The sequence below is a fragment of the Paraburkholderia sp. USG1 genome (assembly GCF_031570135.1).
GTDB lineage: Bacteria > Pseudomonadota > Gammaproteobacteria > Burkholderiales > Burkholderiaceae > Paraburkholderia > Paraburkholderia dioscoreae.
Genome location: NZ_JAMWXW010000029.1, coordinates 1 through 57,010, shown reverse-complemented (window position 1 = coordinate 57,010; position 57,010 = coordinate 1). Strand labels below are relative to the sequence as shown.

The window sequence follows — 57,010 nt, the reverse complement described above, 5'->3', positions numbered from 1 at the left end:
GCTTCGAGGTCGAGCAGATCGCGCCGCACGGTTTCGCGCGACACCCCGAGGTCCGCCATGATCCGTTCCGTGGACACGCGTTGAAGCGTGGACAGTAACGCTCGAATTCTCTGATGACGGTCTTCCTGCCACATGCATGTTTCCTTGGATGCGTACGCGTTTATTTAGCTTGTTGTTAACTGCGACATCGTGGTCACGAATGTGTGTCCGGACGATGTCAAGCGTACTACTTTAGTCGAATTGTGTTGTATTTTTTTGGCAGCTTGCAAGTTTGTGTATTTAACTTTAGCCTTCGCAGATCGAAGCGCCACGCCTGTTTCGAACATCAAATGTTCGAAAAGGAATTGAAATGTCCGATTTCGAGCATTTTGCGGCGTTTTTTGGCAATCTGACCAGACGGTGTCGTCGCCATAATGGATCCTGGGGTCCGCTATTTGCGTGATGCCCGCGTGGTGTCGCGCTGCTCGATGACGGCACGCTTCGTCATCCTGACAATGGTGTTGCGATGTCGGGCGCGGCGGAAACACGAAGCGTATGTCCGGCTATCGCAGCGCGTACCTTAGCGCGATACTACGCGCCGGGCTCGCGCGTGAAGGGACAACCTGAGGCATGCGTGCTTCATTGACGGCCAGGGCAGCAGTAGCGGCAGGGAACGTGTCGAGAGCATAGTCAACCGCTCTATCTGAAAGGTAACGAGACGTGGGAAACGGGATTAATCGCGCTTCATCCGCAGACTGGCCTTATCCGCGACTGGCCGCGCATCGCTGCGGCGGCTCGCTGGCGCCGGAGAACACGCTCGCCGGTTTCGACGCCTGCGTGCGCTACGGCTACCGTATGGTCGAGTTCGACGCGAAGCTTTCCGCCGACAACCAACTCTTTCTGCTGCACGACGACACCCTTGAGCGCACCACTAACGGCCACGGCGCCGCCGCGGAACACACGTGGCAGCAACTGGCCGCGCTCGACGCCGGTGCATGGTACGGGCCGCAATTCGCCGGCACGCGTCTGCCGACGCTCGCCGAGGCGGCCGGGCGCTGCGCGCGCGACGGCATTGCCGCCAACATCGAGATCAAACCGTGTCCGGGCCGCGACGAGATCACCGGGACTCTGGTGGCAAGCGGCGCGCTGACGTTATGGCAAGGCCAGACACCGCCATTGCTGTCGTCGTTTTCGTTCGAGGCACTGGTCGCCGCGCGTGACGCGGCGCCGTCGTTGCAACGCGGCATGCTGTTCGACGAGGTGCCGGCGGACTGGCTGCGCGTCGTGCGTGAACTCGACTGCGTGTCGTTTCACGCGAACCATCGGTATCTGACCGAGCCGCTGATCGCCGAGATTCATGCCGCCGGCCTGCGCGTGCTCGCCTACACGGTCAACGACCCGGCGCGTGCGCAACTGCTCGCGCAATGGGGCGTCGACATGATTTGTACAGATCGCATCGATACACTGCGACACGACATGTTCTCCGCGCCGGCCAATCCGGCCTGAACATGGCGAGGGCGTGCCGGTGCAGGGGTGCACAGGCGCGCGTCCTGAAGCTCGAACTAGAAATTTTCCAAACGTAGCAATTTCGGCAGAGGATGGGGAAGACTATGAACCGCACCGTGTTAGCTCGCATACTTTCGATGTCGGCCGTTGCGGGTGTCACCGCCGCCGGCGTCAGCAGCAGCGCTTCGGCCGCGCCGCTCGATGCGCTGATTGCCGCCGCGAAGCAGGAAGGCCAACTTACCGTGATCGCGTTGCCGCACGACTGGTGCAACTACGGAGAACTGGTCGCGGGCTTTCAGAAGAAGTACGGCATCAAGGTCAACGAGCTGAATCCGGATGCGGGTTCGGGCGACGAAGTCGAAGCCATCAAGGCGAACAAGGGCAACAAGGGCCCGCAGGCCCCCGACGTGATCGACGTGGGCCTCTCGTTCGGTCCGTCCGCGAAGGCAGCAGGGCTGCTGCAGCCGTATAAGGTCGCCACGTGGAACTCGATTCCGAAAGAGTCGAAAGACGCCGACGGCTATTGGTATGGCGATTACTACGGCGTGCTCTCGTTTGAAGTCAACGCCGACATGATCGACAAGGCGCCGGCTGACTGGAGCGATCTGCTCAAGCCGGATTACAAGAATGCCGTCTCGCTGGCCGGCGATCCGCGCTCGGCCAATCAGGCGATCCAGGCCGTGTATGCCGCGGGCCTCTCGCAGAGCAAGGGCGATGCGAGCAAGGCCGGGCAGGCCGGGCTCACTTATTTCGCTAACCTGAACAAGAACGGCAACTTCGTGCCGGTGATCGGCAAGGCCGCATCGCTCGCGCAAGGCACCACGCCGATCGTCGTGCGCTGGGATTACAACGCGCTGGCTGACCGCGACACGCTGAAGGGCAATCCGAAGGTGCAGGTGGTGATTCCGAAGACGGGCGTGGTCGCCGGTGTGTACGTTCAGGCGATCAGCGCTTATGCGCCGCATCCGAACGCAGCCAAGCTGTGGATGGAATATCTGTACTCGGATGAAGGTCAGATCGGCTGGCTGAAGGGCTACTGTCACCCGATGCGCTATACCGAACTGGTGAACGGCAAGAAGGTGCCGCAAGCGTTGCTCGACAAGCTGCCGCCGCCTTCGTCGTACAAGAACGTCGTATTCCCGACGCTGTCGCAACAGGACGCGTACAAGGACACCATCACGAAGCATTGGGACGAAGCGGTCGGCGCGAACGTCAAGTAAGGCGTAACGCACAGGTCGCGGCGGCAGCGGAGCAGGCGCGCCGCGACACGAAAAACCGTCGCGTGAAGTTTTGCCGCACCGGCGCGCCGCTGCTCGTGACGAGCGCGGCGCGCCGGGTGCGTTTGCCAGATTGCCTAAGGGTGAGCTATGAGCGCTTCATCGGATGCCGGGACGGCGCAGCCGGAATTGCTGGTTCCGCCTGTACCCAGCCCAACGCCTCGCGTCGACGGTCCAGGGCGCGCGTCGCAGTTCCTCGCGTGGATCGGCGTGGTGCCGTTCTTTACCTTCGCGCTGCTGTTCCTGATTCTGCCGACCGGCTTCCTGATGGTCGGCGCATTCCAGGATTCGCAAGGCCACTTCACGCTCGCCAATTTCCGCGACCTGCTCCAGCCGACCGTGATGGACGCGTACTGGATCAGTTTCAAGGTGAGCGCAGCCTCCTCGCTCGGCGGTGCGGTGATCGGTTCGCTGCTCGCCTGGGCGGCGGTGCAGGGCAAACTGCCGGGCTGGATTCGTCCGACCTTGATGACGTTTTCCGGCGTCGCGTCGAACTTTGCCGGCGTGCCGCTCGCGTTCGCTTTCATCTGCACACTGGGCCGCGTCGGGCTCGTCACCGTGTTGCTGAAGAAATACCTCGGCTTCAATCTGTACTCGACGGGCTTCAGCATCCTGAGCTTTTCCGGTCTGACGCTGACCTATCTGTATTTCCAGATTCCCTTGATGGTGCTGATCGTCACACCCGCGCTCGACGGTCTGAAGCGCGAATGGCGCGAGGCCTGCGATTGCCTCGGCGGCACCGCGTATCAATACTGGCGCTACGTCGCGCTGCCGGTACTGTGGCCTAGCGTGCTCGGCGCCGCGCTACTGCTGTTCGCCAATTCGTTCGGTGCGGTCGCGACGGCTTATGCGCTGACCGGCAGTTCGCTGAACATCGTCACGATCCTGCTGTATGCGCAGATTCGCGGCGACGTGATGCACAACCAGAATCTCGGCTACGCGCTCGCGCTCGGCATGGTGCTCGTTACCGGCCTCTCGAACGGCGGCTACATCTGGCTGCGCTCGCGCGCTGAAAGGGGACGTCGATGAAAAGCCAATCGCGCGTGGGTGCGTGGACTGCGATGATCGTCGGTTCGCTGTACTTTCTGATTCCGCTGATCGCGACGTTCGAGTTCAGCCTGCGCATGAAACGCGGCGCGTACAGCTTCGAAGCGTATAGCGTCGTGCTCGGCGATCCGCGCTTTCAGGCCTCCTTCGGCTATTCGATCCTGATGGCGCTGCTGACGATCGTGGTCGGCGTGCTGCTGGTGGTGCCGACCGCTTACTGGGTGCAGTTGCGTTTGCCGAAGCTGCGGCCGGTGGTCGAGTTCATCACGCTGTTGCCGCTGGTGGTGCCGGCCATCGTGATCGTGTTTGGCTATCTGCGCATCTATAACAGCAGTTCGATTCTGCCGCTCACCGGCAACGAGCGCGCCACGGATCTATTGCTGGTGTTCGGCTACGTGACGCTCTCGCTGCCGTACATGTACCGCGCCGTCGATGCCGGCCTGCGCGCGGTCGACGTGCGTTCGCTCACCGAAGCGGCCGAATGTCTCGGCGCGAGCTGGCCGACCATTCTCTTCAAGGTGATCTTTCCGAATATCCGCTCGGGCATTCTGTCCGGCGCGTTTCTCACCTTTGCGGTGGTGATCGGCGAATTCACACTGGCGAGCCTGCTCGACCGTCCCGCGTTCGGTCCGTATCTGCAATTGATCGGCGCGAACCGCGCGTACGAACCGTCGGCGCTTGCGATCATCGCGTTCGTGATCACGTGGGCGTCGATGGGTTTGATCCAGGTATTCGGCTCGGCCCGCGCCGTGAGCGGCCAGAAAGTGTGACCAATGAGCTTGACCGACAGGTTTGATCCAATGAGTTTGACGGACTGGGGCAGCGAAACATGGCATTCCTAGAGATCGAAAATCTGCATAAGTCCTTCGGGGCGAACACCGCGCTGCATCACTTCGACATGAAGATCGAGCGCGGCGAGTTCATTACTTTCCTCGGGCCGTCCGGCTGCGGCAAGACCACGGTGCTACGCATGATCGCCGGCTTCGAAACGCCGACGCGCGGCATCATCCGGCTGGATAACAAGGACGTTACCCACCTTCGCACGCGGCAGCGCAAGGTCGGCATGGTGTTCCAGTCGTATGCGCTGTTTCCGAACATGACGGTGGCCGAGAACATCGGCTTTGGCCTGAAGATCACGCATCGGCCGCAGGCGGAGATCAACAGCCGCGTCGAGGAGATGCTGCAGCTGATCAAGCTGCCGCAACTGGGCGGGCGTTATCCGTGGCAATTGTCGGGCGGCCAGCAGCAGCGCGTGGCGCTCGCACGGGCGCTCGCCGGCAAGCCGCAGGTGTTGCTGCTCGACGAACCGCTTTCCGCGCTCGACGCCAAGATCCGCATTTCGTTGCGTCAGGACATTCGCGCGTTGCAGCGCGAACTCGGTATCACGTCGATTTTCGTCACGCACGATCAGGAAGAGGCGCTGTCGATTTCCGACCGCATCGTCGTGATGAACGAGGGCCGTGTCGAGCAGATCGGCTCGCCCTCCGAGATCTATAACTATCCGCGCACCCGGTTCGTCGCGTCGTTCGTCGGCACGCTGAATATTCTGGCCGGGCATGTGGTCGATCCGGCAACCGGCAGGATGGTGGTGGACGGTCAGGAGTTGACCACCACGCAGGAGTTGCCGTCGAACGATGCGGGCAAGAAACGCCTGCTCGCGCTGCGGCCCGAAGCGATCGTGCTGGAGCCGGCCGCGCCCGGTCGCAACACGCTGAACGCGACCGTTGAAGAAGTGAATTTCCTCGGCGCCGTGGTGCGCATCAGAACACGCGTGAAAGACGCGGTGATTTCGCTCGACGTGTTCAACGACCCGAACCGCGGTTTGCCCGAACGCGGGCAGCCGGTGTCGCTGGGTTTCTCGCACGAGAATCTGCTGGTGCTGGAAGAAGGCGGCGTTTAGAGGTTGCAGATCACGAGTCGCACTTGCTTCCGGGCAAAGGCACGCCGTAGAAAGCCCTACGGGTTATCCCGGGGCTGCAGTCGCAATGGATTCCGGATTCCCCGACGCCCCTTGTCTGGATTTCCGGAATCCCGGACGACATACGCCGTGAAGCGCTAGAAAGCCTATAAGAATCAACGCGCCGAGCCCGGCATCGAGCTGGCATCGACCTTGCAAAACAGATATCGCGGCCGCAACGGTCCGACAACTAAAGCAAGGAGACAACGATGTCCGATTTCCCTTCCCGGTATTTCTGAATTCGTCGTCTTGTCGCGGCCTAATGCCGTGCACAGGCGTGACGATTATTCGTTCGCATGATGCGCAGCGTGGCAGGCCATTGAGCTCATCCACATCGCAGGAAACATCGTGAAGAAACCTATCCACAAAGTGCTGTACGTCCAGGTGATCGCGGCGATCATCGTCGGTATCGCGCTCGGGCATTTCTACCCCGATCTCGCCGTCGACATGAAGCCGCTCGGCGACGGCTTCATCAAGCTGATCAAGATGGTGATCGGGCCGATCATCTTCTGTACGGTGGTGACAGGTATTGCCGGCATGGAGGACATGAAGAAAGTCGGCCGGGTGGGCGGCAAGGCGCTGCTGTATTTCGAAATCGTCTCGACCTTCGCACTGGTGCTCGGCCTGATCGCCACACACGTGCTGAAGCCGGGCGTCGGCTTCAACATCGATCCGGCCACGCTCGACGGCAAGGCCGTCGCCTCGTACGCTGCCAAAGCACACGGGCAGTCGAGCGTCGAGTTCCTGATGCACATCATTCCGGACACGCTCGTGTCGGCGTTCGCGCAGGGCGAGATCCTGCAGATCCTGCTGATCGCGCTGCTGTTCGGCGCGGTGCTCGCAACGGCCGGTGAGAAGGGCAAAGTCGTGACGAGCTTTATCGACGGGCTCTCGCATGTGCTGTTCGGCATCGTGCGCATCATCACGAAGCTGGCGCCGATCGGCGCGTTCGGCGCGATGGCCTTCACGATCGGCAAGTACGGTATCGGCTCGCTTCTGCCAATGCTCAAGCTGATCGGCACGTTCTATCTGACCTCGGTCGTGTTCGTGGTGGTCGTGCTCGGCATCATCGCGCGTGCGGTGGGCTTCAACATCCTGCGCTTTGTCGCGTACATCAAGGAAGAGATGCTGATCGTGCTCGGCACGAGCTCGTCCGAAGCGGCGCTCCCGCAACTGATGCTGAAACTCGAAAGGCTCGGCTGCTCGCGCTCGGTGGTGGGCCTCGTGGTGCCGACCGGTTATTCGTTCAATCTCGACGGCACCAACATCTACATGACGATGGCCGTGCTGTTCATCGCGCAGGCGACCAACACCGACCTGACGTGGACGCAGCAGCTCACGCTGCTGGCGGTCACCATGCTGACCTCGAAGGGCGCGAGCGGCGTGACGGGCGCGGGCTTCATCACGCTGGCTGCGACGCTTGCCGTGGTGCCGACCATTCCGCTGTCGGGCATGGTGCTGATTCTCGGTATCGACCGCTTCATGAGCGAATGCCGCGCGCTGACCAACATTGTCGGCAACGGCGTGGCGACGGTGGTGGTCTCGGCGTGGGAAAAGGAACTGGACCGCAGCAAGCTGAACGCCGCCTTGCGTGGCGACGTGGCGATCAAAGAGCCGGCCGGCGTTTAAGCCGCGCATCGGCAACCCGCTCCAGCGCAACCCTGACGGCCGCGGACACCAGCGTATGAAACCGGTGGCCGTGCGCCGAACCCCCGCGCCGTCGGCCGACGAAGCTTGCGCCGACGGCGCGTCGCCTTATGCCACAATAAACGATCCTCACCGATCGGATATTGCCAACGTGACGCGACGCCTGCTGATCCTCTTCGCGCTCGTCGCCGGGCTCGTGGCAGCGTGCGGGCTCACGTACAGCATCGCGTGGCAAAGCGGCATCGACCATTTGCGGCGCAACGCCGCGGTGCGAGTCGACCGTACGACGAGCGCGCTGAAGAGCACGCTCGAACGCTACGAATCGCTGCCTTATCTGCTGGCGGAACACCCTATCGTGCAGGACGTGCTGGTGAATCCCAGCGCAGCCAATGTGGCGCGCGCCAATCTTTATCTCGAAGACCTGAACCGTCACGCGCGCGCCACCGTCACGTACATCATTCCGCTCGACGGTTTTTGCGTTGCGGCGAGCAACTGGCGCGGGCCGGGCAGCTTCATCGGTGCCGGCTATCAATTCCGGCCGTATTTTCTCGATGCGGTCAGAGGCGGCGTGGGCCGCTTCTTCGGCATTGGTACGATTTCGCAGGCGCCGGGCTACTACATCTCGCAGCCGGTGCGGCGCGACGACAAGATTGTCGGCGTGGCGGTCGTCAAACTCGATCTCGAATGGTTTCAGGCCGCGGATGCGTCCGAGCCGCTCGTCGTGACCGACGACCACGGCGTGATTTTTCTGTCGTCGATGCCGGCGTGGAAATACCATACGATCCGGCCGCTGTCGGGGCCGGTCGCCGATTCGATCTACCAGGCGCGTCAATACGCGCAGCAGCCGATCGCGCCGCTGCCGGTGTCGATCGAGCGCACGCTCGAAGGCAACGCGCAGATCGTGCGCATCGGCGGCGGCCGCTATGCGCCGCGCTATCTCGCGTCGCGGCGCGGCATGGGCGAACCGGACTGGCATCTGATCACCATGTCGCCGGTCGATCCGGTCGACGCCGACGCGCGCAAGGCGACCATCGTCACAGGCTTCGGCTACGTATCGCTGGCGTTGCTCGCGTTCTATTGGAGAATGCGCCGTGCCCGCGTGCGCGAGGTGATGCGCAGCCGGGCGCTGCTGCAAAAAGCCTACGCGGAACTGAACCGGCGCGTTGCCGAGCGCACCGCGGATCTCTCTCAGGCGAACGAACAGTTGCAGAAGGAAGTGGCCGAACGCACGCGCGCCGAACAGGAGTTGCGCGCCGCGCATGATGAACTGATCCAGGCGAGCAAGCTCGCCGCGCTCGGTCAGATGGCCGCCGGCATCACGCATGAACTGAATCAGCCGCTCGCCGCGCTGCGTGGCTTCTCGGATAACACACGCGTGCTGCTCGAACGCGGCGACCAGGTGTCGGCGCGCGAAAATCTCGAAGCGATCGCGGCGCTCACTGAGCGCATGGGCAAGATCACCAATCAGCTGAAACTGTTCGTCGGACGCGCGCGGCCGCGCAGTGCGCGTGCGCCGATCGTGCGGGCGTTGCGCAACGTGGTGGCGCTGCTGCAAAAGCGCTTGCAGGGCGTCGAGATCGAATTCGCCTTGCTCGATGCGCAAAGCGGCAGCCGCATGCCGCTGAGTCTCGCCGACGACTATCCCGAACTGATCGCGCATTGCGACGATCTGCGACTGGAGCAGGTGCTGATCAATCTGCTCGGCAACGCGCTCGATGCGACCGCCGACATCGACTCGCCGCGCATTTCGATCGAGATCGAGGTCGCCGACGCGAACCTGTCGTTCGTCGTGAGCGACAACGGCCCCGGCATTGCCGACGATGTCCTGCCGCGCCTGTTCGAGCCGTTCTTCACCACCAAAGAAATGGGCCAGGGGCTGGGACTCGGGCTGGCGATATCGTCTTCGATCGCGCGCGATTGCGGCGGCTCGCTCGTGGCGCGCAACGCGCCGGGCGGCGGCGCATTATTCGTGTTGACGCTGCGCCGCGCGCGCATGCAGACGAGCCACACATCGGACCCGCTGACGGCGGGCTCCTGAATCACACGGAAAACGCCATGCTGAACCACGGCCTGCAAGTGCTGTATATCGAAGACGACGAACTGGTGCGGCGCGCCAGCGTGCAGAGTCTGCAACTGGCGGGCTTCGACGTGATCGGCCATGCGTCGGTGGAGTCCGCGGCGAAGACGATCGGCGCGGACTTCTCTGGCGTGATCGTCAGCGACATTCGCTTGCCGGGCGCAAGCGGCCTCGATCTGCTTGCGCAATGCCATGAGCGCGCGCCCGACGTACCGGTGATCCTTGTAACGGGCCACGGCGACATTTCAATGGCCGTTCAGGCCATGCGCGACGGCGCGTACGACTTCATCGAAAAGCCGTTCGCGTCCGAGCGGCTGATCGAAACCGTGCGGCGTGCGTTGGAGCGCCGCAAGCTGGTGTTGGAAAACCTCGCGTTGCGCCGTGAACTGGCGGAACAGAACTCGGTGGCGCCGCGGATCATCGGCAGGAGCCCGGCGATCGAACAGGTGCGGCGGCTGATCGCCAATATCGCGCCGACCGACGCCTCCGTGCTGATCAACGGCGACACCGGCGCGGGCAAGGAGCTGATCGCGCGCAGTCTGCATGAACTGTCGCCGCGGCGTGACAAGCCGTTTATCGCGGTGAACTGTGGCGCGCTGCCGGAGCCGATGTTCGAATCGGAAATGTTCGGCTACGAGCCGGGCGCTTTCACCGGCGCGGCGAAACGCCGGATCGGCAAGCTCGAGCATGCGTCGGGCGGCACGCTGTTTCTGGACGAGATCGAGAGCATGCCGCTCGCGTTGCAGGTCAAGCTGCTGCGCGTGCTGCAGGACGGCGTGCTGGAGCGGCTCGGTTCGAATCAGCCCATTCGGGTGAATTGCCGCGTGGTCGCCGCCGCCAAGGGCGATATGGCCGAGCACGTCGCGGACGGCTCGTTCCGGCGCGATCTGCTGTACCGGCTGAATGTGGTGACGATCGCGTTGCCGCCGCTGGGCGAGCGTCGCGAGGACATCGTGCCGCTTTTCGAACATTTCCTGCTGGACGCGGCGGTGCGTTATCAACGCCCGGCGCCGATCCTCACCGACCGTCAGCGTGCCGGCCTGATGCAGCGCGACTGGCCGGGCAACGTGCGGGAACTGCGCAATGCCGCCGACCGCTTCGTGCTCGGCGTCGCCGACGACCCCGTCATGTCGTTCGGCGACGACGGCGCGGCCGCACAGCCTTTGAAAGAGCGCGTCGAACAATTCGAGCGGGCGGTGATCGCCGAGGCGTTGGAGCAGACCGGCGGCGTGGTCGCCGTCGCGGCAGACAAGCTGCAACTCGGCAAGGCGACGCTCTACGAGAAGATCAAACGATATGGCCTCGCGGCCAAAGGGGAAGGGGAGCGGTGACGGTATGAAAACGCCGGCGTTGGGACGTGACGCCGGCGTATGCCTGAATCGGTTCGAAGCGGGGCGCAGGCGCGGCCGCGCACCGCTCAGACGGGTTTCAGCGCCTTTTCCAGCAGTTGGTCGAGCTCGGCGAATTGCGGCTCGCCGACATAGCGCTTGAGAATCCTGCCGTCCTTGTCTACCAGGAACGTGGTCGGCGTCAGCTGAACGTTGCCGAACTGCTTGGCGGCCGAGCCGTCGTCCATCGCCACCTTGAACGGCAACTGGCGAGTTTGCGTGTAGTTGGCCACGTACATGGGCGCGTCGTAGTTCATTGCCACTGCGACGAATTCCAGACCCTGGTCCTTGAAGCGGTTATAGGTCTGGACCATCTGCGGCATTTCCTTCATGCACGTATCGCAACTCGTCGCCCAGAAGTTGACGAGGTAGACCTTGCCTTTCAGGTCGGCGGTCGAGACTTTCTGGCCCGACAGCAACGTGAAGGTCGCATCGGGCACGCGCTGCTGGCCTGCAAACGCGAAATAACCGGCAACGGCGATCGCAATGGCCACGGCGGCAATGACGATGTAGCGAAGCGGATTTGCGCGCCGGGCAGCGGTGGACGGAGTGGAGCTCATGAACGGAACCTCGAGAGTCGCGCGGAACGCGCGGGACAGTGCGCCGGTTTGGGCTTTCGGCCCGATGCTGGACTGCGTCGTTATTGTAGCCCCATTCCGGCGGCGCGGCAGGAGGCGGCCCGGGAGCGGATAATAGGGCTTTAGGTTCTCGTCAGCCCGAACTTCTGTCCCCATGCTCCGAACTGTTTTTTGCTTTGATCGCTTTGGTTTCGTGAGTCGCTTCCTCGGCCGGATTCTGTTTCGCCATCCCGTGACAGGCCGGTTTTCTGTCCAGTTTGCGCCCGGCGCCGGTTCCCGGCGGTCGAAGGCGCGTGCAGCAGTGAGCACGCTGGCTTGCGCCCTGGCGTTGAGCGGCGCGCTGAGCGCATGCTCGCCGACCTTCGACTGGCGCACCATCATGAATAACGACAACGGCTATACCGTCGACTTGCCGGCAAAGCCGGGCAACGATCAGCGGGCCGTGCAGATAGACGGCAAGCCGATGCAGATGGCGATGCAGACGGCCGAAGCCGGCGATGCCGTGTTCGCGGTCGGCACGGTGATGCTGCCGGACGACAGCGAAGCCACGCAGCGCGCCGCACTCGACTTCCTGCGCACCGGCCTCGCCCGCAACGTAGGCGCCGCGCCCGATGCCCGCGCGGTGCAGATCCCGCTCGCCGCCGGCGGTCAGGTGCTCGGTCTGGAAATGAAGCTGAGCGGCGAGGCCGGCTCACAACACGAAGCTCGCACCGTCTACGCCCGGCTCGTGGCCCACGGACGGCACGTCTATCAGGCGGCCATCATTTCACCCAAGCCGATGCAGCAGGAACAGGTCGACCAGTTTTTTTCGTCGTTCCAACTGTATTGAGACCGGTATTTTTGGCCGATTCGGCGCGTAACGGGTCGCAGCGATGTTGTCATCCGGAGTGAAAGTTCCTTCGCAGGATCGCACGCTAATTACCGGTTTACGTTGAAGTTTTTCCGTTACTCACAAGACCTGTGGATAACTCTGTTGAGAACTTGGCCGAATCGGCTGGAGATGCCCATTCTATGGGCACTCTGTCAGATTCCGCTCACTCGGTGTGTTAGAAAAAAGCCAGTCAAATCAATGCCTTTTGGATGTGGGCCACCACGTACCTTTCAGATGTTTCAAAATCTGTCTGGAACGTAGGCATGTGCATAAGTCAAGTCTTGACAGCAGATTTTTCACCTCATAGCGAGCCAAAAGCGCGGCGATACTGGATCGCTTCGCCGATCTGCGCGGCACTCGGCATGGGCGTGCCGGCGAGGTCGGCGATAGTGCGCGCCACCTTGAGAACCCGGTAGTACGCGCGCGCCGACCAGCCGAAACGCTCTCCAGCTTCACGCAATAGCATCTCGCCCGCGGCGTCGGGGCGGCACACCTCGTCCACTTCGCGTCCCCCCAATTCACGGTTGGTCTTGCCCTGACGGCTCAATTGACGCTCGCGAGCGCGATTCACACGCACGGCAATGGCCGCGCTCGGCTCCCCAGTGGTTGTCGAACGGGCAGACAGTTCCGCGGGCGCGAGGGCGGGAATCTCGAGTTGGATGTCAATCCGGTCGAGTAGCGGCCCGGAAAGCTTGCGCAGGTAGCGCGCCGCGATCTCTGGTGTGCAGCGGCAGCGGCCTTGGGGATCACCGCGCCAGCCGCATGGACACGGGTTCATGGCGGCGATCAATTGGCACGCAGCCGGGAAATCCGCCTGCAGGGCGGCGCGTGAAATCGTGATGCGACCGGCTTCAAGCGGCTCACGCAGCGTCTCCAGCACATCCCGATCGAATTCGGGCAGCTCGTCGAGAAATAGCACGCCCAGATGCGCGAGCGTAATCTCACCGGGCTGCGGCGGATTGCGTCCGCCCACCAGCGCCGCCGCGCTGGACGAATGATGCGGAGCGCGAAACGGCCGCCGCCGCCACTGCGAGGGCGTGAAACCGGCCCGGCTGGCGGACAGCAAGGCGGCGGAGCTAAGCGCTTCGTCGTCGGTCATGGGTGGCAGGAGGCCGGGCAGGCGGGCGGCGAGCATCGATTTGCCCGCGCCGGGCGGCCCGACCAGCAATACGTGATGGCCGCCCGCCGCAGCGACTTCAAGTGCCCGCCGCGCGCCGCGCTGACCGATCACATCGCCCATATCCGGAACGGCGGCGCTTGCGCCGGCGGCGAGGTCCGGCGCGGCAACCGGATAGAGCCGCCCGTCAGGCGCATCCGCCAGGTGAGCGCACAGTGAGGGAAGATCGGCGGCGCCGTAGACGTCGACGCCGGGCACGAGCGCCGCTTCCGCCGCGCTCGCGGCGGGCAGGTAGAGCTGTGGAGCGGAGTGTGCGGCTGGCTCGCTTGCAGCGAGCTCGCCTGAAATTCCAGAAGATGCGCCGCCGTGAGCGACACCGCTGCGTGCCGTTCCGCAGGCCATGGCGAAAGCGCCGCGCATCGGCCTGAGCGCGCCGGTCAAAGACAGCTCGCCGGCGAATTCGCGATGCAGCAAGGACTCGGCGGGAATCTGGCCGCTCGCCGCGAGAATGCCCAAAGCGATCGGCAGATCGAAGCGGCCGGATTCCTTCGGCAAATCGGCGGGAGCGAGATTGACGGTAATGCGCCGGACGGGGAAGTCGAAATTGCAGTTCTGCAGCGCCGCTCGCACCCGCTCGCGGCTTTCGCGCACTTCCAGATCGGGCAGCCCGACGATCGAAAAAGAGGGTAATCCGTTCGCGAGGTGGACCTCGACGGTTACTTCGGGCGCGCGGCCAGCGGCCGGCGCGCGACTGCGCACCACGGCAAGCGACATGTTTTCTCCCGTCGGACGGCGCGCCGGGGCGCGCACAAGTCCCCTAAAACGCTGATGACGTCACGGCTCGCTTGCCTGTGATGCGCAGCACTGCGCGGCTAATACGCCGCGAGCAGAGGAATTACGGTGTTTGCGTGACCGGCAGCTTCTGTTCGAGCTCGGCGACACGGCGCTCGAGTTCCTCCAGGCGTGCGCGCGTACGCACCAGCACCTGGGTTTGCGTATCGAATTCCTCACGCGTGACCAGGTCGAGCTTTGAAAAGCCCTGCGACAGCATGGCTTTTACGTTGCGTTCGACATCTTTGGCCGGCGAGTTCCTGAACAGCTCGCTCATGCGGGCCTGAAAGTCGTTAAAAACGTCGTTCGGTTGTTTCATGGTGTTCCCTTGTTGCACAAAAAGTGTGCATGTTTCGTTACGTCTGTGCTTTGTCGCGCTGAATGAGCGCTGTTGGTGCATGCGCCGTTGTGTGACGCTGGCGCATGAGCCCCTTTGGTGCGCGCCCGCGCGTTCAAAACCTTCGAACACTCTAGCAACGATCCATACGCCGCGCCAGCGTGCCCCGCCCGCGCTGGCCTTCCGGCCAAGGTCGCTTGCGCCCCTTTTGCGACGCCTGCGGTGCGCAGTCTGACACAACTTGGCATGCGAGTTGCTGTTACTGCCCCGCGCGCACTGCCGGCAGCTTTTCCGGCAGCGGAACGAGACCACGCGAACGGGTTACGGGTACGCAAACGAGAGTTACGCAACGGGTTACGCAAACGGGTTACGCAACTAAGCGAGGGATTTCATGAAACTCATTACCGCAATCATCAAGCCGTTCAAGCTCGATGAGGCGCGCGAAGCCTTGTCGGCCATCGGCGTCTCGGGCATCACGGTGACTGAAGTCAAAGGCTTCGGTCGTCAGAAGGGCCACACGGAGCTGTACCGCGGCGCCGAATACGTCGTCGATTTCCTGCCGAAGGTGAAGATCGAGGCGGCTGTCTCGGACGACATCGTCGACCAGGCGATCGAGGCGCTCGAACGTGCGGCACGCACCGGCAAGATCGGCGACGGCAAGATCTTCGTCACGCCGATCGAGCAGGTGATTCGGATTCGCACCGGGGAGACCGGCGCGGACGCTCTGTAATACCAAAAGATAGCGACACAGATAGCGATAAGAGGAAACGAAAGATGCGCAAATTATTGATGTCCTTGCTGATGGCCGGTTCGCTGCTCGCGGGCGGTATCGGCGCTGCTCTCGCGGACGACGCGTCCGCTCCCGCAGCCGCCTCGGCTCCCGATGCGACGGCGAGCGCCCCGGCACCGGACGCTTCGGCAGCGCCCGCCGCCGCCGCCGCTTCGGCACCGGCCGCCGATGCATCCGCCGCACCGGCTGCCAGCGCGGCCGCCGCCGCACCTGCTGCATCGGACGCCGCGCCGGCCGCTCCGGCCGCGCCGTTCTCCGTTGATTCGTCGAAGATCAATTCCGGCGATACTGCCTGGATGCTGACTTCCACGGCGCTCGTGCTGTTCATGACGATCCCGGGTCTGGCACTGTTCTACGGCGGCATGGTCCGCAAGAAGAACGTGCTCGCGATCCTGATGCAAAGCTTCGCGATCACCTGCGTGGTGACGATCGTCTGGATCGTGATCGGCTACAGCCTCGCCTTCACGCCGGGCAGTTCGTTCATCGGCGGCTTCTCGCGCGTCTTCATGGCGGGCATGAACTACATCAAGGGCGACAAGGCCACGACGTTGACCGTCAGTCATCTGGCCCCGACGATCCCGGAAACGGTCTACTGCGTCTATCAAATGACGTTCGCGATCATCACCCCGGCACTGATCACGGGCGCGTTTGCCGACCGTATGAAGTTCTCGGCGATGCTGGTGTTCATGACGCTGTGGTCGATCATCGTTTACTCGCCGATCGCACACATGGTCTGGGAACCGACCGGCTGGCTGGCTAGCGCGGGCATCCTCGACTTCGCGGGCGGCACGGTGGTGCACATCAATGCCGGTATTGCGGCGCTGGTCTGCGCGCTGGTCCTCGGCAAGCGTATCGGCTACGGCAAGGAGGCGATGGCGCCGCACAACCTGACGCTCACGCTGATCGGTGGCGCCATGCTGTGGGTAGGCTGGTTCGGCTTCAACGCGGGTTCGGCAGTGGCGGCTGACGGCCGTGCCGGTTTCGCGATGTTCGCAACGCAAGTGGCAACTGCCGCAGCCGCACTGGCCTGGATGTTCGCTGAATGGGCCGCCAAGGGCAAGCCGTCGGTGCTCGGTATCGTTTCGGGTGCGGTGGCAGGTCTGGTGGCGATCACGCCGGCTTCGGGCTTCGTCGGTACGCTCGGCTCGCTGGTGATCGGTATCGTGGCAGGCGTGGTCTGCTTCTGGTCGGCAACGTGGCTCAAGCACAAGCTCGGTTACGACGATTCGCTCGACGCGTTCGGCGTGCACTGCATCGGCGGTATCGTGGGCGCGCTCCTGACCGGCGTGTTCGCGGTCAAGGACATTGGCGGCGCGGACGGCAGCGTCATCCTGCAAGCCAAGGGCGTGCTGACGACGCTGATCTACAGCGGCGTGGTGAGCTACATCCTGCTGAAGATCATCGACATGGTGATGGGCATCCGCGTGACGGAAGAACAGGAACGCGAAGGTCTGGACGTAAGCCTGCACGGCGAACACGTCGAATAAGCAACGTACCGCGAGCCCGCGCTCCCGGGCTCGCCGGATCAGAAATAAGCGCAGCGACTTTGGCCCGCCTTCATGGCGGGCTTTTTTCTTGCGCGCTATCTTGTAAACAGCAGTTTTCCCCGCCTATCATGGCGATAGCGAGAATGCATTCGCATCCGCTTGCGAATGGAGAAACCGTCCCCAAATGGACAAAGCATTTGCTCTACAATCTTTTTTCTCCAGTCTGCGAGTGATCAATGGTTCCGCACCTAGTTACGGCGTTAAACGGCCCGCTGCTCGATCTTGAGCGGAAGATCCTCGACGCCACGCCCGCCATCGAACGCTGGTTCCGGCTCGAATGGCAGGAGCACACGCCGCCGTTCTACTGTTCTGTCGATCTGCGCAACGCGGGCTTCAAGCTCGCGCCGGTCGACACCAATCTGTTTCCCGGCGCATTCAACAATCTGCCGCAGGAAGTGTTGCCGCTCGCCGTGCAGGCCGCGATGGCCTCGATCGAGAAGATCTGCCCCGACGCCAAGAACCTGCTGGTGATTCCCGAGCGCCACACGCGCAACGCGTTTTACCTGGAGAATGTCGCCCGTCTGGCCGCGATCATGCGCCAGGCCGGCCTGAACGTGCGGTTCGGCACGCTCGACGAAAACATCAACGGGCCGGTCACGATCGCACTTTCCGACGGCCAGAAACTCGTGCTCGAGCCGCTCGAACGTTCGCCGCGGCGCCTTGGTCTGAAGAATTTCGACCCGTGCTCGATTCTGCTGAACAACGATCTGTCAGCCGGTATCCCGCCCATACTCGAAAATCTGCACGAGCAGTATTTACTGCCGCCGCTGCACGCCGGCTGGGCCGTTCGGCGCAAATCCACGCATTTTTCCTGCTATGACGACGTCGCGAAGAAGTTCGCGAAAATGGTTGAGATCGATCCGTGGATGATCAATCCATACTTCGCGCATGTTGAGGGCGTCGATTTCCAGGAACGCACGGGCGAAGAAGCGCTGGCAGACGCAATCGACGGCGTGCTGAAGAAGATCGCCAAGAAGTATCGCGAATACGGCATCTCCGAAAAACCGTATGTCGTCATCAAGTCGGATGCGGGCACCTATGGCATGGGTGTGATGACCGTGCACGACGCGTCGGAAGTCGCCGCGCTCACCAAGCGCGAGCGCGCCAAGATGGCGGCGACCAAAGACGGCCTGGAAGTGCACGACGTGATCGTGCAGGAAGGGGTGTACACCTTCGAGCGCATTGGCGAGGAAGTGGCCGAGCCGGTGGTGTACATGATCGACCGTTACGTGGTGGGCGGCTTCTACCGCGTACACGGCAGCCGCGAGCGCGATCAGAATCTGAACGCGCCGGGCATGCACTTCGTGCCGCTCGGCTTCGAGCATACGGCGCTGCCCGACGCGCACGCCAAACCCGGCGCAGCGCCGCCGAACCGCTTCTACATGTACGGCGTGGTGGCGCGGCTCGGGCTGCTGGCCGCATCGGTCGAACTGGAAAAGACCGATCCGGAAGCGATTCAGGTCTAAGCCCCCTGGGTGGCCGATGGCGGCATGCGTGCCGCCATCGCCATTTTCAACGACTATATTTACGATCAATGCCAAGCCCATCAGGGCGCACCGGGACCTTCATGGACATTCTTTTCATCGCCGATCCGCTCACGCAATTCAAGATCTACAAAGACTCGACCTACGCGATGATGGCCGAGGCGGCGCGCCGGGCTCACGTGGTGTACACGTGCGAGCCAAAGCATCTTGCGTGGACGGGCGGCGAGGTCGAGGCGAACGTGCAGCGCGTTGAGATCGTCGGCGACGGTGCCGATCTGCATCGCGACCTCTGGTACAACGCCGAAGCGGCCACACCGCGCTCGCTCAAGAGCTTCAGCGCGGTGGTGATGCGCAAAGACCCGCCGTTCGACATGGAATATGTCACGTCGACATGGCTGCTGGAAATGGCGGAACGCGCCGGCGCGCGCATTTTCAACAAGCCGCAGGCGATTCGCGACCACTCGGAAAAGCTCGCTATTGGCGAATTCGCGCAGTTCGTCACGCCTACGCTCGTCACGCGCGACGCGACCCGCTTGCGCGCCTTTCACGAAGAACACTGCGACGTGATCCTGAAGCCGCTCGATGGCATGGGCGGCATGGGCGTGTTCCGCGTGAAGGCAGACGGCATGAACCTCGGTTCGATCATCGAAATGCTGAGCCACGACGGCGCGCGTTCGGTGATGGCGCAGAAATTCATTCCCGAGATCAAGGAGGGCGACAAACGCATTCTGCTGATCGGCGGCGAAGCCGTGCCGTATTCGCTCGCGCGTATTCCTCAGGGTAATGAAGTGCGCGGCAATCTCGCGGCCGGCGGCCTCGGCGTGGCGCGTCCGCTGACGGAGCATGACCGCAAGATCGCCGGTACGCTGGCGCCGGTACTCGCCGCGCGCGGTTTGCTGCTGGTCGGACTGGACGCGATCGGCGACTGGCTGACCGAAGTGAACGTGACGAGTCCGACATGTTTCCGCGAGATCATGGATCAAACCGGCTTCGACGTCGCCGCCATGTTCATCGACGCGCTGGAGCGCGCGGCGGATTGATGATGCGGGCCGATATGTGCTCTTGAATGGCTGCCGTGATCCCCAAACTATGTATTAAATCCGCATCAGGCAGCACAGCGGCTTTGGCGTGAAAATGAGCCTGATACAATGCCGCTCTCGCGCGCCAAGCCGGATAGGGGACACCTGTCGGGTGTCATGACGAGGGATTGCAGGCTGATCGCGGGCTATGAGGGCGCAGATTTTTGTTTGCGCGGGCACGATCCCCGCGCGCGGCAGATCGCTCGTCGAATCATGCGTTCCGGCCCTCATGGCCTACGGCCGGCCGAGGGTGCTGACGAACCGGGCCTGGTCCCGGTCCGCGGTTGGGGCCGTTCTTTTGCAGTAAGGCTGACATGGCAGGCATTCTGATCATTGCGCACGCTCCGTTCGCCACCGCGTTGCGCGATTGCATTTCGCACATCTATGGTGGCTTGCCGGCTCGCATCGGCGTAATCGACGTTTCGCCGGATTGCGATCCCGCACAGCAGGTTGCGTTCGCGCACGCCGAGATCGAGCGTCTCAAGGAAGAAAACGGCGCGCTCGTGCTCACGGATATGTTTGGCGCCACGCCGGCGAATATCGCCGGCCGGCTCGCTTCGGTGCCGAATGTGCGCGTGCTGTGCGGCGTCAACCTGCCGATGCTGGTGCGCGCGGTCTGTTATCGCGCCACACCGCTCGACACGCTGGTCGACAAGGCGCTCGCCGGCGCTACCAAGGGCGTGCATGCAATCGGACCGGCCACGCCGGCTCCCGTCGCGCCCACGGCGGAGTCCGGCGACTGTCTGCCCGCACTGCCGCCCGACGCGGCGTCTGGCGGCGACTGTTTACCGGCCTTGCCGGCCGATGCCGACCTGACGCAGAAAGCCGACTCAGCCGGTCTGTAAGCAGATCGGCCGGTTGCCCTGGATTTCACACGCATTGCCACAGGTTTGCAGATTCACCTTTCACAACAACACTTACCCGCGCTTCGGACCATCACATGCTGCAACAGGAAACGACTATCGTGAACAAGCTGGGGCTGCACGCGCGCGCGTCGGCCAAGTTGACGCAACTCGCGGGCAACTATCAGGCGGAAATCTGGATGAGCCGTAACGGCCGCCGTATCAATGCCAAGAGCATCATGGGCGTGATGATGCTGGCTGCGGGTATCGGCAGCACGGTGCTGATCGAAACGGAAGGTGCGGACGAAAAAGAAGCGATGGACGCATTGCTGAAACTGATTGCCGATAAATTTGGCGAGGGTCAGTAAGTCAGCGCGTCCGCATTGCGATGAGCGCAAACGCCGCGGCTGTCCGCGGCGTTTTTTTTAGCGCGCGACAATGGGCAGACGAAAGCGGTAGACGAAGCGTGCGAGGGCGCGCGCGTCGACGTTTGCAGGCTGGGTTCGCGTTGCGGCAACGCAAGTCAGATGAAGGCGCGTTGCCTGGCCGCTTACGGTAATTCGTGCTGCGCTGCACACAGCCCCAGCGTACCTGCGAGGGGCGCGGAATTTATAATGGCGCAGAGTGTCTGAGAGCATTGCAGCGGTTTGCCGCGGCATCACACAACTAGAGGAGGTGCGCGTGTCCTTCACGCTGCATGGAATTCCCGTGTCACGCGGTATCGCCATCGGGCGGGCTTATCTGATCGCCCCGGCTGCACTTGACGTAGACCACTATCTGATTGAACCGGCCCAGATCGAAGGCGAGGTCGAGCGCTTTCGCGCGGCCCAGCAACACGTGCATCGCGAGCTCGACGCGTTGCGCGCCGATCTCGCCGCAGACGCACCGAGCGAGATGGGCGCGTTCATCAACGTCCACTCAATGATCCTGAACGACGCGATGCTCGTGCAGGAAACCATCGACCTGATCCGCACGCGCCGCTATAACGTCGAGTGGGCGCTGACCGAACAGCTCGAACGCCTGTCGCGCCATTTCGACGATATCGAAGACGAGTACCTGCGCGAGCGCAAAGCCGACATCGAACAGGTAGTGGAGCGCGTGCTGAAGGCGCTCGCCGGCGCTTCGGTGGCGCTGGCGGATGGCGTGCACGGCGCTTGCGACGAGATGATCGTGGTCGCGCATGACATCGCACCGGCCGACATGATGCAGTTCAAAACGCAAACGTTTCAGGGCTTCGTTACGGACCTCGGCGGCCGCACGTCGCATACGGCGATCGTCGCGCGCAGCCTGGGCATTCCGGCTGCGGTCGGCGTGCAGCACGCGAGCGCGTTGATTCGCCAGGACGACCTGATCATTGTCGACGGCGATCATGGCATTGTGATCGTCGACCCGGCGCCGATCGTGCTGGAGGAGTACTCGTACCGGCAGAGCGAGAAAGCGCTCGAGCAGCGCAAGTTGCAGCGGCTGAAGTTTTCGCCCACTCAAACGCTGTGCGGCACGCGTATCGAGTTGTGCGCGAACATCGAGTTGCCGGAAGACGCGCGCGCGGCGCTCGACGCGGGGGCGATGGGTGTCGGCCTGTTCCGCTCCGAGTTCCTGTTCATGAATCACAAGGACCGTTTGCCGGAAGAGGAGGAGCAGTTCGCCGCCTACCGTCGCGCGGTCGAATTGATGAACGGCCTGCCGGTCACGATCCGCACGATCGACGTGGGCGCCGACAAGCCGCTCGATTCGATGGGCGGGGGCGACGGTTATGAAACCACCGCGAACCCGGCCTTGGGTCTGAGAGCGATTCGCTGGAGTCTCTCCGAGCCGCAGATGTTCCTCACGCAGTTGCGCGCAATACTGCGCGCGTCGGCGTTCGGTACCGTGAAGATTCTGATTCCGATGCTCGCGCATGCGCAGGAGATCGACCAGACGCTCGATCTGATTCGCGAAGCCAAGCGTCAGCTCGACGACGCAGGCATCGCCTACGATCCGAACGTGCAGGTGGGCGCGATGATCGAGATTCCGGCCGCCGCCATTGCATTGCCGTTGTTCCTGAAGCGGCTCGATTTTCTGTCGATCGGCACCAACGATCTGATCCAGTACACGCTTGCGATCGATCGCGCGGACAACGCAGTCGCGCATCTATATGACCCGCTGCATCCCGCGGTGCTGCATCTGATCGCGTTCACGCTGCGCGAAGCGAAACGGGCGGGCGTGCCGGTGTCGGTATGCGGCGAGATGGCCGGGGATCCAGCGTTGACGCGTCTGTTGCTCGGCATGGGTCTCACCGAGTTCTCGATGCATCCGAGCCAACTGCTGCTGGTGAAGCAGGAAGTGCTGCGCGCGCATCTGAAGACGCTGGAAAAGCCGGTGGCCGATGTGTTGGCTTCGTTCGAACCGGAAGAAGTGCAGGCCGCATTGAAGCGAGTGACGCTGGCGTGAGTTGCCGGATTCACGTCTTCGAATGAGAAACGCCGCCTCACGGGCGGCGTTTCTCATTCAGCCTTGTCAGCCTCGATGCGGGAAATCAAACCGGGTGTGTCCGCCCGCACACCGGGCAATCCGGCTGACGTGCGATGCGCATGGTGTTCCATTCCATGCGCAGCGAATCGAGCATCATCAGGCGGCCAAGCAAGGGCGTGCCGATTTGGCCGATCACCTTGAGCGCTTCAGCGGCCTGCATCGAACCCACGATGCCGACTGTCGGTGCGAACACGCCCATGGTCGAACACGCGACTTCCTCGAATGGCTGGTCTTCGGGGAACACGCACGCATAGCAGGGTGACGCATCGTCGCGGAAATCGAAGGTGCTGATCTGGCCGTCGAAGCGCAACGCCGCACCCGATACGAGCGGTACACGATGCTTCACGCACGCGCGGTTGATCGCGTGGCGCGTCGCGAAGTTATCGGTGCAGTCGAGCACGACCGTGGCATGCGGTACTTGCGCGTCGAGCCACGCGTCGTCGACGCGCTCGGCTACCGCGTTCACCACGACCTCGGGATTGATTCGCGCGATCGCCTCGCGCCCGGACTCCACCTTCTTGCGTCCGACGGATGCGCTCACGTGCAGGATCTGCCGTTGCAGATTGGTCAGATCGACCGTATCGGCATCGACCAGCGTCAAGCGGCCTACGCCCGCCGCGGCCAGGTACATCGCAGCGGGCGAACCCAGACCGCCTGCGCCGACGATGATCGCGTGAGCGTCGATAAAACGTTGCTGCGCCTCGATGCCGATTTCGTCGACGAGGATGTGGCGGGAATAGCGAAGGAGTTGATCGTCGTTCATGGCGGGGCGCGTGAGTGTGCGCGCGATGAGATGCAGGTCCGATGGGCCTGCCATGCGCAGTTTCGTTATTTTAATCGCGCAGGGAGCCGGTGTTCTTGCTGCTACCGGGTATTGCAGTTGGTACGGCCGCGGCTGTCAGAACGTGCCTTCGCAGCATGTTCCGCTGCGAAGGCACGTTGGGCCCAATACTTATTTGCTCTGCGTAGCAGGCGCCGAGGCCGGACCCGATGCACCGGGCACCGGCTGCGTGGGCTTGACCGCGACCGGCGCGGATGCCGACGCCGGCGGCTTGTTCTGCGCGAGACGACGCTCGGTCAGCGACTTCGACTCCTGCACCGGCTTGCCTTCCAGCTTGTTCAGAGCCTGTTGCAGCATGAAGTCGTCGGCCGAACCGAATTCCACCGGTTTGCGCTCGCGATCCTTCTGACGCTGTTCCGGCGTCTTCTTGTCGTTTTGCTCTTCAAGCTGGCGCAACTGGTCCATGCGTTCCTGTTCGCGCTGTTCCGCTTCCTTCTTCTCGTTCGGATCCTGCGTGTTCGCAAGGTGATTCGAGTAGTCGACTTCGCGGGTGACGAGCGCGTCGTCCGGATCGCCTTCGGCGTATTGATCGACCGCGATGTCAGGACGGATACCCTTGTTCTGGATCGAACGGCCGCTCGGCGTGTAGTAGTACGCCGTGGTCAGACGCAGCGCGGTGTCTGCCGTCATGGGGCGCACGGTCTGCACCGAACCTTTGCCGAAGGTGGTCTTGCCGACGATCAGCGCACGATGCTGATCCTGCAGCGCGCCCGCGACGATTTCCGACGCCGACGCGGAGTACGCGTTGGTCAGCACGATCATCGGCACGGTCTTGAAGATCGGCGCTTCGTCCTTCAGCGGATCGCTGTCGAAGGATTGCAGGCGGTAGTTGTCGTAAGTGTCGCGATAGACCTGCTTCGAATCCGGAATCTGGCCGTTGGTGGACACCACCACCGAATTCGGCGGCAGGAACGCGCCGGCTACGCCGACCGCGCTTTGCAGCAGACCGCCGCCGTTATTGCGCAGGTCGAGCACGAGACCCTTCAGGTTCGGCTGCTGACGCGCGATGTCCTGCAGCTTCGCGGCCAGATCAGGCGTGGTGCGTTCCTGGAAGCTGGTGATGCGCACATACGCGTAACCCGGCGCGAGAATCTTCATCTTGACCGACTGGACCTTGATGATCGCGCGCGTCACGGTGAGCGGGAAGGTGCGGTCGTCGGTCTTGCGGAAGATGGTGAGCGTGACCTTGGTGCCCGGGTCGCCGCGCATCTGCTTGACCGCCTGGTCGAGCGTCATGCCGCGCACGGGTTTGTCGTTGATGCGCGTGATCAGGTCGCCCGGACGGATGCCGGCGCGGAACGCGGGCGTGTCTTCGATCGGCGAAATTACTTTGATCAGGCCGTCTTCCGACGAGATCTCGATGCCGAGACCGGCGAAGCGACCCTTGGTCTGCTCCTGCAGTTCCTCGTAATCGGTCTTGTCGAGATAAGACGAGTGCGGGTCGAGGCTCGACACCATGCCCTTGATGGCAGCGGTGAGAAGCTTTTTGTCGTCGACCGGTTCGACGTATTCATGCTTGATTTGCCCGAACACTTCGGCAAACAGCCGGAGCTGATCCAGCGGCAGCGGTGCAACGGCGCTGGAGGCGGCGCTAGCCGGTTGCTGCGCCGAAGCGGAAAGTTGCAGCGTGGCAAATACACCGGTAGCAAGGCCCGCGGCAATCAGGCCGATATTTTTCAGGTTCTTTCGCATAGAGTCTGTTGCGGTCGGAAGCGCGTGGCAGCGTCGATAGAGATGGGGACGGACAAGTATAACTGCACACCCGCCAAGTCAGGGTGGAGCGCAGGCAATCGTGATTCGACAGCACGGGCCGGGCCTGGTTCGTGAGATTAGGCCCGCGACGCTGAAGTAATGTGCCGTAACAGCTTGATCGCGGCCGGAAAGAAGGCGCGCGTGAATGACGCGAGCCGCGCCAACCGGTATGTCTTGCCGGTCGGCGCGGCTGTTCGCCGCCATTCGCTTCGTTTCTGACGGCAACATGGCGGCGAGATGGCAAATCAGCCTGCTTTGCCCTGCTTGGCGACTGCGGCTTGCGCCCTGGCGATCGCTTCCTGGTCGCCGAGATAGTAGTGCTTGATTGGTCGCAGGTTTTCGTCGAGTTCATAGACAAGCGGCACGCCGTTCGGAATATTCAGACCGACGATGTCGTTGTCCGAAACATTGTCGAGGTATTTCACGAGGGCGCGGATCGAATTGCCGTGGGCGGCGATCAGAACCTGGCGGCCCGACTTGATGGCCGGCGCAATCGACTCGTTCCACAGGGGCAGAACGCGCGCGACCGTGTCCTTCAGGCATTCGGTGAGCGGCAACTGTTCGCGCGGCACCTTGGCGTAGCGCGGATCGTTGTAGGGCGCGCGCTCGTCCGTCGGCTCGAGAGCGGGCGGCGGCGTGTCGTAGCTGCGGCGCCAGACCAGCACCTGTTCGTCGCCGAATCTGGCGGCCGTTTCAGCCTTGTTCAGGCCCGACAGCGCGCCGTAGTGCCGTTCGTTCAGACGCCACGAATGCACCACCGGCAGGTACATCAGATCCATCTTGTCCTGCACGTGCCACAAGGTGCGGATCGCGCGCTTGAGCACCGACGTGTAGGCGATGTCGAACGTGTAGCCCGAATCCTTCAGCAGCACGCCCGCTTGCTGCGCCTCGTTGTTGCCCTGTTCGGTGAGGTCGACGTCGACCCAGCCCGTGAAGCGGTTTTCCTTGTTCCACGTCGATTCGCCGTGGCGTATGAGAACGAGTTTGTACATGAGATTGCCGGTCGGTAGTGAGGAAGCGGTAAAGCGCTGCGGGGATTCTCCGGGGGAGCGCCGCCATCGCGTCAGACGGTTATTTTATAATGGCTGGATTGCCCTTTTCGATTTCTCTCTTTTTCGGCGGATCTTCCGTGAAGTTTTTCACTGATTACACAAACCTTGTACTGATCGCGATCGTCCTCATCTCCGGTGGGTTGCTGCTGTGGCCGACGATCAGCCGGCGCGGCCGCGGCGGCCTGTCGGCCGCCGAAGCCACTCAACTGATCAACCGGCGCAATGCTGCGGTGATCGACCTGCGTCCGTCCGCCGACTTCGCCAGCGGGCATTTGCCCGCGGCGCGGCACCTTGAATTTGCGGAGTTGCAGGCGAAGGTCGCGCAACTCGTGAAGAACAAGAGCAACCCGGTGCTGCTGGTATGCCAGACCGGCCAGCAGTCGAACAAGGCAGCGCGTATCGTGCAGGATGCAGGGTATGCGGAAGTCCATGTTCTCGAAGGCGGTGTCGACGCCTGGCAGAAAGCCGGCATGCCGGTTGTGAAACAAGGAGCAGTCAAGTGAACAAAGTGATCATGTACAGCACCCAGGTGTGCCCGTATTGCCAGATGGCCGAACGTCTTTTAAAGTCGCGCGGCGTCGAGCACGTTGAAAAGGTACTGATCGACAAAGACCCGGCCCGCCGTGAAGAAATGATGACCCGGACCGGTCGCCGCACGGTGCCGCAAGTGTTCATCGGCGAGACGCATGTCGGCGGGTACGATGACCTTTCTGCGCTCGATCGCGCGGGCGGTCTGATGCCGCTGCTCGAAGCAACCGCCTGAATTCGCACGCCCACGGGCGTGTGACAAGGGCGGCTGAACACCAAGCCGGCGCGGCCTTGCCTCATCAGGGCGGCGGCGTGCCGCAACGATCTGGCGACCCATGCGAGCATGGGCCGCCGCTATGCATATCTATCAGGGAATCACTTCATCATGTCCGACGAGAATAACCAGCCGTTCTTCAACATCCAGCGTATCTATCTGAAGGACATGTCGCTCGAGCAGCCGAACTCGCCGGGCATCTTCCTCGAGCAGGAAATGCCCTCGGTCGAAGTCGAAGTCGACGTGAAGGCCGAGCGCCTCGCCGACACCGTGTTCGAAATCCTCGTCACGGGCACGGTCACCGCCAAGGTGTCGGACAAGGTTGCGTTCCTGATCGAAGCCAAGCAAGCCGGTATTTTCGATATCCGCAACATTCCCGCTGAGCAGATCGACCCGCTGGTCGGCATTGCCTGCCCGACCATTCTGTTCCCGTACCTGCGCTCGAATATCGCCGACGCGATCACCCGCGCCGGTTTCCCGCCGATCCATCTCGCCGAAATCAACTTCCAGGCGCTGTACGAGCAACGCCTCGCGCAGATGGGCGGCCAGGACGGCGCGGCGCAAAACGGCGTCACGCACTAACGTGTCGCGAGCTGTGCCGGCTATGAAGGTTGCAGTCCTTGGCGCCGGCGCATGGGGCACCGCGCTCGCCGGCCATCTGGCCGTACGGCACGACACGGTGTTGTGGGCGCGCCAGCCCGCGCTCATTGCCGATCTCCGCACTTCGCACGAAAACGCCCGCTATCTGGCGGGCGTTGCCTTGCCGCCGGCGCTTCGCTATGAAACGGATCTGAACGCGGCGCTCGACCACGCGCTCGCCGACGACGCGTTATGCGTCGTGGCAACGCCCGTGGCCGGACTGCGCGGCCTGTTTCGGGCCATGCGCGACGCGGGCAAAGTGCCGGCGCATGTGGTATGGCTGTGCAAAGGTTTTGAAGCCGATTCGCAGTTGATGCCGCATCAGGTGGTCGCGGCCGAACTGCCGGAGCACGGCAGCAACGGCGTGCTGTCCGGTCCGAGTTTCGCGCGTGAAGTCGGGCAGGGCTTGCCGGTCGCGTTGACCATTGCCAGTGCTTCGGCCGCGTGCCGCGAGCGCACGGTCGCAGCGTTCCATCACGGCGCCATGCGCATCTACACCGGCGACGACGTCGTCGGCGTGGAAGTGGGCGGCGCGGTGAAAAACGTGCTCGCCATTGCAACGGGTATCGCCGATGGACTCGGGCTCGGTCTGAACGCACGTGCGGCATTGATCACGCGCGGCCTCGCTGAAATGTCGCGTCTCGGCGTGACGCTCGGCGGACGTGCGGAAACGTTCACTGGGCTGACCGGCCTGGGCGATCTGATCCTGACCGCCACCGGCGATCTGTCGCGCAATCGCACAGTCGGCCTGCAACTCGCCGCGGGCCGCACGCTGGACGATATTCTCGGCGGCCTCGGTCACGTGGCCGAAGGCGTGCGTTGCGCGCAGGCGGTCCTTGCGATTGCCCGCGCTCATGCCATCGAGATGCCTATCACGCAGGCGGTCTGTGCCGTTCTATTCGACGGCGTGGCTCCGCGCGACGCCGTCAGCGCCCTGCTGCGGCGCGACTCCAAAGCTGAATAAGCCTTGTCTTTCAGCCGTTTGGCGCGCAAAAGCGCTGAACGGCTGCCCGCTATCGCTGTCCACGTTTTTATCGACGCTACGGATCAGCGAGGTTCCCATGCTCCGTTTCAATCGTTGCACGCTCGAAGCACGCGTGGTCGACATCACCAAACTTGCCGTGGATGCGATCGTCAATGCCGCGAATACGTCGTTATTGGGCGGAGGCGGCGTGGACGGCGCAATTCATCGCGCGGCCGGCAAGGAGTTGACCCACGAGTGCGAGGCGCTCGGCGGCTGCGCGACCGGCGACGCGAAGCTGACAGGCGGCTACCGCTTGCCGGCCAGACACGTGATTCACGCGGTCGGTCCGCGCTGGCGGGGCGGCGCGCATGGCGAGGCCGATTTACTGGCGTCCTGCTATCAGCGTTCGCTCGAGGTGGCGCGCGAGGCGCAGTGCAGGAGCATTGCGTTCCCCGCGATCAGTTGCGGCATTTACCATTTTCCCGCCGACGAGGCCGTGCGAATTGCGCTCAGTGCGGTGCTCGCCACCTTGCCGCGCACGCCGCAGATCGAACAGGTGGTGTTCGCCTGTTTCGACGATGCCATGCTCACGCGCTACGAGGCTGAATTGAAGCGCCGTCAGGCGCCGCCTTCAAAGCCGGTCTGACGCCAGGCTTCGAACACCACGACAGCGACGGTATTCGATAGGTTCAGGCTGCGGTTGCCTGGACGCATGGGCAGGCGCACGCGCTGTTCGCTGGCGAACTGGTCGAGCACCAGGTCGGGCAGGCCGCGCGTTTCGGCGCCGAACACGAACCAGTCGCCGGATTGAAACGCGCGCTCGTGAAAACGGCCCGAGCCGCGCGTAGTGAAGGCGAACATGCGCGCCGGGTCCGGCGATTCTTTGGCGATGAATGCCGGCCAGTCGGCATGCACGTTCATTTGCGCGTACTCGTGATAGTCGAGGCCGGCGCGGCGCATTCTGGCGTCGTCGAGCGGAAAGCCGAGCGGTTCGATCAGATGCAACCGGGCGCCGGTATTGGCGCACAGGCGGATCACGTTGCCGGTGTTCGGCGGGATTTCCGGTTCTACGAGAACGACATTGAACATGGTGAGCTCAGGTTGAGACTAGTTTTTCGGCGTGCGCAGCGCGACGAAGTTGCTGACCCGCCGCGCACCGGCGGCCTTGAGCGTGCGTGCCAACGCTTCGAGCGTCGCGCCGGTCGTCATCACATCGTCGACAATGCCGACGTGCAGGCCTTGCACGGATCCCGCAACCTTGAAGGCGCGGCCAACGTTCAGACGGCGGGCGTCGAGATCGAGGCGCGACTGCGGCGCGGTGTGAATCACCCGATGCAGCAAGGTGGCGTCGCTGCGCACGTGTAGCGCGCGAGCCAATGGCCTCGCGATCTGCCATGCCTGGTTATAGCCGCGCTCGATGAGGCGTTTTCTGGCAAGCGGCACGGGCGCTATCGCATCGGGCCATTCGGCAAGCTCCAGCCAGGAGTCCTGTGCAAGACGCGCAAGGCGTCGCCCGAACTCGTGCGCCAACATCAGGCGGGCGCGGAATTTCAGGCCGACCGCCAAGGTGTCGAGCGGCGCCCGGTAGTCGGCAAGGGCGAAGGTGGCGTCGAACGGCGGCGGCTCGCTGGCGCAATCTGCGCACCGGTACTGCGTGCGGGCCGCCCATCGCGTGACGGATAACGGCACCGCGCAGACGGTGCATCGCAACCGTCCTTCATTCCAGTAGGCCGCGTCGCAACCGGCGCAAATTGTCGTATGCGACAAATTGCCGCATAACGCGCACAGATTCGGCAGCGCAGCCTGTGCGACGCGCGGCCATGCGGAATGCACGGTGCGCGCAAAACGCGCGAACCGGCTGCCGGAAAACGACGAAATGGACCGGAATGGCATGACTGGACTGTCCGCGAAGGCCTTCCACGCTGAATGGAGGGAAACGAACGAGTATACTTCGGGCTCTACGCCAGTACGACACTCATGTCCCCAACTCCCGCTCAATCAAGCCGTCCGGCCTATGATTCCCAGCGCCTCCGGCGGATCTTCGACCGCCGCGCAGCGACCTTCGGGGACGTCGCGTTCCTGCCGCGCGAAATCGCGCAGCGCATGCGCGAGCGTCTCGACTACATCAAGGTCACGCCGTCGAGCGTGCTCGACGCTGGCTGTGGCATGGGCGAAGACATTCCCGCTTTGCGCGAGCGCTTTCCCGAGGCGCCGGTGTTCGGCTCCGACCTGTCGCACGGCATGCTCGCGCGCGCGCTGCAGCACGATTCCGGCGACACGAGCTGGCGGCGCTTTCTGCCGGCCACGCTCGGCAAGGCGCTCGGCGCTCGCGGACCGCGCTTCGCGCAAGCCGACTTTTCGGCGCTGCCGTTCGCGGCCGGCGCTTTCGAATTCATCTGGTCCAATCTGGCGCTGCACTGGCATTCGCGGCCCGACCTCGTGTTTCCCGAGTGGCAGCGTGTGCTGAAGGTCAACGGCCTGCTAATGTTCAGCACGCTCGGTCCCGACTCGCTCAAGGAGCTGCGCGGCGCCTATGCCGAAGTCGAGGCCGCGCACGGGGTTGCCTCGCGCAAGCATGTGATCGACTTTGTCGACATGCATGACCTCGGCGATATGCTGGTCGAAAGTGGCTTCGAGATACCCGTGATGGACCAGGAAGTCTTGACCATTACCTATAAGTCTCCCGAATCGCTGCTCGCCGACGTGCGCCGCTGGGGCGCCTATCCGTTCGAGCGCGAAGCGTCGTCGGGCGCCGCCGCGCGCAGGCTGCACAAGGCTTTGCTGACGGCCCTCGAAGCCCGCCGGCGTGCCGACGGCACGATCGCGCTGACCTTCGAAGTGATCTACGGACACGCATGGAAAGCCGTGCCGCGCACCACGGCGGAAGGTCACGGGATCGTGCGGATCGAGGACATCGGGCGAGGTTCGGCAAGGAATCGTTGAGGAATCAACGAGGCGGTAAAGACGGCATCTGTTATGTCTGAAATTAGCGCTTCAAAAGACCCGCAAAAGGTGCGTCAAAACCGCGCGGAGGCTTGTCACGCCTGGCTTGTGGGCGAATCGGGGCTTGCTTGTGGATGCTATGGATCGCGCCTATAATGCGTCAGTTTGTCGCCCGGAGTTCCCACATTTGGGGCGGCAGGCCCGAGGCACAGGGCAGCAAGATAAGATGACGCGGCGGTGGTCGCGCGGCCAGAATAGCGGTCGCAAGCAATGACCGCGCGCGGCGATTCGCGGGAGGCAGCGATGGAAGCATCAGATCTGCTGGCGGATTCAGAACCAGTTCTCAAAGACTGGACGATGAAACGCAACTGTTCGATATCGCCGCGGCAGTTCGTATGTTTCTACGTGTCGCTTGCGTTTTTCTCGCTGGCAGTTGCTTTCATGCTGGTTCTGGTCGGCGCCTGGCTGGTGTTGCCGTTCACCGGTATCGAATTGCTGGCGGTAGGCATCGCGTTTGCCATATATGCGCGTCATGCTGTGGATTACGAGCGCATCCGGTTGTTTCAGAACCGGCTTGTCATCGAGCAGGTCAGTGCCGAGCAGCTCACGCAGTTCGAGTTCAATCCGCGCTGGGTGCGGATCGAGGCGGGCGCAACGCCGCGTGACCGGATCAAACTGGTCTCGCGCGGCCAGACGATCATGATCGGGCAACATCTCGCGCAGTATCGGCGCGCGCAGTTCGCAGGCGAATTGCGTATGTGGCTCACACGTTGTTAGACGTGTTGAGAGGCGCGGCGTTCACGGGGAGCGCGAGCAACCTGCCAGCGGGGTCGAGGGTTTGAATGGAAATTTTGGGTAAGGAAGCTATGAAAACAATCAAGCGAGCCCTCATGGGCGTGCTGGCGATGAGCGGACTGCTTTTCGCCGGTGCCGCCCTGGCAGTGGGCGATGTTCCGGGCGGCCCTGCCGTCAACGAGATCAATCTCCAGCCGCCTGCGACGAAAATCGCTGAGGAGCTCTTCAGCCTCCACATGTTGATGCTGGTGCTTTGCACGGTGATTTTCGTCGGCGTGTTCGCCGTGATGTTCTATTCGATCTTTGCCCACCGCAAATCGAAAGGCCATAAGGCTTCGAATTTCCACGAAAGCACTACCGTCGAAATCATCTGGACGATCGTGCCGTTCATCATCGTCGTCCTGATGGCGCTGCCCGCCACCAAGACCGTCGTCGCGATGAAGGACACCACTAATGCCGACGTCACCATCAAGGTCACCGGCTACCAGTGGAAATGGGGCTATGACTACGTGAAGGGCCCGGGCGAAGGCATCAGCTTCCTGTCCACGCTGGCCACGCCGCGTGCGGAAACCGACGGTCGCCAGCCGATCTCCACCACATACCTGCAGGAAGTCGACAATCCGCTTGTTGTCCCGGTCGACAAGAAAATCCGCATCATCACCACCGCGAACGACGTGGTCCACTCCTGGTACGTGCCGGCTTTCGGCGTGAAGCAGGACGCGATCCCGGGTTTCGTGCGCGATACGTGGTTCAAGGCTGAGAAGGTCGGCACGTTCCGCGGCTTCTGTACCGAACTGTGCGGCAAGGAACACGCGTTCATGCCGGTGGTGGTCGAAGTGCTGTCCGCCGACGACTACGCTCAGTGGGTCGACGCGCAGAAGAAGAAAATGGCCGCCGGCCAGGACGATCCGAACAAGACCTACACAATGGCCGAGTTGATGGAACGCGGCGGCAAGGTGTACGCGGCGAACTGCGCGGTCTGCCACCAGCCGACCGGCAAGGGCGCGGGCGCATTTCCGGCGCTCGACGGCAGCAAGATCGCCAACGGCGCGATTGCCGAGCACGTCAGCCTGGTGCTGAAGGGCAAGAACGCGATGCCTTCGTGGGCGCCTACGCTGAACGACGTCGAAATCGCCTCGGTCATCACGTACGAACGTAATTCGTGGGGCAACCACACCGGCGACATTCTCCAGCCGAAGCAGGTTGCGGACGCGCGTAACGGCAAGCTGCCCGAAGGCGGCAACCATCTGGCCGATGCTGGCGCAGCAGCGAGCGGCGCCGGGGCGGCTTCGGGCGCTTCGGGTGCGGAAACGGCAGCGGCCGGTTCGGACAGCGCGGCATCGCTGGCAACGCTTCCGGCCAGCATCTACTTCGACACCGGCAAGAGCACGCTGCCGGCCGACGCGAAAGCGGCAGTCGAGGCGGCTGCGGCCTACGCGAAGGCGCATCCGGACGCGAAATTCACGCTGTCGGGCTTCACCGACGCCAGCGGCTCCGCGGACCTCAACGCGAAACTCGCGAAGAGCCGTGCAGAAGCCGTGCGCGACGCTTTGAAAGCGGCCGGCATTGCCGAAGATCATATTATTTTGAAGAAGCCGGAAACGATCACGGGCGGCAGTGACGCGAAAGAAGCCCGGCGTGTTCAGATCAGCCCGGCTGCCTGACGTGTTCATGGTCAGCACCGCAGTATTCGCTTTAGGAGATTGTCATGTCTAGCATCGGACACGATGTAGTCGCGGGCCACGAGCACGTGCACGGCGACCATGCCCACGAAACGCCGCATGGCTGGCGCCGTTGGCTGTTCGCAACCAATCACAAGGACATCGGTACGCTGTACCTGATCTTCTCGTTCACCATGTTCCTCTCCGGGGGCGTGATGGCGCTGATGATCCGTGCCGAACTGTTCGAGCCGGGCTTGCAGATCATGCGTCCCGAGTTCTTCAACCAGTTGACCACCATGCACGGCCTGATTATGGTGTTCGGCGCGATCATGCCGGCTTTCGTCGGCTTCGCGAACTGGATGGTGCCGCTGCAGATCGGCGCATCGGACATGGCTTTCGCCCGCATGAACAACTTCAGTTTCTGGCTTCTGCCGGTGGCGGCTGTTCTGCTGGTCGGTTCGTTCTTCGCACCGGGCGGCGCGACCGCCGCGGGCTGGACGCTCTACGCGCCGCTGTCCACGCAAATGGGCCCGGGCATGGACTTCGCGATTTTCGCGGTCCACCTGATGGGCGCTTCGTCGATCATGGGCGGGATCAACATCGTCGTGACGATTCTGAACATGCGCGCACCCGGCCTCACGCTGATGAAGATGCCGATGTTCGTCTGGACGTGGCTGATCACCGCGTACCTGCTGATCGCCGTGATGCCGGTTCTGGCAGGCGCGATCACCATGGTGCTGTTCGACCGTCACTTCGGCACGTCGTTCTTCAACGCGGCAGGCGGCGGCGACCCGGTCATGTACCAGCACATCTTCTGGTTCTTCGGGCACCCCGAGGTGTACATCATGATCTTGCCGGCGTTCGGGATCGTCTCGCAGGTGATTCCGGCGTTCGCGCGCAAGCCGCTGTTCGGCTATAGCTCGATGGTGTACGCAACCTCGTCGATCGCGATTCTGTCGTTCATGGTCTGGGCTCACCATATGTTCGCCACCGGCATGCCGGTGACGGGCCAACTGTTCTTCATGTACGCCACCATGCTGATCGCCGTGCCGACGGGCGTGAAGGTGTTCAACTGGGTCGCGACGATGTGGCGCGGTTCGCTGAGCTTCGAAACGCCTATGCTGTTCGCGGTCGGCTTCCTGCTGGTGTTCACGTTCGGCGGCCTGTCCGGTCTGATGCTGGCTATGGCGCCGCTCGACATCCAGTATCACGGTACTTATTTCGTGGTGGCGCACTTCCACTATGTGCTGGTGGCGGGCTCGCTCTTCGCGCTGTTCGCCGGCTGGTATTACTGGGCGCCGAAGTGGACCGGCTGGATGTACAACGAAACGCGCGGCAAGATTCACTTCTGGGCCTCGATGTTCTTCTTCAACCTCGCGTTCCTGCCCATGCACTTCGTTGGCCTCGCAGGTATGCCGCGTCGTTACGCTGACTACCCGGCACAATTCACGGACTGGAACCAGGTCATCACGATCGGCGCATTCGGCTTCGGTCTGGCGCAGGTCTACTTCCTGTTCGCGGTTGCACTGCCGGCCTACCGTGGCGGCGGCGAACTCGAAAAGGCTGGCGACAAGCCGTGGGACGGCGCAACGGGCCTCGAATGGACCGTGCCGAGCCCGGCTCCGTTCCACACGTTCGAAAACCCGCCGACCGTCGAGTAATTGGCGTACGGTGGGGGTGCCGGCTCAGGTGGCGCAGCAGTTCGCCGCCGGAGTCGGCAGCCACGAAAGTGGTGGCGGCACCCGTAGTCACGAAACGTATTCAGAAAGTCGAGCATGGCGCGCAATCCTCAAGAAAGACGTACGCCCGAGCAGATTCGCGCGGGCAACCGGCGGATCGGTTTCGTGATGTTCGTGATCGCCGCGGTCTTTTTCGCGAGCGTCATCATTCATCAGAAGTGGTTCTCCTGACGGGGCGGTTCAAGTCTGTTTGCAGGTTTGTTGAGGATTGAGATGGCGACGCAACCACCGGCTCAGGCCGACCGTTCTTTTAACCGTTCGATGCTGATCAAGCTGTTCATCGTCGCCTTGATGATGTTTGGCTTCGGCTTCGCTCTGGTGCCGATGTACCGCGCGATCTGCCAGATCACGGGCATCAACAACCTTGTGCAGCGTGATGCTACGGCGCGCGAGGCGAAGAACACGCAGGTCGACATGAGCCGCACGATTTCGATCGAATTCGATGCGAACGCGCGCGGCCCGTTGGGGTTCAAGCCGGAGCAGCGCAGTCTCGACGTGCATCCGGGCGAAGTGACGACGGTGATGTACGAGGTGAGCAACGAACAGGCGCGCACGATTCAGGCGCAAGCCATTCCGAGCTACGCGCCGAAGCAGGCAACCGAGTACTTCAGGAAGATCGAGTGTTTTTGCTTTACGCAGCAGACCTTGACGGCGAATCAGACGAAGCGGATGCCGGTGGTGTTCGTGGTGGATCCGAAGCTGCCGAAGGACGTGAAAACGATCACGTTGTCGTACACGTTTTTTGAATTGAATACGCCAGTGGCGGCGACAGCCGGAAGCGCGGCGCCCACGGCAAACACGGCGGCTACCGCCGCCAATCCCGCCTGACGGCTCGCGCCGCAGACGAAGGAAGACGAAACAAGATGAGTGACAACGGCGGCAGCCCGCGCAGAAGCAGTTTTGGCCAGTCCATGCGCGCGGTGTTCTGGTCGTTTTTCGGGGTGCGCAGGCGCCGCGATCTGGAGGCGGACGCCACGCAACTGAACCCGTTGCACGTGATCGCGGCAGCGTTGATCTGCGCGGCAATTTTTATCGTGGTGCTGATTCTGATCGTACGAGCCGTAGTAGGCTGAATCACCTCGCGCACACGTAGAATCGGGCGAAGCAGCGCCCAGGAATTAGAGAGAAGCGGTGCGGTATCGACGCGCCGCCGAAGATACAGCCGGAGATTCCGGAACAACTGGACTGAAGTGGAGAATCAAGAATGAGCGGTCAAAACGAGAGCCCGTACTATTTCGTACCGCATCCGTCGCGGCATCCGATCAGCGCCGCTGCTGGGTTGCTGGTCATGCTCGGATCGCTTGCGGCCTGGATCAACGAACATGACTGGGCGCCGATCGGCGTTGTCGCCGGTTTGTTGTGGCTGCTCTTTACGTTGTGGCACTGGTTCGGCGACGCGATCGCCGAGTCGGAAGGCGGCATGTACGGCAAGAACGTCGACAAGTCGTACCGTTGGAGCATGAGCTGGTTTATCTTCTCCGAAGTGATGTTCTTCGGTGCGTTCTTCGGCGCGCTGTTCTATGCGCGTGAAATCGCGCTGCATCAATTGGGCAGCCTGGATTACAAACTGATCTGGCCGGACTTCTCGGCAGTGTGGCCGAACAACGGTCCGGCAGCGCTGGTCTCGACCTTCAAGTCGATGCAACCGTGGCCGGTGCCGACCATCAACACCGCGCTGCTGCTTTCCTCGGGCGCGACGCTGACGGTATCGCACCACGCGCTGCGTGAGAATCATCGCAAGAAGGCGATCATCTGGTTGGCCGCAACGCTCGTGCTCGGCGTTTGCTTCCTGTTCCTGCAAGGCTTTGAATACTTCCACGCCTATAACGAACTGAATCTGACGCTGTCGTCGGGCGTGTATGGTTCGACGTTCTTCCTGTTGACGGGCTTTCACGGCTTCCACGTGTTCCTCGGCGGCACGATGCTGGCAGTCGTGCTGGTGCGCATGATCCGCGGTCACTTCACGGCGGACCATCACTTCGCATTCGAAGGCGCGGCCTGGTATTGGCACTTTGTGGACGTCGTGTGGCTCGGGCTGTACGTCGTCGTGTACTGGCTGTAACGCAGTCTGGCCTGCGCCGACCGGCAACCCGGAGAATGTGCAGGCCAATCGCGCAACGTCCTTCGGGACGCGGCGCACGAGCAGTATGCAAGACTTATGCAGCGCCGCCCTCGACCCTGTCAGGGCGGCGTTTTGTTTGGCGGCGTGGAGAGGGTTCCGCCGGGCTCAGCGCCCGTAGGGAATACCGGTCGACTGAATCCAGCCCATCCAGTGAGCGAACAGGATGAACAGGAACAGCGAGATCGACAGGCCCACCCGCGTGGCGAGCGACCAGACCATCCGCTTGGTTTTGCCCTTGTCATGCATCATGAAGTACAGCGCCGACACCATGCTGGCGATGATCAGGACGAAGGCGATGGGAACGAGAATGTGCATGGAACCAGCTGTAATCAGGAAGCGCAGAGGCAAGACGTTTATTATCGCACCGCGCGCCGGCGTTTGCCGCACGTCCCCCGTAACGCCACGAGTGGCCCCGGAGCGTGCCCGATGAAGATTCGCCTCGTGCCCGCGCTGTTGATTCTGCTGGTGATCGTCGTGACGGTGCGGCTGGGTTTCTGGCAGCGCGACCGCGCGCATCAGAAGGAAGCGCTCGAAGCGCACATCACGCAGTTCGAGAACGCGCCCGCGCAGCCGGTGAGCGCCGCGCCGGTCGAACTGAAGGACATCGAGTTTCATCGCGTGAAGGCGCGCGGCAGTTTCGTCGCGGATAAAGTCGTCTACCTCGATAATCGCCCGTATAACGACCAGCCGGGCTTTTACGTCGTGATGCCTTTTAAACTGGCCGACGGCGGCTACGTGCTGGTCAATCGCGGCTGGCTGCCGCGCAACATGAACAATCGCGAGACCATCGCGCCGTACACAACGCCGCAAGGCGAAATCGAGATCGAGGGCATTGCACGGGCGGACGCGTCGCGCGCCTTCGAGTTGGGGCAGGGCGGTTCAGCCGAGCATCAACTGATCCGCCAGAATCTGGATACTGCCGCATACGCCTCGGAAACCGGCTTTCCGTTGCAATCTTTCGTGATTCAGCAATTGAGCGACGACGGCGACAAACTGGTGCGCGACTGGCCCGCACCCACCAACGGTGTCGAGCGTAACTATGGCTACATGTTCCAGTGGTGGGGCATGGCGGCCGCGGCGCTGGTCTTCGGCCTGTATGCCGCACGCCGCGCCGCGAAGAAAGAGCACGCGCAGGGCGTATAACGCAGCACATGCGGCTTCGCGGCCAGAGCTGGGCCGCGAAGCCGCGCAATCACTGAAAGAGGTCCAGAAGTGTCGACGCAATCTCCCCGTTCGCCGCAAGCCGGCAAACCCGCAGCACCCAAAGTCATGCCCGGCCAACCCAACGGCAAAGGCTCGTGGGAGCGCGGCCGATGGATTCTGCTGCTGCTCGCGATCATCTGCGCCGCGCCGATCGCCGTGTCGTATTTCACGTACTACGTGATCAAGCCGACAGGCGGTAGCACGAGCTACGGCACCCTGGTCGAACCGCAACGCCCGATTCCCGATTCGCTCGCGGTCACGGGCGAAGACGGCAAGCCCGTCAAGTTCGCCACGCTGCGCGGCCGCTGGTTGTTGATCTCGGTAGACAACAGCACCTGCGACAAGGCATGCGTCACCAAGCTCTACTTCATGCGACAAATCCGCGCAGCTCAGGGCCCGGAACGCGAGCGCGTCGTGGAAGTGTGGTTACGCACCGATGCAGGCAACGTGGCAGACGTGATACAAAAGGCCTATCCCGACACCAACATGATGATCGCCGATCCGGCGCAGGTGTCGGCGTGGCTGCCTACGGAGAACGGCACGAAAATCACCGACCACATCTACATGGTCGATCCGAACGGCAATCTGATGATGCGTTTTCCGAAAGATCCGAACCCCAGCAAGATCAAGGGCGACGTGACCAAGCTGCTCAAATGGTCGAGTATCGGCTGATACCGCAACCTAGGTAAGAGAGATGTTCGTACTGCAACTGGCCCTGATCGGCTTGTGTATCGCGTTGTTGCCGTTGTCCTACGTGTGGGTCAAGGCCGACGACAACAAATTCCGCAAGCTGGTCTGGCTCACCACCTTCCTCACGCTCGATCTGGTGATGTTCGGCGGCTTCACGCGGCTCACCGATTCGGGGCTCGGCTGTCCGGACTGGCCAGGCTGTTACGGCACTTCGTCGCCGTTCATCGCGCACGCGGCGATCACGGCCGCGCATCAGGCCATGCCGACCGGACCGGTCAGCATGACGAAGGCCTGGATCGAAATGATCCACCGTTACTTCGCAATGGCGATCGGTGTGCTGATCATCGCGCAGACCGTCATCGCCTGGACGGCGCGCGTGAAGCGGCGTCCACTGCATGTGTCGCCGTGGTGGCCGACCTCGCTGTTGCTGCTGATTCTGGTGCAAGGCGCGTTCGGCGCCTGGACCGTGACGATGAAGTTGCAACCAGTCATCGTGACGACGCACTTGCTGCTCGGCCTCGCGCTGTTGGGCACGCTCGGCTGGCTGGCCGCGCGGCAGACACCGTTGCCTGCATACGAGCCCGAAGCCGCGCGCTGGCGCGCAGCCGCGCTCGCGGGTCTGGTGCTGCTGATCGCGCAAATTGCGCTGGGCGGCTGGGTCAGCACGAACTACGCGGTGCTCGCATGCACCGATTTCCCGACCTGCAATGGCCAATGGATTCCGCCGATGGACTTCGCACACGGCTTCCACCTGTGGCGCGCGCTCGGCATGACCGGCGACGGCGACGTGATCACCCAGGACGCGCTGGTGGCGATTCACTGGACGCACCGCACGTTCGCTATCGTCGTGGTCGCTTATCTGGTGTGGCTGGCGCTGAAGCTGCGCCGCTTCGAGTCGCTGCGGCGGCCGGCCAACGGCGTGCTGCTGGTGGTGCTGATCCAGTTCATCACAGGCCTGTCGAACATCGTTCTGCAATGGCCGTTGCCCATTGCGGTGGCGCATAACGGTGGGGCCGCGATCCTGCTGCTTCTGCTCGTTATGTTAAACTTTCGGATCGCTTATAGCCGTCCCGGCCGCGCCGTGTTCCCTGCGCGCGATGCCGCGCCAGCGTGACTCCACATGGACAGCACAACACTTTCCCAAACGCCCGGTAGCCGGGTCTCCCAGTACATCGCCCTGACGAAGCCGCGCGTCACGCAACTCGCCGTGTTCTGCGCCGTCATCGGCATGTTCCTGTCAACGCCCGGCATGGTGCCTTGGACTCCGCTGATCGGCGGCACGGTCGGCATCTGGTTGCTGGCCGGCGCGGCGTTCGCCATCAATTGCCTCGTCGAACAGAAAATCGACGCGAAGATGCGCCGCACCTCGTGGCGTCCATCCGCGCGCGGCGAAATCACCACCGCACAGATTCTGCTGTTCTCGGCCGTGCTCGGCGGCCTCGGCATGTGGACGCTCTACACGTTCGCCAATCCGCTCACCATGTGGCTCACACTGGCCACGTTCGTCGGCTATGCGGTCATCTATACGCTGCTGCTCAAGCCTGCCACGCCGCAGAACATCGTGATCGGCGGCGCCTCGGGCGCCATGCCGCCGGCGCTCGGCTGGGCGGCGGTCACCGGCCATGTGCCGGGCGACGCCTGGATTCTGGTGCTGATCATCTTCGTGTGGACGCCGCCGCATTTCTGGGCGCTCGCGCTGTATCGCCGCAAAGACTACGAAAACGCCGGCCTGCCGATGCTGCCGAACACGCACGGCGAGAAGTACACGCGCCTGCATATTCTGCTGTACACGGTAATCCTGTTCGCGGTCACCATGATGCCCTTCATCTCCGGCATGAGCGGCGTGGTCTACCTCGCGGCGGCGGTGCTGCTGGGCGCCGTGTTCCTTGCTTATGCGTGGAAGATCTATCGGGAGTACTCGGACGATCTGGCGCGCAAAACTTTCCGCTATTCGATCGTCTATCTCTCGCTGCTGTTTGCGGCGCTGCTGATCGACCACTATGCGCGCGTCCTGATCGGCGCGTAATATCATGCTCAAAAACCGCTTCGCGCGTACGGCGCGTGCTGCTGTGATGGCCTGCGCGCTCGGCGGCGCTTTGCTGGTGGCGGGCTGCGGCAAGCAGCCGCCGGCGTTCCAGAATCTCGACATCACTGGCAATACGCAATTCGCGAGCAACTTCTCGTTGCCCGACACGTCCGGTCACATCCGCACAATGGCGGACTACAAAGGCAAGGTGGTGGTGCTGTTCTTCGGCTACACGCATTGCCCGGATGTTTGTCCGACCACGATGGCCGAGCTCTCACAAGCGTTGCAGCAACTCGGCCCGGAAGACGCGAAGCGCGTGCAGGTGCTGTTCGTCACCGTCGACCCCGAGCGTGATACGCCGGCCTTGCTCGCGCAATACGTACCGGCGTTCAATCCGACGTTCGTCGGTTTGCGTCCGGCCGATCAGGCGCAACTCACCAGGATCACGAAAGACTTCCGCGTCTATTACGCGAAGGTGCCGGGCAAGACACCTGACAGCTACACAATGGACCACACGGCAGCGAGCTACGTGTTCGACACGGACGGCAAGCTGCGTCTTTTCGCACGCGACGGCCAGGGCGCAACGCCGTGGGTCCACGATATCAAGCTGCTGCTCGACTGATGCACCGATCCTTGCGGGCCGTGTCACATCACGCGTCCGCTTTCAACGTCCGTCGCTTTACCACGCTCAAGCCGGAATCGGCAGATTGAATCCCGCCGCAAGCCGCGTCGTCTTGAATTCCGTCACCTCGTAGCGCGCAAGGTTTTGCTGCGCGAACGGATCGCTGGCGAGAATCTCATCCAGCTTATCGCGCTCGACCCGCACTGCCAGAATGATGCCGCCGTCGCGCGGCACTTTCGGTCCTGCGGCGACGAACACGCCTGCTTCAAACTGTCGCGCCAGAAACGCGCGATGCGCTTCCAGTGCGTCGTCGATACGATCGAGCGATGCGGTGTAGATGAGGTCGATGACGTACATGCTGTTCTCTCGAGCAGTGAAATGAGCCGCCAGAACGTGCGGCGGAGCCTTGGATTATCGGTCAGAGCATGATTCATTGCGCATGATTAACCTGCCGCACGCCGCCGGGCCATGCCGACGGTTTCCTTACAACATCTCTCAAGTCGGCCGTCCGTGGTGCCGTTATATCTCTAGCAATCGTTTGCGCGCAACGCGCAACGCGCAACGCGTGCTTGCGACCGCGAACGGAATATGACTCACACGAGAGAGACCATAACAATGAGCAGGATGAGTTTGAATCGCAAACTATGGCTGTCGCTCGCGCTCGTCTGGCTGGGCCTGCTGGGTGTCGGGCTGTGGAGCGCGGTCGAAACGCGCAGCACGATGCTGGCCGAGCGCAAGGCCGGCATGGTGAATCTGGTCGATGCGGCGCAAGGTATCGTGAGCGGCTATTACGCGCTTTCGCAAAGCGGCAGAATGAGCGAGGCCGATGTACAGCGCGAAGCGCTCGCCCGTCTCGCGGCCATGCGTTACGGCGAATCCGGCTATCTGTTCGTGATGGATTCGAAGCCGGTCGTGCTGATGCATCCCACGCTGCCACAAATGACCGGCAAGGCGGTTGGCGACTTCAAGGATCCGGACGGCAAGCTCCTGTACGTGGCGATCGTCGACGCGGCCAAGGCGAGCGGGCGCGGCTTCGCGCAGTATCGCGGACGCCTGCCGCACAGCGAAACGGCAGTGCCGAAACTCAGCTACGTGGTGCACTTCGCGCCGTGGGACTGGAACATCACGAGCGGCGTGTTCATCAAGGACATCGACACCGTCTACTACGAAACGCTGCTTGGGCACCTTGCCGTCGTGCTGGTCATTGGCGCGATCATCTCGCTGGCGATGCTGCTGATCATCCGCAACGTGCGCGCGAGTCTCGGCGGCGAGCCCGGCCAGGCGGCGCGGCTCGCGGCGAGTATTGCGCAAGGCGATCTGACCCAAGTGGTCGACGTTCGTCCGCACGACAAGACCAGCATGATGGCGGCCATGAACGATATGCAGAACCGGCTGCAGCGGACCATCGGTGAGATTCGTCGCTCGGCGGAGTCCATCGCGTCGGCTACGCAGCAGATTGCGGCGGGCAACAGCGATCTGTCACAGCGCACCGAGCAGCAGGCCGCTTCGCTGCAGGAAACGGCGGCGAGCATGGAAGAGCTCACCGCAACGGTCAAGCAGAACGCCGACAACGCGCGGCAGGCGAGCGGACTCGCGCATAACGCGTCCGAAATCGCGACGCGCGGCAACGACGTGGTGAGTCGCGTGATCGGCACGATGGGCGAGATCAATGACAGCTCGCGGCAGATTGCGGAGATCATCGGCGTGATCGAAGGCATTGCTTTTCAGACCAACATTCTTGCGTTGAACGCGGCCGTCGAAGCTGCGCGTGCCGGTGAGCAGGGGCGCGGTTTTGCCGTCGTCGCGGGCGAGGTGCGCAGCCTCGCGCAGCGCTCGGGAACGGCGGCCAAGGAGATCAAGCAGTTGATCAGCGCGTCGGTGGAGCGCGTGCACAACGGCTCGACTCTCGTGCAGCAGGCCGGCACGACGATGGGCGAGATTCTGCAAGCCGTGCAGCGCGTGACCGACATCATGGGCGAGATCGCTGCGGCATCCGAAGAACAAAGCAGCGGCATTTCGCAGGTTGGCCGCGCCGTCACGCAGATGGACGAAGTCACGCAGCAAAACGCAGCACTCGTCGAGCAGGCGGCGGCCGCGGCGGCTTCGTTGCAGGATCAGGCGGGGCGTCTGCGTGAAGCGGTGAACGCGTTTCGCGTGAATGGTGCGGAAGATGCCTCGCGGGGTTCGGCTGTGGTGGCGGCGCGCAGAGTGACGGCGACGGTGACCCAGGCGACGGTGACTCAGGCGACGGCAGCGCGCGACATCGGCGCGGGATCGCAATCCGCGCCGGCATTGGCGCGCGCGGAGCCTAAGCTGTCGGCGTCAGCAAGGGCATCCGGCGCGTCGGCTTCGGTCTCTGCGCCGGCCTCGGCCACGCCCGTCGCGAGCGCGAAGCCGGCCGCCGTGCCGCGCGCAGCGGCCGAGGCCGCCAAGGCCACCCAGCCCGACGACGACTGGACCGCGTTCTGACCACTGCGGACCACTGCGGAGGACCACTGCGCACCGCGTACCGCTCCTGCGCGCACGCGGTCCCGCCCGGTTCCACGCGCATAACCATATGCAATCGTCGTATTTCCCATCTCGCCGGGCGTATGAGACCATTTGCGGTCCAGTTGGCGACGCATTGCCAAAAACAATGTTTGCCGCCCACTTCCACCCGAATCTGACATCGATCAGAAATCGATGACTTGTCGATAAAGCCGTCGACAAAGCCTTCGATTAGAAACAGCGAGAATCACATGCAGCGCAGAAACATCCTCAAAGCCCTCTCGGCAGTCATCGCCGGCGCGGCGATCGTCACCAGCTTCGGTGCGCACGCCGACGACAAAGTGATCAAGGTCGGCACCATCGGCGGCCCGGATGCGCAAATCTGGGAAGTCGTCACGAAAGTGGCGAAGCGCGAAGGCCTGAACGTGAAGGTCGTCGAATTCAACGACTACGTGCAGCCGAATGCCGCGCTCGACGCGGGCGATCTCGACGCCAACAGCTTCCAGCATCAGCCGTACCTCGACAGCCAGATCAAGCAGCGCGGCTACAAGATCGTCAACGTCGGCCTCACGTACATTTCGCCGCTCGGCATCTACTCGAAGAAGCTGAAGTCGCTGAAGGATCTGCCGCAAGGCGCGAAGGTCGCGGTGCCGAACGATCCGTCGAACGAAAACCGCGCGCTGCTGTTGCTGCAAACGCAAGGCGTGATCAAGCTGAAGGCCGGCGCCGGCACGAACGGCAACAACGCGACGCCGCTCGACGTCGCCGAGAATCCGAAGAAGATCAAGCTGGTCGAACTCGACGCCGCACAATTGCCGCGCTCGCTGTCGGACGTGGACGCCGCCGCGATCAACACGAACTTCGCGTTGGCCGCCGGCCTGCAGCCGACCAAAGACGCGATCGCGCTCGAAGACGTGCATAGCCCGTACGCGAACCTGATTGCCGTGCGCACGCAGGACAAGGACAAGCCGTGGGTCAGGAAGCTGGTTGCCGCTTATCAGTCGGAAGACGTGCGCCAATTCATCAAGACGCAGTTCAAGGGTTCGGTGGTGCCTTCGTTCTAAGCCGCGACGCTTTTCTACAGATCCAGCTCCCATCGCTCGATCGTCAGGTTCTTGCCGAAACGGCGCTCAGCCGCCGCGCCGGCAAGCCTGAAGCCGGCGCGCTCGCACAGACGCCGCGGTTGTCCCAGCGAGGCAGCCGTAGTTAGCGTGAGCTTCGTGTAGCCCGCGCGCTTCGCGAAGCGCGTGCATTCGCTTAGCAACTGTGTGCCAATGCCCAGACGCTGCACGTCCGGTTCGACCCATAGAAGCCGCACGCCCGCCACCGTCGTCGACACACCGACGACGCATACCGAGCCGACCACCACGCCTTCCTGATCGGCCACCCAGCACATCTCCCGTACCGGATCGTTGCGTTGCGCGTAATCGGCGACGATTCGCGCGAGCAATCCTTCAAACGACTGATCCCAGCCGTATTGCGCGGCGAACCACTGCGCCTGCCGATGCACGAGCCAGCCGCATTCGCCTGCGCGCGGCTGGCGCAGTATCACGAGTTCGTGCGTGGGCCCGGTTCCGAGCAGCCGCTCGATCACCTTCATCGCAGCGATCAGCTGATCCTGGGAGAGGGGCGAGAGGCCGGCGAGCAACATCGACACCTCCTCGATCGCCGCGTTATCGAGCGGCACGTAGGCAGCGTGGCCATTGTCCGTGAGGGCGATCAGCGACTGGCGCGCGTCCGTCTCGGACGGGCGGCGCGTGATCAGATTGCGTCGTTCGAAGCTGGTCAACAGGCGGCTGAGATAACCGCTGTCGAGGCCGAGAGCGCGCCCGAGCACCGAGGCGGTTTGCGCACGCCCCCGGTGGAGTTCGTGCAGCACGCGCACCTCTGTCAGTGAGAACGCGCTCTTTGCCAGATGCTCGTGGAGTGCGCCAATGTGCTGGGCGTAGAAGCGGTTGAAATGGCGGACGGCCTGAGCGCGCCGCAGCGCCTCGGAATCGGTCAAATGCTGCTCCCCGGGGGAATTTTTGTGGCTTGCTACCCAGCACTATATTGGAACGCCCTCCTTTGCAAAAGCCGTCCCAGCAAGGGATTGCTTGAACTGGTACTAAAAAGGTATCGATGGCGGCTCTGGTTCTGGCAGGGTGAGGAGCATGTTTGCACCGCCTGGTCGCCTTCCGAGCGACGAGTACGGGTAAATCCTGGGCCCCGAAAACCTCTCTCCAACCCTTGCAAATACCCCTTCGAGCCTTATCCGGCAAGGCTTTGCGCGCTACCGTACCAACATGGAACCAATCGATTGACTGGTATTATGTTGGTTATATAATGGGCTCTCATTTTTCGTAGGCCTACCTTTTCGCGACGGCCGCCGGAGTCCCATGGAAACTCGCTGGTCCGCACTGATGCCTGACGCCCGCAACGTCACGCCGCTCTATTTGCAGCTCGCGCGCAATCTTGCGACAGCGATTCATTGCGGCGTGTGGTCGGCGGGTGAAGCGCTGCCCTCGGAGCGCACGCTTTCGGACGCGATCGGCGTGTCGCGCATCACGGCGCGCAAGGCGATCGAGTTGCTGGTCGAGCAAGGGCTGATCCGGCGCGCGCGTGGCGCGGGCAGTTTCATCACGCCGCGCGTCGAAGACCCGCTCTCGCGGCTCACCGGTTTCACGAAGAAGATGCAGCAGCGCGGTTTCCGGCCGGATTCGGTATGGCTCGAGCGCGATATCCGCGCCGCCAACCGTGACGAACTGGTGCATCTCGGGCTGTCGCCCGGCGCGGCGGTGGCGAGTCTGCGGCGGCTGCGGCGCGCGGACGGCATCGTCATGGCGGTCGAGCATTCGGCGCTGCCGGCGGCGATCGTGCCCGACCCGCAAGCCATCGGCGATTCGCTTTACAGCTATCTCGAACACCGTGGCGCGGCTGTCGTGCGCGCGTTGCAGCACTTTCGCGCGGTCAACGCTTCGAGCGAGATCGCCGCATTGATGGATATCGAACCGCGCTCGGCGCTGCTGGTCATTACCCGTATCGGCTATAGCGCCGATCAGCGCGCAATCGAGTTGACCGACACGTATTGCCGCGACGATTACTACGACTTTGTCGCTGAATTGCGCACCTGATCTGCTCGACGAGGCAGCGCGCGAAGCCGGCAACTCAAGGTGCGCAGCCGCCCTCAGGCGCCATTCAGTCACGCCCCGTATCACGCCTCACCAGAGAGAATCATGCTGACCGGAAACATACTCACCACCGATGGGTGGATTCACGGCACGCTCGAATACGAAAACGGCCGCATCACGGCGCTCGCCGGCGACCGAGTCGATCCGTCGACCAACGACGCGCCGTACATCCTGCCCGGCTTCATCGATTTGCACGTGCATGGCGGCGGCGGTTCCGACGTGATGGAAGGCAACAACGCGATCGAAACCATCACTCGCACGCATGCACGTTACGGCACGACGAGCCTGCTCGCCACCACCATGACCGCGCCGCGCGACGAACTGATGAGCGTCGTTGCGGGCCTCGGCCACAACGCGCGGATCCGCACGCCGGGCGGCGCGCGCGTGCTCGGCGTGCATCTGGAAGGGCCGTATATCAATCCCGGCAAGCTCGGCGCGCAACCGGACGCAGCGGTTTCGGCGGTGATGGACGAAGTGCTGAAGTATCTGTCCATCGCGCCGATTCGCGTGGTCACGCTCGCGCCGGAGATTGCCGGCCACATGGAGATCATCTCCGAGATGGCGGCGCGCGGCGTGCGTGTGCAACTGGGTCATTCGCTCGGCACCTACGACGACGCCGTCGCCGCGCTCAAGCACGGCGCCTGCGGCTTCACGCACCTGTTCAACGCGATGTCGCCGCTGCACCATCGCAATCCCGGTCTCGTCGGCGCGGCGCTCGCGCACGCCGAGTTTGCGGAAATCATTCCCGATCTGCTGCACGTCCATCCGGGTGCGATCCGCGCGGCATTGCGCGCGATTCCGCGTCTCTACGTGGTCACGGACAGCACCTCGGCCACCGGCATGCCCGACGGCGAATACCGCCTCGGCAGCCAGCATGTGACGAAGTGCCTCGGCGGCGTGCGTCTCGCCGACGGCACGCTCGCCGGCAGCACCCTGACGATGGATCAGGCGCTGCGCAATCTTGTATCGATCGGCTTGCCGATCGCCGATGTATCGAACCGTTTGTCGCGCTACGCCGCCGACTACCTGGGCATCGAGGACCGCGGCCGCATCGCGCGCGGCGCATGGGCCGACGTGGTCGTGTTCGATCGTGAACTGGCGTTGAGCGCGACTTACGTCGAAGGAGAAGCAATTGTCGAATATGCTTAAAGAGGCGCTGGCATCCGCTGAAACGGTCGCCGCGCAACTCACGGATACCTCGCGCGTCGAGGCGTTGGCGGCGAAGCTCGCCGAAGAGCCGCGTCATGTCGCGCTGACGGTCGCGCGCGGCAGCTCCGATCACGCCGCGAGTTACTTCGCCAGCCTGACGATGAGCCGCCTCGGCGTGCCGGTCGCCTCGCTGCCGATGTCGGTCGCCACGCTGCAACAGGCGCCGTTGCAGGTGCGCGATCAGCTCGCGCTGGCCTTCTCGCAATCGGGCAAGAGCCCGGACCTCGTCGGCACAATGGAAGCGTTGCGCAAAGCGGGCGCGTTGACCGTCGCCGCCGTGAACGTGTCGGGCTCACCCCTGGCCGACGCGTGTGAATTCGAGTTGCCGCTCGTCGCCGGTCCGGAACTGAGCGTCGCGGCTACGAAGAGCTATATCGCGATGCTGTCGATTTCCGCGCAACTCGTCGCGCATTGGCAGAACGACGCCGAACTGCTCGCGGCGTTGAAGACGCTGCCCGAAGCACTGCGGGCAGCGGGCAAGCTCGACTGGTCGAATGCCGTGGAGGAATTGCGCGGCGTGGAGCGCATGATCGTGATCGGCCGTGGTCTGGGTCTTGCGATCGCGCAGGAAGCCGCGCTGAAACTGAAGGAAACCTCCGGCATTCAGGCCGAAGCGTTTTCGAGCGCGGAAGTGCGCCACGGTCCAATGGAACTGATCGACCGCGACTACCCTCTGCTGGTCTTCGCACCGCGTGGACCCGAGCAAGCCGGCTTGCTGCAACTCGCGCGCGACATGAAGGCACGCGGCGCCCGTGTTCTGCTCGCGGCGCCGGCCGAGGTGCCGGAAGCCACGCTACCACTCGCTACCACCGCTCATGCGGCGCTCGATCCGATCGCCGCCATTCTGTCCTTTTACGTGATGGCCGCCGGCCTTGCCGCCGCGCGCGGGCGCAATCCCGATGCGCCGCGCCATCTCAACAAAGTCACCGAAACTCACTGACGAGAAATCAGATGCGACGTGTCGAGGAGTCCCGCTTGATGAGCCATTCTGAAGGCCATATCGTTTTACTCGCGCCCATGACCGGTCCGGTCGTGCCGCTCGCGAACGTGCCCGACCCTGTATTTTCGGGCGGTATGTTCGGTGACGGCATCGGCATCGATCCGCTCGAGGGACGGCTCGTCGCGCCCTGCGACGGTACCGTCACGCATCTCGCGCGCACCGGTCACGCGGTGACGCTGGCTACTGCCGAAGGCGCCGAGATTCTGCTGCACATCGGTATCGATACAGTCGCCCTGAACGGCAAGGGTTTTGCGCCGATGGTCGCGCAAGGCGCCCATGTGCGCGCCGGTCAGGTGCTGATCGAGTTCGACCAGGATCAGGTCGCGTTGAACGCGCCGAGCCTCGTATCGGTGGTCGCGATCGCCAACTCCGATGCGTTCGAAATCGTCGAGCGCGTGCAAGGCGGCCTGCTGAAGGCGGGTGAAACGCCGCTGCTGGTGCTGCGCGCGCGCGATGGTGCGGCTGCCGAGGCTTCGCGTCAGGCAAGTGCGACGAACGTCGCGGAAGAAGCGCGTCAGCAAGTCACACTGGTTCATGCAGGTGGTCTGCATGCACGTCCGGCGGCGCGTGCCCGTGAAGCGGCGCGTGGTTTCGACGCACGCGTGGAAGTGCGTTACGAAGGGCGCAAGGCGGCGATCGAAAGCGTGGTCGGTTTGCTGGGACTCGGCGCAGGTGAAGGCGCGACGGTCGAATTGCTCGGCGTCGGTCCGCAAGCCAGGGCCGCGATCGAAGCCATTGCTCACGAATTGACGCGTGAAGCACATGGTGAAGCGGAAGAAAAACCCGCGCGTGAAAGTTCGCCGGCGCCGCAGGCCGTGGGGCATGCGGCAGGCGAAGCGCTCGCCCCGAATACGCTTGCCGGCGTCTGCGCCGCGCCGGGCGTCGCGGTCGGCAAGCTGGTGCGCTGGGACGACGCGGACATCGATCCGCCGGAGAAGGCGGCCGGCACGTCGGCTGCGGAGAGCCGGTTGCTCGACAAGGCGATTGCCACCGTCGATGCGGACCTCGGCACGACCGTGCGTGACGCATCGCAACGCGGCGCGGTCGGCGAAGCGGGCATTTTCGCGGTGCACCGCGTGCTGCTCGAAGATCCCACGCTGCTCGACGCCGCGCGCGATCTGATCAGCCTCGGCAAGAGCGCCGGCTTTGCATGGCGTGAAGCGATCCGTGCGCAGATCGCCATCCTTGCGAAAATCGAAGACGCGTTGCTCGCGGAACGTGCCGCCGATCTGCGCGACATCGAAAAGCGCGTGCTGCGCTCGCTCGGTTATACGAACGCCGCGCCGCGCGCGTTGCCGGAAGAAGCGGTGCTTGCAGCGGAAGAGTTCACGCCGTCCGATCTTTCAACGCTGGATCGCTCGCGCGTTACCGCGTTGGTGATGGCGCGTGGCGGCGCGACCTCGCACGCGGCGATTCTCGCGCGTCAGGCGGGCATTCCCGCGCTGGTGGCAGTCGGCGACGCGCTGCATGCAATCCCTGAAGGCACGCAAGTGGTGGTGAACGCCACCAACGGCCGCCTCGAATTCGCACCGACCGAGCTCGACGTCGAACGCGCACGTCTGGAGCGCACGCGTCTTGCCGGTGTGCGCGAAGCCAATCGCCGCACCTCGCAGCAGGCGGCCGTCACGTCCGACGGCCGCGCAATCGAAGTGGCCGCGAACATCGCCACGCTCGACGACGCGAAAACCGCCGTCGAAAACGGCGCCGATTCCGTTGGCCTGCTGCGCACCGAACTGCTGTTTATTCACCGCGCCGCCGCGCCGACCACGGACGAACATCGTCAGAGCTACCAGGCAATCGTCGACGCGTTGAGCGGCCGCACCGCGATCATCCGCACGCTGGATGTCGGCGCGGACAAGGAAGTGGATTATCTGACGCTGCCGCCCGAACCGAATCCCGCGCTCGGCTTGCGCGGCATCCGCCTCGCGCAAGTGCGCCCGGATCTGCTCGACGATCAGTTGCGCGGTCTGCTCGCGGTGCGTCCGCTCGGTGCCGTGCGCATTCTGCTGCCGATGGTGACCGATGTCGGCGAATTGATCCGCATCCGCAAGCGTATCGACGAATTCGCGCGCGAGTCGGGCCGCACGGAGCCGATCGAAGTCGGCGTGATGATCGAAGTGCCATCGGCGGCGCTGCTTGCCGATCAACTGGCGCAACACGCGGATTTCCTCTCGATCGGCACTAACGATCTGACGCAATACACGCTCGCGATGGACCGTTGCCAGGCCGACCTCGCCGCGCAGGCGGACGGTTTGCATCCGGCGGTGCTGCGCCTGATCGCGGCCACGGTGCAAGGTGCCGGCAAGCACGGCAAATGGGTCGGTGTGTGCGGCGCGCTGGCGGGCGATCCGCTCGCCATGCCGCTGCTCGTCGGCCTCGGCGTGACCGAGCTTTCGGTGGATCCGGTCTCGGTGCCGGGCATCAAGGCGAGGGTGCGCAACCTCGATTATCAACTGTGCCGTCAACGCGCCCAGGATGCCCTGGCGCTCGAATCGGCGCAGGCGGTAAGAGCAGTAAGCCGCGAAACCTGGCTTTTGGACTGAACTCCACACGGTCCGCAGCCAGCTTCGCCCGGTCATCAACCGGAGCTACAAGACTCGACAACAACGTTCGATAACGACGTTCGATAACGACGTTCAACAAAGAGACAAGGATTGGAGGTATCAATGGATGGGAATCCGTTTCTGAAGATTCAGCGGCTGGGACGCGCGCTGATGCTGCCGATCGCGGTGCTGCCGGTTGCCGGCCTGCTGCTGCGACTCGGCCAACCCGATGTTTTCAACATCAAGATGATCGCCGACGCCGGCGGCGCGATCTTCGACAACCTGCCGCTTCTCTTCGCGATCGGCGTGGCAGTCGGCTTCGCGAAAGACAACAACGGCGTGGCGGGTCTCGCGGGCGCGATCGGTTATCTGGTCGAAGTCGCGGTGATGAAGGACATCAACGACAAGCTCAACATGGGCGTGTTGTCCGGGATCGTGGCGGGTATCGTCGCGGGCTTGCTGTACAACAAATACAAGGACATCAAGCTGCCCGACTACCTCGCGTTCTTCGGAGGGAAACGCTTCGTGCCGATTGTCACGGGGGTGGTCTGCCTCGCGCTCGGCATCGTGTTCGGCTATGTGTGGCAACCGGTGCAGGCCGTGATCGATACGGCCGGCCACTGGCTGACCACCGCCGGTGCGCTCGGCGCGTTCGTGTTCGGCGTGCTGAACCGTTTGCTGCTCGTCACGGGTTTGCATCACATCCTCAATTCGCTGACGTGGTTTGTGTTCGGCACGTTCACGCCGCCGGGCGGCGCTGCCGTGACGGGCGACCTGCATCGCTTCTTTGCGGGCGACCCGACTGCGGGCACCTTCATGACAGGCTTCTTCCCGGTCATGATGTTCGGCCTGCCGGCTGCCTGTCTCGCGATGTTCCACGAAGCGCCGAAGGAACGCCGCGCGGTGGTCGGCGGCCTGCTGTTCTCGATGGCGCTGACGTCGTTCCTGACGGGCGTGACCGAGCCGATCGAATTCAGCTTCATGTTCCTCGCACCGGTGCTGTATGTGATCCACGCGTTGTTGACGGGCCTTTCGCTCGCGATCTGTTCCGCGCTCGGCATTCACCTCGGCTTCACATTCTCCGCCGGCGCAATCGACTACGTGCTGAACTATGGCCTGTCGACGAGGGGCTGGTGGGCGATCCCGATCGGTCTCGTCTATATGGTGGTGTACTACGGCCTGTTCCGCTTCTTCATCCGCAAATTCAACATGGCGACGCCGGGCCGCGAACCCGCCGCAGCCGACGAACAGGTCGATTCGTTCACCGCGGGCGGTTTTGTTTCGCCGGTCGCCAGCGCAGCTGTGCCGCGTGCGCAGCGTTATATCGCCGCACTGGGCGGCGCGTCGAATCTGTCGGTGGTGGATGCGTGCACGACGCGTTTGCGTCTGTCGGTGGTCGATTCGAACAAGGTCTCCGAAAGCGAACTGAAGACGATTGGTGCGCGCGGTGTGCTCAAGCGCGGTTCGACCAACGTGCAGGTGATCATCGGGCCGGAGGCGGATATCATCGCGGACGAAATCCGCACGGTGATCGCGCAAGGTGGCGGCGATACAGTGAAGCCGATGGCTGCTGTTCCTGCTGCTGCGGCCGCGCCGGCCGCAGCAGCGGGTGATCAAGCTCAAGACGGTCCGCTCGATCCTGAACCACTGCGCTGGCTTGCCGTATTCGGCGGCGCAGGCAACATCGTGTCGCTGGATGCGGTGGCGGCAACGCGTCTGCGAGTGGTTGTGCGCGATCCGTCGGCGGTCGATCGGCAACGTCTGGCGACGCTCGATACGGCATGGGTCTCGGCGGACACGTTCCATATCGTTGTCGGCGACGCGGCGCAGCGCTACGCTGAAAAGCTGGCGGTGCGTTTGTCGCCGGTTACGGGCGCTGGTGCGGCGCCGCAGCCCGCGTAATCTTTTCGACGCTTCGAGCCGCGCAGACTTTGGTCTACTGAGCGGTTCGCGAGCTGCGAGATTCGAAAGGCCTCCGGGGAAATTCCGGGGGCTTTATTTTCTGCCCACGCCAGATACGAATGCATGGCGGTGCGACGCAGTAGCGCAGAGACAGTCATTTTTCAAAACAATTGGGTAAGCTAACTAATGAGATTCGGATGCCTTGTCATGCCGGCAGGGTGTTTCGTTCGTGCTCAGGAGTGGCTCATGTCAATGCGTTTTGCGATCTGTCTCATCTTTCTTCTACCGGTTGGCTCCGCCTACGCCGGCCAGTTCAGTGTCCAATGCGCGTATTCGCATACGCTGCCGGACGACGCAATCATCTATCCAGGTCAGCCCGGCAGGGCTATGGTGCACGACTTTTTCGGTAACACAGGTGCCGATGCGTACAGTACGTACTACTCCCTGAATGACAATAAGGTCACCACCTGCAACGCAGCGGCGGATCTTTCATCGTACTGGGTTCCCCAGTTAAACCGCGCGTCGGGAATTGTCGTGCCGGGCTATCAGAAGACCTACTATAAGAACGATCAACCGGTGGTTGCACTGCAGACGATTCCAGCGGGGCTGGAAATGCTGGCGGGCGATCACCACTCGTCGTCGCCCAAGCCGCAGATCAACTATCTGTGCCGCGGCGGTTCCTACACGCAAATCGCGCCGACCCGTTGCCCGGTCGTAACGGACAGTAGCGGCACATACGCGCAACTCGATATCTCGGTCCATTTTCCGGATTGTTGGGACGGACGGACCCTGGTGCCGAACATGGCCAGCCACATCATGAATATGGCCTACCGGCAGTCCGACGGGAAATGTCCGGCTGCTTATCCCGTCAAGATTCCGGAATTGCAACTCAACGTTGCGTACGACCTGGGTCAGGATCCTGACCTTTCCACCGCGCAACTGTCGATGGACCCGATTCTCGTGAATGGCACGTGGGTGCCGCAATGGGGAAGCCTATATACCGCGCATGCCGACTTCATCAACGCATGGAAGACCGATTCTCTGCAGTATGCCGTCGACAATTGTTCCAATGCGGATAATGCGTGCAGCAATAACATCCCGACGTACTACTCGAAGGCTAGCGCCGATGCATGGATGGACAGCGGCGGCGTTGCGCACGCGAGCGGCAGCACGATGATTTCGGACGCGGGAAGTATGGTGTTGATTAAATTCCCAACGCCTGCAAACCTGAAGGACTATCCTTATACCAACTCGTATTTACAGACCCTTGCGCAGAATGTCACGGATACGAGTGCGGTGATGCTGGATATCTACGCTGCCTCCACGAACTGGGACGACACCGCGAACCTGCCAACGGCAGCGGCCTGCAACACGCACCAGCGAATCGGCGGCATCTACCTGGACAACGCGCTGCAGCCGCGCAACAACGACATCACACCGTATGTTGCATCGCAAGTCGCTGCGGGATCGTCGCAGATCGGCGTGTGCATTCGCAACGCAACCGGCAGGACCGTGCAGATTTCTTCTCGCGACGGAACACGAACACCTGCGCTGTTCATGAAGTAATTCGGGCGGCGTGAGAGCAGGTGGGCACCGTATCCGGTCGAGTCGTGAGCAAAAAAATCGGCGCCTCGAAATTTCAGAGGCGCCAATTTTTTGCTCACCGGCGCGCGGCCGGTAGAAGGCGCATCAATGCGTCTTATGCTTGCCTGCTTCCTGCGGCCGGCGCGATTCGAACCACATCACGTTGATGATGCCGAACGCCAACGCCACGCCGATTCCGAGAATCCAACTGAAATACCACATCACAAACTCCTGTTAAGCGTATTGCCGGTCAATACATCGAATGGTGATTTTCTTCGAGCGCCGCGGCCGTCACCTTGCCGCGCATCACGCGATACACCCAGCTCGTGTAGATCAGGATGAGCGGCAGGAACACGATCACGGCGATCAGCATGATCTGCAGCGTCATGCGGCTCGAGG

General features: G+C 62.9%; 55 protein-coding genes and 1 pseudogene (1 of these 56 cut by a window edge). 42 read left to right on the top strand and 14 right to left on the bottom strand.

Translation table 11 applies throughout. The annotated features are described in order from the left end of the window. Positions 1-134 carry the start of a DeoR/GlpR family DNA-binding transcription regulator gene (locus NE850_RS30285; protein WP_007179499.1) on the bottom strand. 637 nt of this gene lie to the left of the window's left edge, so the window shows 134 of its 771 coding nt (coding positions 1-134); the start codon lies at positions 132-134; the stop codon falls past the left edge of the window. 565 nt (positions 135-699) lie between these two features. Between NE850_RS30285 and ugpQ the strand changes: the two genes are divergently transcribed. From ugpQ to NE850_RS30245, 8 genes are all read left to right on the top strand, one after another. After that, positions 700-1,485 (top strand): glycerophosphodiester phosphodiesterase, encoded by a 786-nt coding sequence (ugpQ, locus tag NE850_RS30280; RefSeq protein WP_007179498.1) that lies wholly within the window; start codon positions 700-702, stop codon positions 1,483-1,485. A gap of 104 nt (positions 1,486-1,589) precedes the next feature. Then, positions 1,590-2,705: an ABC transporter substrate-binding protein gene (locus tag NE850_RS30275; protein WP_007179497.1), complete on the top strand. Its 1,116-nt coding sequence runs from the start codon at positions 1,590-1,592 to the stop codon at positions 2,703-2,705. Between the two features lie 147 nt (positions 2,706-2,852). Then, entirely contained in the window at positions 2,853-3,791 is a 939-nt protein-coding gene (locus NE850_RS30270; RefSeq protein ID WP_007179496.1) for an ABC transporter permease subunit, read from the top strand. Then, positions 3,788-4,579: an ABC transporter permease gene (locus NE850_RS30265; protein WP_310699792.1), complete on the top strand. Its 792-nt coding sequence runs from the start codon at positions 3,788-3,790 to the stop codon at positions 4,577-4,579. Before NE850_RS30270 ends, NE850_RS30265 begins: the two co-directional genes overlap by 4 nt. Before the next feature lie 59 nt (positions 4,580-4,638). Continuing rightward, complete coding sequence (locus NE850_RS30260) at positions 4,639-5,709, top strand: ABC transporter ATP-binding protein (RefSeq protein ID WP_007179494.1); 1,071 nt, start codon at positions 4,639-4,641, stop codon at positions 5,707-5,709. Positions 5,710-6,114: 405 nt separating this feature from the next. Continuing rightward, positions 6,115-7,395 carry a dicarboxylate/amino acid:cation symporter gene (locus NE850_RS30255; RefSeq protein ID WP_007179493.1) on the top strand — a complete coding sequence of 427 codons (1,281 nt, stop codon included), beginning with the start codon at positions 6,115-6,117 and terminating at the stop codon, positions 7,393-7,395. Positions 7,396-7,450: 55 nt separating this feature from the next. Then, positions 7,451-9,451, top strand: a complete 2,001-nt coding sequence (locus NE850_RS30250; RefSeq protein ID WP_007179492.1) for an ATP-binding protein — start codon at positions 7,451-7,453, stop codon at positions 9,449-9,451. 17 nt (positions 9,452-9,468) lie between these two features. Continuing rightward, positions 9,469-10,821, top strand: coding sequence for a sigma-54 dependent transcriptional regulator (locus NE850_RS30245; RefSeq protein ID WP_007179491.1), 1,353 nt, complete (start codon positions 9,469-9,471; stop codon positions 10,819-10,821). Between the two features lie 86 nt (positions 10,822-10,907). Here the strand turns inward: NE850_RS30245 and NE850_RS30240 are convergent, their stop codons facing one another. Beyond that, positions 10,908-11,438 (bottom strand): TlpA disulfide reductase family protein, encoded by a 531-nt coding sequence (locus tag NE850_RS30240; protein WP_007179490.1) that lies wholly within the window; start codon positions 11,436-11,438, stop codon positions 10,908-10,910. Positions 11,439-11,610: 172 nt separating this feature from the next. Here NE850_RS30240 and NE850_RS30235 point away from each other — a divergent pair, with 172 nt between their 5' ends. After that, positions 11,611-12,285: a hypothetical protein gene (locus NE850_RS30235; RefSeq protein WP_007179489.1), complete on the top strand. Its 675-nt coding sequence runs from the start codon at positions 11,611-11,613 to the stop codon at positions 12,283-12,285. Between the two features lie 343 nt (positions 12,286-12,628). On the opposite strand, the gene NE850_RS30230 is transcribed toward NE850_RS30235, so the two are convergent. Further along, positions 12,629-14,218, bottom strand: a complete 1,590-nt coding sequence (locus NE850_RS30230) for a YifB family Mg chelatase-like AAA ATPase (RefSeq protein ID WP_310699791.1) — start codon at positions 14,216-14,218, stop codon at positions 12,629-12,631. Between the two features lie 121 nt (positions 14,219-14,339). Then, positions 14,340-14,594, bottom strand: coding sequence for an accessory factor UbiK family protein (locus NE850_RS30225; RefSeq protein WP_007179477.1), 255 nt, complete (start codon positions 14,592-14,594; stop codon positions 14,340-14,342). Positions 14,595-15,003: 409 nt separating this feature from the next. On the opposite strand from NE850_RS30225, the gene NE850_RS30220 reads away from it, so the two are divergent. From NE850_RS30220 to ptsP (NE850_RS30190), 7 genes are all read left to right on the top strand, one after another. Further along, the gene (locus NE850_RS30220; protein WP_006048089.1) at positions 15,004-15,342 is read left to right on the top strand and encodes a P-II family nitrogen regulator; all 339 of its coding nucleotides are present in this window, start codon (positions 15,004-15,006) and stop codon (positions 15,340-15,342) included. A gap of 44 nt (positions 15,343-15,386) precedes the next feature. Further along, complete coding sequence (locus tag NE850_RS30215; RefSeq protein ID WP_007179476.1) at positions 15,387-16,889, top strand: ammonium transporter; 1,503 nt, start codon at positions 15,387-15,389, stop codon at positions 16,887-16,889. 236 nt (positions 16,890-17,125) lie between these two features. After that, positions 17,126-18,415 carry a glutamate--cysteine ligase gene (gene gshA, locus NE850_RS30210; RefSeq protein ID WP_007179475.1) on the top strand — a complete coding sequence of 430 codons (1,290 nt, stop codon included), beginning with the start codon at positions 17,126-17,128 and terminating at the stop codon, positions 18,413-18,415. Between the two features lie 101 nt (positions 18,416-18,516). Further along, entirely contained in the window at positions 18,517-19,473 is a 957-nt protein-coding gene (gshB, locus tag NE850_RS30205; protein WP_310699790.1) for a glutathione synthase, read from the top strand. Positions 19,474-19,826: 353 nt separating this feature from the next. Further along, positions 19,827-20,357: a PTS sugar transporter subunit IIA gene (locus NE850_RS30200; protein WP_007179473.1), complete on the top strand. Its 531-nt coding sequence runs from the start codon at positions 19,827-19,829 to the stop codon at positions 20,355-20,357. Between the two features lie 95 nt (positions 20,358-20,452). Further along, entirely contained in the window at positions 20,453-20,722 is a 270-nt protein-coding gene (locus NE850_RS30195) for an HPr family phosphocarrier protein (protein ID WP_007179472.1), read from the top strand. Between the two features lie 313 nt (positions 20,723-21,035). Then, a complete protein-coding gene (ptsP, locus tag NE850_RS30190; protein ID WP_007179471.1) occupies positions 21,036-22,784 on the top strand; it encodes a phosphoenolpyruvate--protein phosphotransferase in 1,749 nt (582 codons plus the stop codon). A gap of 85 nt (positions 22,785-22,869) precedes the next feature. Here the strand turns inward: ptsP (NE850_RS30190) and NE850_RS30185 are convergent, their stop codons facing one another. From NE850_RS30185 to gpmA, 3 genes are all read right to left on the bottom strand, one after another. After that, positions 22,870-23,628 carry a molybdopterin-synthase adenylyltransferase MoeB gene (locus tag NE850_RS30185; RefSeq protein WP_035518417.1) on the bottom strand — a complete coding sequence of 253 codons (759 nt, stop codon included), beginning with the start codon at positions 23,626-23,628 and terminating at the stop codon, positions 22,870-22,872. Positions 23,629-23,817: 189 nt separating this feature from the next. After that, positions 23,818-25,398, bottom strand: coding sequence for a S41 family peptidase (locus tag NE850_RS30180; protein ID WP_007179469.1), 1,581 nt, complete (start codon positions 25,396-25,398; stop codon positions 23,818-23,820). Between the two features lie 305 nt (positions 25,399-25,703). Then, positions 25,704-26,450, bottom strand: a complete 747-nt coding sequence (gene gpmA / locus NE850_RS30175) for a 2,3-diphosphoglycerate-dependent phosphoglycerate mutase (protein WP_007179468.1) — start codon at positions 26,448-26,450, stop codon at positions 25,704-25,706. Positions 26,451-26,587: 137 nt separating this feature from the next. On the opposite strand from gpmA, the gene NE850_RS30170 reads away from it, so the two are divergent. The 5 genes from NE850_RS30170 to NE850_RS30150 all read left to right on the top strand — a co-directional run bounded on the left by NE850_RS30170 (position 26,588) and on the right by NE850_RS30150 (position 29,561). Continuing rightward, complete coding sequence (locus NE850_RS30170) at positions 26,588-27,013, top strand: rhodanese-like domain-containing protein (protein WP_007179467.1); 426 nt, start codon at positions 26,588-26,590, stop codon at positions 27,011-27,013. Further along, entirely contained in the window at positions 27,010-27,273 is a 264-nt protein-coding gene (gene grxC / locus NE850_RS30165) for a glutaredoxin 3 (RefSeq protein ID WP_007179466.1), read from the top strand. Before NE850_RS30170 ends, grxC begins: the two co-directional genes overlap by 4 nt. Positions 27,274-27,423: 150 nt before the next feature. Then, positions 27,424-27,894, top strand: coding sequence for a protein-export chaperone SecB (gene secB / locus NE850_RS30160; protein WP_007179465.1), 471 nt, complete (start codon positions 27,424-27,426; stop codon positions 27,892-27,894). A 22-nt stretch (positions 27,895-27,916) separates the two neighbouring features. Further along, entirely contained in the window at positions 27,917-28,915 is a 999-nt protein-coding gene (locus tag NE850_RS30155) for an NAD(P)H-dependent glycerol-3-phosphate dehydrogenase (protein WP_007179464.1), read from the top strand. Positions 28,916-29,012: 97 nt separating this feature from the next. After that, positions 29,013-29,561, top strand: a complete 549-nt coding sequence (locus NE850_RS30150) for an O-acetyl-ADP-ribose deacetylase (RefSeq protein ID WP_007179463.1) — start codon at positions 29,013-29,015, stop codon at positions 29,559-29,561. On the opposite strand, the gene trmL is transcribed toward NE850_RS30150, so the two are convergent. After that, on the bottom strand, positions 29,534-30,004 hold the full coding sequence (gene trmL / locus NE850_RS30145; protein ID WP_007179462.1) for a tRNA (uridine(34)/cytosine(34)/5-carboxymethylaminomethyluridine(34)-2'-O)-methyltransferase TrmL: 471 nt from the start codon (positions 30,002-30,004) through the stop codon (positions 29,534-29,536). The two genes, NE850_RS30150 and trmL, sit on opposite strands and share 28 nt — an antisense overlap. A gap of 18 nt (positions 30,005-30,022) precedes the next feature. Continuing rightward, a complete protein-coding gene (locus NE850_RS30140; RefSeq protein WP_310699789.1) occupies positions 30,023-30,808 on the bottom strand; it encodes a ComF family protein in 786 nt (261 codons plus the stop codon). 84 nt (positions 30,809-30,892) lie between these two features. Between NE850_RS30140 and NE850_RS30135 the strand changes: the two genes are divergently transcribed. From NE850_RS30135 to NE850_RS30100, 8 genes are all read left to right on the top strand, one after another. Then, positions 30,893-31,858 carry a methyltransferase domain-containing protein gene (locus tag NE850_RS30135; RefSeq protein ID WP_165184374.1) on the top strand — a complete coding sequence of 322 codons (966 nt, stop codon included), beginning with the start codon at positions 30,893-30,895 and terminating at the stop codon, positions 31,856-31,858. 303 nt (positions 31,859-32,161) lie between these two features. Further along, entirely contained in the window at positions 32,162-32,635 is a 474-nt protein-coding gene (locus NE850_RS30130; protein ID WP_007179459.1) for a DUF2244 domain-containing protein, read from the top strand. A gap of 65 nt (positions 32,636-32,700) precedes the next feature. Further along, complete coding sequence (coxB, locus tag NE850_RS30125) at positions 32,701-34,317, top strand: cytochrome c oxidase subunit II (protein WP_007179458.1); 1,617 nt, start codon at positions 32,701-32,703, stop codon at positions 34,315-34,317. 44 nt (positions 34,318-34,361) lie between these two features. Continuing rightward, positions 34,362-35,975, top strand: a complete 1,614-nt coding sequence (ctaD, locus tag NE850_RS30120; protein WP_007179457.1) for a cytochrome c oxidase subunit I — start codon at positions 34,362-34,364, stop codon at positions 35,973-35,975. A gap of 114 nt (positions 35,976-36,089) precedes the next feature. Beyond that, positions 36,090-36,224, top strand: a complete 135-nt coding sequence (locus NE850_RS30115) for a cytochrome oxidase small assembly protein (protein WP_007179456.1) — start codon at positions 36,090-36,092, stop codon at positions 36,222-36,224. A 42-nt stretch (positions 36,225-36,266) separates the two neighbouring features. After that, the gene (locus tag NE850_RS30110; RefSeq protein ID WP_007179455.1) at positions 36,267-36,881 is read left to right on the top strand and encodes a cytochrome c oxidase assembly protein; all 615 of its coding nucleotides are present in this window, start codon (positions 36,267-36,269) and stop codon (positions 36,879-36,881) included. Between the two features lie 35 nt (positions 36,882-36,916). Continuing rightward, the gene (locus tag NE850_RS30105; RefSeq protein WP_007179454.1) at positions 36,917-37,126 is read left to right on the top strand and encodes a DUF2970 domain-containing protein; all 210 of its coding nucleotides are present in this window, start codon (positions 36,917-36,919) and stop codon (positions 37,124-37,126) included. A 131-nt stretch (positions 37,127-37,257) separates the two neighbouring features. Beyond that, positions 37,258-38,115, top strand: coding sequence for a cytochrome c oxidase subunit 3 (locus tag NE850_RS30100; RefSeq protein ID WP_007179453.1), 858 nt, complete (start codon positions 37,258-37,260; stop codon positions 38,113-38,115). Between the two features lie 165 nt (positions 38,116-38,280). Here NE850_RS30100 and NE850_RS30095 read toward each other — a convergent pair whose 3' ends face one another. Continuing rightward, complete coding sequence (locus NE850_RS30095; protein WP_007179452.1) at positions 38,281-38,490, bottom strand: twin transmembrane helix small protein; 210 nt, start codon at positions 38,488-38,490, stop codon at positions 38,281-38,283. 111 nt (positions 38,491-38,601) lie between these two features. Here NE850_RS30095 and NE850_RS30090 point away from each other — a divergent pair, with 111 nt between their 5' ends. The 5 genes from NE850_RS30090 (at position 38,602) to NE850_RS30070 (ending at position 42,716) form a co-directional block, all read left to right on the top strand. Next, entirely contained in the window at positions 38,602-39,318 is a 717-nt protein-coding gene (locus NE850_RS30090; RefSeq protein ID WP_165184376.1) for an SURF1 family protein, read from the top strand. 69 nt (positions 39,319-39,387) lie between these two features. Continuing rightward, positions 39,388-40,050, top strand: coding sequence for a hypothetical protein (locus NE850_RS30085; RefSeq protein ID WP_007179450.1), 663 nt, complete (start codon positions 39,388-39,390; stop codon positions 40,048-40,050). 22 nt (positions 40,051-40,072) lie between these two features. Next, a complete protein-coding gene (locus tag NE850_RS30080; RefSeq protein ID WP_007179449.1) occupies positions 40,073-41,182 on the top strand; it encodes a heme A synthase in 1,110 nt (369 codons plus the stop codon). A 6-nt stretch (positions 41,183-41,188) separates the two neighbouring features. After that, a complete protein-coding gene (cyoE, locus tag NE850_RS30075) occupies positions 41,189-42,094 on the top strand; it encodes a heme o synthase (protein WP_007179448.1) in 906 nt (301 codons plus the stop codon). A gap of 4 nt (positions 42,095-42,098) precedes the next feature. Beyond that, positions 42,099-42,716: an SCO family protein gene (locus tag NE850_RS30070; protein WP_007179447.1), complete on the top strand. Its 618-nt coding sequence runs from the start codon at positions 42,099-42,101 to the stop codon at positions 42,714-42,716. A 66-nt stretch (positions 42,717-42,782) separates the two neighbouring features. On the opposite strand, the gene NE850_RS30065 is transcribed toward NE850_RS30070, so the two are convergent. Next, positions 42,783-43,073 carry a YciI family protein gene (locus tag NE850_RS30065; protein ID WP_007179446.1) on the bottom strand — a complete coding sequence of 97 codons (291 nt, stop codon included), beginning with the start codon at positions 43,071-43,073 and terminating at the stop codon, positions 42,783-42,785. A gap of 258 nt (positions 43,074-43,331) precedes the next feature. Between NE850_RS30065 and NE850_RS30060 the strand changes: the two genes are divergently transcribed. Next, on the top strand, positions 43,332-45,185 hold the full coding sequence (locus NE850_RS30060; protein ID WP_310699788.1) for a methyl-accepting chemotaxis protein: 1,854 nt from the start codon (positions 43,332-43,334) through the stop codon (positions 45,183-45,185). A gap of 269 nt (positions 45,186-45,454) precedes the next feature. Continuing rightward, entirely contained in the window at positions 45,455-46,267 is an 813-nt protein-coding gene (locus tag NE850_RS30055; RefSeq protein ID WP_007179444.1) for a MetQ/NlpA family ABC transporter substrate-binding protein, read from the top strand. Positions 46,268-46,281: 14 nt separating this feature from the next. Here NE850_RS30055 and NE850_RS30050 read toward each other — a convergent pair whose 3' ends face one another. Beyond that, positions 46,282-47,208: a bifunctional helix-turn-helix transcriptional regulator/GNAT family N-acetyltransferase gene (locus NE850_RS30050; RefSeq protein WP_007179443.1), complete on the bottom strand. Its 927-nt coding sequence runs from the start codon at positions 47,206-47,208 to the stop codon at positions 46,282-46,284. 373 nt (positions 47,209-47,581) lie between these two features. On the opposite strand from NE850_RS30050, the gene NE850_RS30045 reads away from it, so the two are divergent. The 6 genes from NE850_RS30045 (at position 47,582) to NE850_RS30020 (ending at position 56,593) form a co-directional block, all read left to right on the top strand. Next, a complete protein-coding gene (locus NE850_RS30045; RefSeq protein ID WP_007179442.1) occupies positions 47,582-48,316 on the top strand; it encodes a GntR family transcriptional regulator in 735 nt (244 codons plus the stop codon). Positions 48,317-48,418: 102 nt separating this feature from the next. Next, complete coding sequence (gene nagA / locus NE850_RS30040) at positions 48,419-49,522, top strand: N-acetylglucosamine-6-phosphate deacetylase (protein WP_007179441.1); 1,104 nt, start codon at positions 48,419-48,421, stop codon at positions 49,520-49,522. Next, on the top strand, positions 49,515-50,522 hold the full coding sequence (locus NE850_RS30035; RefSeq protein ID WP_035517724.1) for an SIS domain-containing protein: 1,008 nt from the start codon (positions 49,515-49,517) through the stop codon (positions 50,520-50,522). Before nagA ends, NE850_RS30035 begins: the two co-directional genes overlap by 8 nt. Positions 50,523-50,560: 38 nt before the next feature. Continuing rightward, the gene (gene ptsP, locus NE850_RS30030) at positions 50,561-53,125 is read left to right on the top strand and encodes a phosphoenolpyruvate--protein phosphotransferase (RefSeq protein ID WP_310699787.1); all 2,565 of its coding nucleotides are present in this window, start codon (positions 50,561-50,563) and stop codon (positions 53,123-53,125) included. Positions 53,126-53,248: 123 nt separating this feature from the next. Continuing rightward, positions 53,249-55,027 carry an N-acetylglucosamine-specific PTS transporter subunit IIBC gene (gene nagE / locus NE850_RS30025; RefSeq protein WP_007179438.1) on the top strand — a complete coding sequence of 593 codons (1,779 nt, stop codon included), beginning with the start codon at positions 53,249-53,251 and terminating at the stop codon, positions 55,025-55,027. 246 nt (positions 55,028-55,273) lie between these two features. Further along, positions 55,274-56,593 carry a DUF1996 domain-containing protein gene (locus NE850_RS30020; protein ID WP_007179437.1) on the top strand — a complete coding sequence of 440 codons (1,320 nt, stop codon included), beginning with the start codon at positions 55,274-55,276 and terminating at the stop codon, positions 56,591-56,593. Between the two features lie 123 nt (positions 56,594-56,716). Here NE850_RS30020 and cydX read toward each other — a convergent pair whose 3' ends face one another. Together cydX and NE850_RS30010 are read right to left on the bottom strand one after the other, a co-directional pair. Beyond that, on the bottom strand, positions 56,717-56,833 hold the full coding sequence (gene cydX / locus NE850_RS30015) for a cytochrome bd-I oxidase subunit CydX (RefSeq protein WP_007179436.1): 117 nt from the start codon (positions 56,831-56,833) through the stop codon (positions 56,717-56,719). Positions 56,834-56,861: 28 nt separating this feature from the next. After that, positions 56,862-57,010 (bottom strand): annotated as a pseudogene (locus NE850_RS30010) (cytochrome d ubiquinol oxidase subunit 2); the annotation flags it as partial.

Coding starts and splice junctions, on each gene's coding strand:
- coxB (WP_007179458.1), top strand. CDS start 32,701: ATGGAAATTTTGGGTAAGGAAGCTATGAAAACAATCAAGCGAGCCCTC.
- NE850_RS30110 (WP_007179455.1), top strand. CDS start 36,267: ATGGCGACGCAACCACCGGCTCAGGCCGACCGTTCTTTTAACCGTTCG.
- NE850_RS30055 (WP_007179444.1), top strand. CDS start 45,455: ATGCAGCGCAGAAACATCCTCAAAGCCCTCTCGGCAGTCATCGCCGGC.
- NE850_RS30260 (WP_007179494.1), top strand. CDS start 4,639: ATGGCATTCCTAGAGATCGAAAATCTGCATAAGTCCTTCGGGGCGAAC.
- NE850_RS30250 (WP_007179492.1), top strand. CDS start 7,451: ATGAAACCGGTGGCCGTGCGCCGAACCCCCGCGCCGTCGGCCGACGAA.
- gshB (WP_310699790.1), top strand. CDS start 18,517: ATGGACATTCTTTTCATCGCCGATCCGCTCACGCAATTCAAGATCTAC.
- cyoE (WP_007179448.1), top strand. CDS start 41,189: ATGGACAGCACAACACTTTCCCAAACGCCCGGTAGCCGGGTCTCCCAG.
- ptsP (WP_310699787.1), top strand. CDS start 50,561: ATGAGCCATTCTGAAGGCCATATCGTTTTACTCGCGCCCATGACCGGT.
- NE850_RS30155 (WP_007179464.1), top strand. CDS start 27,917: ATGAAGGTTGCAGTCCTTGGCGCCGGCGCATGGGGCACCGCGCTCGCC.
- NE850_RS30020 (WP_007179437.1), top strand. CDS start 55,274: ATGTCAATGCGTTTTGCGATCTGTCTCATCTTTCTTCTACCGGTTGGC.
- NE850_RS30275 (WP_007179497.1), top strand. CDS start 1,590: ATGAACCGCACCGTGTTAGCTCGCATACTTTCGATGTCGGCCGTTGCG.
- secB (WP_007179465.1), top strand. CDS start 27,424: ATGTCCGACGAGAATAACCAGCCGTTCTTCAACATCCAGCGTATCTAT.
- NE850_RS30180 (WP_007179469.1), bottom strand. CDS start 25,398: ATGCGAAAGAACCTGAAAAATATCGGCCTGATTGCCGCGGGCCTTGCT.
- NE850_RS30105 (WP_007179454.1), top strand. CDS start 36,917: ATGAGTGACAACGGCGGCAGCCCGCGCAGAAGCAGTTTTGGCCAGTCC.
- NE850_RS30095 (WP_007179452.1), bottom strand. CDS start 38,490: ATGCACATTCTCGTTCCCATCGCCTTCGTCCTGATCATCGCCAGCATG.
- gpmA (WP_007179468.1), bottom strand. CDS start 26,450: ATGTACAAACTCGTTCTCATACGCCACGGCGAATCGACGTGGAACAAG.
- NE850_RS30140 (WP_310699789.1), bottom strand. CDS start 30,808: ATGCCATTCCGGTCCATTTCGTCGTTTTCCGGCAGCCGGTTCGCGCGT.
- NE850_RS30225 (WP_007179477.1), bottom strand. CDS start 14,594: ATGAAACAACCGAACGACGTTTTTAACGACTTTCAGGCCCGCATGAGC.
- NE850_RS30215 (WP_007179476.1), top strand. CDS start 15,387: ATGCGCAAATTATTGATGTCCTTGCTGATGGCCGGTTCGCTGCTCGCG.
- NE850_RS30245 (WP_007179491.1), top strand. CDS start 9,469: ATGCTGAACCACGGCCTGCAAGTGCTGTATATCGAAGACGACGAACTG.
- nagE (WP_007179438.1), top strand. CDS start 53,249: ATGGATGGGAATCCGTTTCTGAAGATTCAGCGGCTGGGACGCGCGCTG.
- NE850_RS30045 (WP_007179442.1), top strand. CDS start 47,582: ATGGAAACTCGCTGGTCCGCACTGATGCCTGACGCCCGCAACGTCACG.
- NE850_RS30070 (WP_007179447.1), top strand. CDS start 42,099: ATGCTCAAAAACCGCTTCGCGCGTACGGCGCGTGCTGCTGTGATGGCC.
- NE850_RS30115 (WP_007179456.1), top strand. CDS start 36,090: ATGGCGCGCAATCCTCAAGAAAGACGTACGCCCGAGCAGATTCGCGCG.
- NE850_RS30185 (WP_035518417.1), bottom strand. CDS start 23,628: ATGAACGACGATCAACTCCTTCGCTATTCCCGCCACATCCTCGTCGAC.
- NE850_RS30195 (WP_007179472.1), top strand. CDS start 20,453: ATGCTGCAACAGGAAACGACTATCGTGAACAAGCTGGGGCTGCACGCG.
- ctaD (WP_007179457.1), top strand. CDS start 34,362: ATGTCTAGCATCGGACACGATGTAGTCGCGGGCCACGAGCACGTGCAC.
- NE850_RS30270 (WP_007179496.1), top strand. CDS start 2,853: ATGAGCGCTTCATCGGATGCCGGGACGGCGCAGCCGGAATTGCTGGTT.
- NE850_RS30235 (WP_007179489.1), top strand. CDS start 11,611: ATGCTCCGAACTGTTTTTTGCTTTGATCGCTTTGGTTTCGTGAGTCGC.
- NE850_RS30130 (WP_007179459.1), top strand. CDS start 32,162: ATGGAAGCATCAGATCTGCTGGCGGATTCAGAACCAGTTCTCAAAGAC.
- cydX (WP_007179436.1), bottom strand. CDS start 56,833: ATGTGGTATTTCAGTTGGATTCTCGGAATCGGCGTGGCGTTGGCGTTC.
- NE850_RS30080 (WP_007179449.1), top strand. CDS start 40,073: ATGTTCGTACTGCAACTGGCCCTGATCGGCTTGTGTATCGCGTTGTTG.
- trmL (WP_007179462.1), bottom strand. CDS start 30,004: ATGTTCAATGTCGTTCTCGTAGAACCGGAAATCCCGCCGAACACCGGC.
- NE850_RS30240 (WP_007179490.1), bottom strand. CDS start 11,438: ATGAGCTCCACTCCGTCCACCGCTGCCCGGCGCGCAAATCCGCTTCGC.
- NE850_RS30090 (WP_165184376.1), top strand. CDS start 38,602: ATGAAGATTCGCCTCGTGCCCGCGCTGTTGATTCTGCTGGTGATCGTC.
- NE850_RS30220 (WP_006048089.1), top strand. CDS start 15,004: ATGAAACTCATTACCGCAATCATCAAGCCGTTCAAGCTCGATGAGGCG.
- NE850_RS30230 (WP_310699791.1), bottom strand. CDS start 14,218: ATGTCGCTTGCCGTGGTGCGCAGTCGCGCGCCGGCCGCTGGCCGCGCG.
- NE850_RS30100 (WP_007179453.1), top strand. CDS start 37,258: ATGAGCGGTCAAAACGAGAGCCCGTACTATTTCGTACCGCATCCGTCG.
- NE850_RS30065 (WP_007179446.1), bottom strand. CDS start 43,073: ATGTACGTCATCGACCTCATCTACACCGCATCGCTCGATCGTATCGAC.
- NE850_RS30150 (WP_007179463.1), top strand. CDS start 29,013: ATGCTCCGTTTCAATCGTTGCACGCTCGAAGCACGCGTGGTCGACATC.
- NE850_RS30035 (WP_035517724.1), top strand. CDS start 49,515: ATGCTTAAAGAGGCGCTGGCATCCGCTGAAACGGTCGCCGCGCAACTC.
- gshA (WP_007179475.1), top strand. CDS start 17,126: ATGGTTCCGCACCTAGTTACGGCGTTAAACGGCCCGCTGCTCGATCTT.
- NE850_RS30060 (WP_310699788.1), top strand. CDS start 43,332: ATGAGCAGGATGAGTTTGAATCGCAAACTATGGCTGTCGCTCGCGCTC.
- NE850_RS30200 (WP_007179473.1), top strand. CDS start 19,827: ATGGCAGGCATTCTGATCATTGCGCACGCTCCGTTCGCCACCGCGTTG.
- nagA (WP_007179441.1), top strand. CDS start 48,419: ATGCTGACCGGAAACATACTCACCACCGATGGGTGGATTCACGGCACG.
- NE850_RS30265 (WP_310699792.1), top strand. CDS start 3,788: ATGAAAAGCCAATCGCGCGTGGGTGCGTGGACTGCGATGATCGTCGGT.
- NE850_RS30135 (WP_165184374.1), top strand. CDS start 30,893: ATGTCCCCAACTCCCGCTCAATCAAGCCGTCCGGCCTATGATTCCCAG.